Source organism: Streptomyces sp. NPDC021093, assembly GCF_044333135.1.
In the GTDB taxonomy this organism is placed as follows: domain Bacteria; phylum Actinomycetota; class Actinomycetes; order Streptomycetales; family Streptomycetaceae; genus Streptomyces.
In genome coordinates this window covers 431,105-488,775 of sequence record NZ_JBIRQJ010000002.1, presented here as the reverse complement: position 1 = coordinate 488,775, position 57,671 = coordinate 431,105, and the positions used below count along the sequence as shown (strand labels likewise).

Here is a 57,671-nt window from a genome sequence, read left to right as displayed (position 1 = left end):
AGGCTGGAGAGGTCGTACGAGGCGAAGTCCGGCAGGCCCAGCTCGGCGATGAACATGGTCGGTACGCCGTACAGCGAGGTGCACCGCTCCGCCTGGACCGCGCGCAGGGTGGCGGCCGGTTCGAAGGACGGCGCGGGGATGACGACGCACGCCCCGTGCGAGGTGGCGGCCAGGTTTCCCATGACCATGCCGAAGCAGTGGTAGAAGGGCACGGGCAGACAGATCCGGTCCTGCTCCCCGTAGCCCACCGTCTCGCCCACGAAGTATCCGTTGTTGAGGATGTTGTGGTGGGAGAGCGTGGCGCCCTTCGCGAAGCCGGTCGTCCCCGAGGTGTACTGGATGTTGATCGGGTCGTCGCACGTCAACTCGGCGTCGCGTGCGGCAAGTTGGTCCTCGGGGGCGAGTTCGGCGGTCAGCTCTTCCCAGCTCGGATCGCCGATGTGGTGCACGGACCGCAGCTCCGGGCACTCCTCGCGGACCTCCGCCACCAGCGCGCGGTAGTCGCTCCCCTTGTGTGCAAGGGAGGCCACCAGCACGGCGACCCCGGCCTGTTGGAGGACGTACGCCAACTCGTGGGCCCGGTATGCGGGGTTGATGTTGACCATGATGGCGCCGATACGCGCGGTGGCGTACTGCACGAGGACCCACTCCGGGCAGTTCACCGCCCAGATCCCCACCCGCTCACCCTTGGCGACCCCCATGGCCAGCAGGCCGCGTGCCAACTCGTCGACGTCTGCGCCGAGTTGGGCGTACGTCCAGCGCCTCCCGGACGCCATGTCGACCAGCGCCTCCCGCTCCGGGTACGCGTCCACCGCACGCCGCAGATTGCCGCCGACGGTGTCCCCGAGCAGCGGAACCGTACCGGTGCCGTGCGCATAGGACAGGGACGGCTGCTCGGACAGGGACGGCTGCGAGGACGGGGACGGCCGCGAGGACATGGACGGCTGCGAGATCTCGTTCAACGGAAATTCTCCCTCAGTCAGTCGGTCGGTCAGTGCGGTGAGGCCTGGTCGGGCGACTGGCTGGATGCCTGGTCGAGCCGCTGGAGCTGCTCGTCGGTCAGCCGCAGGTCCGCCGCGGCGAGGTTCTCCTCCAGGTGCTCCACCGTGCCGGTGCCCGGAATGGGCAGCAGCACGGGAGAGCGGGCGAGCAGCCAGGCGAGCGCGACCTGGGCGGGTGTCGCCCCGAGCTCCTCGGCCACGGCGGCGATGCCGTCCGCCGCACCCGGTTCCGCCGACGAGGCCACGGTGTGCACCGGGCGCCAGGGCAGGAACGCGATGCCCGCCTCCTCGCACGCGTCGAGCACCGCCTCGTACTCGCGGTCGAGGAGGTTGTAGCGGTTCTGCACGCTGGCGACTTCCACGATCCCGCGGGCCTGTTCGAGCTCGTCGACAGTGACCTCGGAGAGGCCGATGTGCCGGATCTTTCCCGCGAGTTGGCACTCGCGCAACGCGCCCACCTGGTCGGCGAGCGGAACCTTCGGATCGACGCGGTGCAGCTGGAGCAGTTCGAGGTGCTCGACCCTGAGCCGGCCGATGGCCTCGTCCACCTGGCGGCGCAGTGACTCGGGGCGGCCGTCGAGGTCCGCCTCCCGCTCGTCGCCCGTCGGCCTGACGCCGACCTTCGTCGCGACGAGGAGTTCTTCGGGGTAGGGGTGGAGCGCCTCGGCCAGCAGTTCCTCGTTGGCGCCCCAGCCGTACAGCTGCGCGGTGTCGATCAGGGTCACACCCAGTTCGACGGCGCGGCGGACCACAGCCTTGGACGTCTCCCGGGCCTCGGCCGGCGAGGTCGAAAGGCGCATGGCGCCGAAGCCGATGCGCCCGACGGTGCGCTCACCGCCGATGCGGAAGGTGCCTGCGGTGGAGCCTGTGGTCATGAAGCGGCGTACCTCTCTGCGTGAACGTACCAACACCCTTTACGCATGCGCCCGTTCAGCTGATCTGCCGGTCGAGGCCCGCCCAGTACGGCTCGCGCAGCTTGAACTTCTGGATCTTGCCGGTGGCCGTGCGCGGGATCACGTCGCGGAACTCGACCGACGTGGGGGCCTTGTAGCCCGCCATGCGCTGCTTGCAGTGCGCGATGATGTCGGCCTCCACCGCCTCCGCGCCTTCGGCGAGGACGACGAGGGCCTTGATGGTCTCCCCCCACTTCTCGTGCGGGACGCCGATGACGGCGACCTCGGCGACCGCCGGGTGACTGAAGATCGTGTCCTCGACCTCGATCGAGGAGACGTTCTCACCACCGGTGATGATGACGTCCTTCTTGCGGTCGGAGATGGTGAGGTGGCCGTCCGCCTCGTCGAGCGTGCCGCCGTCGCCCGTGTGGAACCAGCCGCCCTCCAGCGCGTCGGCCGTCTCCTCCGGCTTCTCCCAGTACGCGTCGAGCACGACGTTGGAGCGCGCCAGCACCTCACCGGAACCGGCGACCTTCATCTGCACGCCGAGAGCGGGGATTCCGGCCCGGGAGAGCTTGCGGGCGCGCTCCTCCGCCGGAAGGCCCGCGTCCGCGGGCTGGATGCGGTTGAAGGTGAGCAGCGGGGACGTCTCGGTCAGACCGTAGATCTGGGTAAACTCCCAGCCCAGCTCCTCGTCCATGCGCTGGATCATGCGGGAGGGCGGCGGGGCACCGGCGCAGACCACCCGCACCCGGTCCCGGCCGGGGACGGGGCCTTCCCAGCCGGCGGCGGCGTCGAGCACCGCGTTCCAGACGGCGGGGGCGCCGCACATCAGCGTCACCCCGTGCTCGTCGACGCGGCGCAGGATCTCGGCGCCGTCCACCTTCCGCAGTACGACCTGCTTGACGCCGAGCCCCGCCATCACGAAGGGCATTCCCCACCCGTTGCAGTGGAACATCGGGAGGGTGTGCATGTAGACGTCGCGCTCCCAGGCGCGGGTGTGCAGGCCGAAGGTGAGGCCGTTGACCCAAATGTTGCGGTGGGTGAGCTGTACGCCCTTGGGGCGCGCGGTGGTGCCCGAGGTGTAGTTGATGGTCGCGGTGGCGTCCTCGTCCGGGTTCGACCACGGGCGCGGCTCCACCCCGTACCGCATCAGCTCGGTGTCGGTCTGCTCCCCGAGCACGAACCGGTGCCTGGCCTTGACCCCGGACAGGGCGTCGTCCAGCTCCGGGTCGATCAGCAGTACGGTGGCCCCGCTCTGCCGCACCATGTAGTCGATCTCGTCCGGCTTGAGACGGAAGTTGATCGGTACGCAGATCCGGCCGCTCATCGTCACCGCGAACAGAAGCTCAAGCAGCCGGGCGGAGTTGTGGCTGACCACGGCCACCCGCTCGCCCTCCCCCACACCCAGCGCGTCGAGCCCCGCCTGCCAGGCACGGACCCGCACACCGAGTTGTCCGTACGTGGAGTCCGGCACCGGCACGGCGGGCTGGAGAGGCTCGTCGATCACGCCGGGGCGCGATCCGAAGCCCAGCTCCGCACGGTCGAGGAAGTCGGAGATGGTCATGGGCGTCCGCATCGTGCACTCTCCCTGATACCGGCTGTGGTTTTAACATCCTGTTCCAGTCACCTGGATCTCACTACCCCCGGACGGGGGTGAAAGGAAGATCACGTGTCCGACCCCGTTCCGCCCGCTCCACCCTCTCCGCAAGCGGCGGAAATGCGGTCCGCGCTGCTGCGGCTGCGCCGCACCACCGGACTGCAGGTCGCCTTCGGCGGGCTGCTCACCGGGGAGCGCGACGTCCGCATCGGCGAACTGAGCGGCGCGGCCACACAGGCGCTGCAAGGACTGCGGATCTCGGCGGGGATCGGGCTCGGCGGAAAGGCCGTCGCCCTGTCCCGGCCGTGTGCGGTCACCGAGTACCTGTCCTCGCGTCACATCAGCCACGAGTACGACGCGGCCGTCACCGCCGAGGGCCTGCGCTCCGTGCTCGCGGTACCGGTGATCGTACGGCGCCGGGTGCGCGGCGTACTGTACGGCGCCCTGCGCACGCCGCAGCCGCTCGGCGACCGCGTGGCCACGGCGGTCCTGGACTCGGCCCGCGAGGTGGAGCAGGCGCTTGTCGTACGGGACGAGGTCCGGCGGCTGCTGGAGGTGTCCCGGGAACCGGGCGTCGGCCCCGGTGCGTGGGAGGAGGTCCGGGAGGCCCACGCCGACCTGCGCGCCCTGGCCCCGCGCGTCATGGACCCGCAGCTGCGGGACGAACTCCTCGCGGTGTGCGGCAAGTTGGCCTCCTCATGGCAGTCCGGCGGACCACCCGAGCGGGAGCACCGGGTGGCCCTGACCCCGCGCGAGACGGACGTCCTGGCATGCGTCGCCTCGGGCGCGACGAACGCGACGGCGGGCGAGCGGCTGGGGCTGCGGCCGGAAACGGTGAAGGGATACCTGCGCACGGCCATGCGGAAGCTGGGCGCGCACACCCGGCTGGAGGCGGTGGTGGCGGCACGGCGGGCGGGACTGCTCCCCTGACCGCACTCGCCTACGCTGACCGCACCCGCCTCCCCTGACCGCACTCGCCTCCGCGAGCCGGACGAGGAGGCGCTCTTCCCCTCCCTGCTTCCATGAGAAGGAGGAAGGAAGGGGTGGGGACCATGGTGTCCACGGACCGGATGCTGGCTTTCGCGGCGATGTCGCTGCTGGTGATCGTGATCCCGGGGCCGAGCGTGCTGTTCGTGATCGGCCGGGCCCTGGCGCACGGCAGGCGGACGGCGCTGGCGACGGTACTGGGGAATCTCCTCGGGTCGTACCTGGTGGTCGTCGCGGTCGCGCTGGGGATCGGGGCGCTGGTGGAGGGTTCGGCGGCGGTGTTCCTGGCGGTGAAGCTGGCCGGGGCGGCGTACTTGGTGTTCCTGGGGGTGCAGGCGTTCCGGCACCGGCGGGAGATGCGGCTGGCGGACCTGGCGGCGCGGACGCCGGGGGCGGGTGGGGACGGTCGGACCCGGGATGGTCGGGCGCGGGGTGATCGGGCGCGGGGTGATCTACGGACGGTGTTGGACGGAGTCCTCGTTGGCGTGACCAACCCAAAAGGCCTCGTCTTCTTCGCGGCGGTGCTCCCTCAGTTCGTGGATCATTCGGCGGGCCATCTGCCGTTGCAGATGCTGGTGTTGGGGTGCGTGCCGGTGACGATCGGGCTGGTCACGGACACGATGTGGGGCCTGGGAGCGTCGGCGGCACGGGCCTGGTTCGCACGGTCGGAGCGACGGCTCTCGATGATCGGCGGGGCGGGCGGGTTCGCGATGATCGGTCTCGGGGTGACGGTGGCCGCGACAGGGCGGGCGGAGTAGGGGCGGAGCCCGGGGCACACGGCACACGGCACACGGCACACGGCACACGGCACACGGCAGCTTGCGTCCGCCGCCCCGCCCGCGCGCATCAGCAGCACGTCAAGTTCCGTCCCCGCACGATCAACACCGCGTCAGGGCCCGCTCTCCCCCGCCCGCGCCGGGCATAGCTTCGTACGGAAGCACCACGTGGGCGGGCACACCCCGCCCGCGCCCCGTACGAACTCCTCCTCAAGGAGAGCACCTCATGGACGATCTCCATTCCCCCTCCGATTCGGAGCCTGCCGAACCCGGTCCGGCTGCCCGTGGCGCCCTCTACGTGCCGGTGCGGCTCGGGTCCGCCGGTGGACGGTACCTCCGCTTCCTGCGGACCCCGCTCGGGCACCGCACCGCCGTCGGTTTCAGCAGTGCCGAGCGCCTCGGCGACGTACTGGGTGCGCAGCAGCCCTGGGTGCGGCTCGGGGAGCCCGCGTTGCGGGCGCTGGCCGCGCCGCTCGGGGTGACGATTCTGACCGTCGACCCTCAACTCACCGCGCCCGCAACGCGGTCCGGTCCTCAGCCTGCGGCGCACCCGATGCCCGCCCCCTGGTTCTCCGTCACCGGAATCCACAGCTATGTCGACTGAGGCGAGGGTCGAGCGGGCGGGTGCGGACCTGCTCGGTGCGCCGTCCGTCTGGCCCGCTTCCGCCACCGCCGCACCCGGCGGCGACCTCACCGTGGGCGGCGTGTCCCTGACGGCTCTCGCCGAACGGTTCGGCACGCCCGTGTACGTACTCGACGAGCAGGAGGTGCGGGACCGCGTGCGGGCCTGGCGGCGCGCCCTGCCGGATGCCGAAGTGGCTTACGCAGCAAAGGCGTTCCTGTGCCGGGCCGTCGTGGACTGGATGCGCGAGGAGGGGCTCGGGCTCGACGTGTGCTCGGCCGGCGAGCTGGAGCTGGCCGCCGCGCGGGGCTTCGACGCCGAGCGGATCGTGCTGCACGGCAACGCGAAGTCGCCGGACGATCTGCGGGCCGCCCTGCGGCTCGGGGTGGGGCGGATCGTCATCGACTCGGACTGCGAGATCGCCCGACTGGCCGCCCAGGTCACAGGCCCGGAGCCGCAGCAGGTGATGGTGCGCGTACTGCCCGGGATCGAGGCGGGGGCGCACAAGAAGATCCGGACCGGGGCGGAGGGCCAGAAGTTCGGGCTGTCGATCGCGGCGGGGGACGCCGAGGACGCGGTGGCCCGGATACTCGGCCAGCCGCGCCTCCAACTCGTGGGTCTCCACAGCCATTTGGGCTCACAGATCACCACCCCCGAGCCGTACGGCGCGGCCGTGCACCGGCTGATCGCCTTCCTTGCGCGGCTGCGCGAGCGGTACGGCGTGACCCTCCCCGAGCTGGACATCGGCGGTGGCTTCGCCGTCGCGTACCGACAGGGCGACCCGGCACCTGCCCCCGCCGCGTACGGCCAGGTGATCCGCCGTCAACTCACCGCGTCCTGCGCCGAGTTCGACTACCCGGCGCCCCGACTGACCGTGGAACCGGGGCGGTCCGTGCTCGCCCCGGCGGGCGTCGCCCTCTACCGGGTGCTGGCCGTGAAGCGGTCCGGCGGGCAGGTCTTCGTCGCCGTCGACGGCGGCATGAGCGACAACCCCCGCCCGGCGCTGTACGGCGCGCGCTACACGGTCCGGCTCGTCGGCCGGCCGGCGTCCGCACCGATGCGTACGACGACGGTGGTCGGCCGGCACTGCGAGGCGGGCGACGTCCTGGCCGAGGACGTCGAGCTGCCGGAGGACGTACGGCCCGGGGACGTGCTCGCGGTGCCCGCGTCCGGGGCGTACCACCTGTCGATGGCGTCGGGCTACAACCTGGTGGGCCGACCGCCGGTGGCAGCGGTGCGCGAGGGACAGGCGCGGCTGCTGGTACGGCGCGAGACCTTCGAGGACCACGGACGGAGGGACGTGGGGCTCTAGCACTGGAGTGCTGGTGGCCCTGAAGCCCTACTGGCCCTACTGGCCCTACTGGCCCTTCGTTCCGTAGAACTCGCCGAACCGTACGTCCTGCGCAGCGGCCGAGGTCAGGGTGGCGAGCGTCCTCGCCCCCTCCTCGGTCACTTCGGCGCGCTGGGCGCGGGTGAGGGGGGCGAAGGGCTCGACGGTCAGGGTCGCCGCATCGGCCTTCGTCGACTCCTCCAGCCGCCAGATTCCGGCGAGGAGGCCGTCGACGAGGAACGTGCAGTAGACGAAGTTGCCGCACCAGGTGCGCTTCTTGTACTCGGGCGGTACGACGCGGGTCCGGTCGGCGTGCGAGAGCAGCAGGTTGTCGAACTCGGGGAGGAAGCGGGGCGGGGCCGGGGTGTCCGGGTCGGGGCGGGGTGCGTCGGGGAGGTCGAAGAGCTCGGTGCCGTGCTCGTCGCGGAAGGTGAGCAGTCGGGGGCGGAGCCGTTCGAAGGCGGTACGCAGGCGGGTCAGGCCGCACCAGGTCTGCATGTCCTTGACGGAGGCGGGGCCGAAAGCACCCAGATAGCGGAGCACGGTCGCGTCGAGCACCTGCTCGGCCTCCTCCGGCGAAGGGACGGGCTCTGACCGGCCGAACCAGGCGCCTGAGCTGGTCAGCGCGACCTGGCCGCTCTCGCCCCACAGCCCGCGCGGGGTCGCCTGGAGGAGCGGCAGCGTGCAGCGGGCGACGGTCGCCAGGGCCTGCGGGTCGGCGTCCGGCCACTCCTCCAGCAGCAGCTCGCGCAGTTCCTTGAGCGGGCGGGGGCGCTCGTCGACGAACGTACGTGCCAGCTCGGCGACCCTGTCCGCCGCCACCCCCGGCAGCCGCTTGAGGAAGACGCGCAGCTCGCGGTCGATCACCGGCTGGACCAGTGGGCGCAGGGCGAGGCAGTCGTCGGCGGTGAGGGTGTGCAGGGTGGAGCGCATGGTGACGATGCGGGCGACCTCGCGGGAGGCCATCAGGCCGGACAGTTCGCACGGGTCGAAGTCTTCGAGGCGGGCGGCGAGGGAGTAGTACGGCGGCCTGGTGTTCTGCGCCTGGAGGCCGACGAGGTGGTGCACGGCGTCCTTGGCGGGCAGCGCGGCACGGGCCAGCAGGAGCTGACGGGCGAGGGTGGCCCGGTTGAGGGCGCGGGGGCCCAGCAGGGGGGCACCCCCGGAGGCGGATGCGCTGGCGCTGCGGGGGCCGTCGGTCGTCGTCATGCTGCGCACGTTAACGCTCCTTGCGGACAGGTTCGGTCCGCAAGGAGCGTCCGCAACAGCCGGAGTCCGAGTTCCCCCATTCACCGCGCCGGTGCGTTATGGCCCGTATATCCTGCTTCGTGATCAGCTGGTCGTGGACACCCGTGCGGACCGACGAGGGAGGCGAGCCACTCCATGGCAGCGAAGAAGCGCACCTGGCGCAGGCAGCCCGCCCTCACCTCCGCTCCTTCCCCGCCCGCTCCGAAGCCGGCCGCGCGCCGGCAGCCCGATCCGCACGACCACGCGAGTGTGGTCAACGCCGCGCTGTACCGCGACGGCATCCGCGTCGCCACGCCGGACTCCCTCGCCGAGACGTTCCGCCAGCTGCGCGAGCATCCGGACGGCATGGCCTGGATCGGCCTGCACCGGCCGACCGAGTCCGAACTCCACTCCCTGGCCGAGGAGTTCGACCTGCATCCGCTCGCCGTCGAGGACGCACTCGAAGCGCATCAGCGGCCGAAGCTGGAGCGCTACGGCGAGACCCTCTTCGTCGTCCTGCGCGCGGCGCGCTACCTGGACGCCCCGGAGGAGGTCGACTTCGGCGAACTGCACGTCTTCCTCGGCCATGACTTCGTCATCACCGTCCGGCACGGCGCGGCCCCCGACCTGTCCGCCGTACGACGCCGAATGGAGGAGACCCCGGAGCTCCTCGCGCTGGGCCCGGAGGCGGTGCTGTACGCGATCCTGGACGCGGTGGTCGACGGGTACGCCCCCGTCGTCTCGGGCGTCCAGACCGACATCGACGAGATCGAGACCGAGGTCTTCCGAGGCGACCCCGAGGTCTCCCGCCGCATCTACGAACTCTCCCGCGAGGTGGTGGAGTTCCAGCGCGCCACCCGCCCACTGATCGGCATGCTGAACGGCCTGATGGCGGGCTTCACCAAATACCGTACGGACGAGGAACTCCAGCGCTATCTGCGCGACGTCGCCGACCACGTCACCCACACCAGCGAGCGCGTGGACAGCTTCCGGCAGGCCCTGACCGACATCCTCACCGTCAACGCGACCCTCGTCACCCAGCAACAGAACGCGGAGATGCGGGCGTTGGCGGTAGCGGGCTTCGAGCAGAACGAAGAGATCAAGAAGATCTCGGCGTGGGCCGCCATTCTCTTTGCTCCCACACTGGTGGGAACGATCTACGGGATGAACTTCGACACCATGCCCGAGCTGCACTGGACACTCGGCTACCCCTTTGCCATCGGCTTGATGGGGATTGTTTGTATTAGTTTGTACGTTATTTTCAAGCGGCGGGACTGGCTCTGAGTCCCTTCGAAGGGGACTAGTTCCTCTTCGCCCTTCGCTCTCGCATCGCCCGGGAGTTGAGTGAAGAGCGCCCGTGAGGAGCCGCTGGGGAGAATCTGGGGAGAACCCGGGCCTCATCAGCCCCTGACGCCGCCAACCGACTTCCTTTACACGTCAGAGCGACGCGGCGACCAATCACAGCGAGCAACAAGGGCGACGCCTCACAGCGCCCGCCCCTGCCGCGAGGAGCCACGACGCTCCAAGAAGTCTTGGGTCGTCGGGCACATGTGGACGTGCATGAGGCACGTGAAGCGTCGAGCGATCAGACTTCCCGGCTCGGACGCGCGCGGGCTCATCAGAGCGTCAAACGAGCTTCATGACCCACAGTCTTCGCCTCTCCTACGGACCGACCAGCTCTCCCCAGCCCCCTTGGGTGCGGGGTCGCACGTCACCGCCCCCGGCACTTCACGGCCCGCCGCAATGGAGGCATGTCCTCAAGCCCCAAGCACGCGACACCCCAGCCGAGCGACCTCGCGGCCTCGGTCACCGAGGACCTCGCGCTGTACCGGGAGAAGTTCCAGCGCCGTCTGCCGGGGGCGCTGGACAACCTGCACGACCCTGCCCAAGGGGTTGTCGAACTACCTCTGCACATTGCTTGGTCCGGGATGACCTCGTACGAACTGAGCAAGCCTCGCCAACGTAGGGGTCTGTACCGCACCGTCCTCCATGAGGGCCTGCGCAAGGACCTGCCCCACTACCTCAACCAGGACCTGCTCCTCCACCTGGGGCCGGTGCTTCGCACCCTTGCCGGCCACACCGTGCGCACCGTAGGAAAGGACGCCTTCCCTCAGCTCGCCCCCTCGCCCGAGCAGCCGCGTGACGGACATGCCCGAGCTGCACACGCGGCTCCTGGCGGACGTAATCGCACCCGCTTCCCGGTACCCCCTGGTAATCACCGGCGAGTACGCAGTACGGGCGCACCACCTCTTGAACCGCCCCCGCCAGGACCTCGATGTCGCCACCGAGAACCCGGCGCCCATGACCGAGATCGCGGCCACGCTCCGCGCGGGCCCGGAAGCCCTGGGCTGGATCGTGCAGACCCTGGAGACTGCCCCACTGTCCGCCCGCTTCACCATCACCGACCCGGCCACCGGACTTGACGGTGAGGTCGACATCCTCAAGGAGATTTTCTGGCGGCCGGTCACCCAGAGCCCGTACGGACCCGTCCTCGCGAAGGAGGACGGGATCGGGACGAAGGTCCGTGCCCTGGCCGACCGCGGGGCGCCCCGCGACCCGATCGACGTGTTCGCAGCCTCCCACCGCTGGAGCAATGCCGAGCTCAAGGAGTTCGGCCCCCGGAACGCCCGCGGCCGCGTCGAGCGCGAGGACCTGCAGGCCAACCTCACAGGCGCTGAGTGGACCGACATTGAAGCTTTCACCGCCTATGGCCTCGACGACGCCACCGTCGCCAGGCTCCGCAGCTGGGCAGTGGAGTGGGCCGATGACCTCGCGCTCCGTCTCCTTGAGGAGTCCCACGACCCTGACATCGTCTGACCCCGTCCGGGCGAGACAAATGTGGACCTGCAGAGCGCCGTCCACGTCGCTGGCCATTCCACACGCCTCGCCCAGCCAACTCCGCCGGCTTCCGTGCGCAGGCCGTCGCGCCGGGTGTTGACTGAACGGCTACATGGAACCGCGTAGGCCGGGAGGATCAGTTGGAACCGAGAAGTGCCGCGGAGTCAGGGAAGGACTTCCCCTACACCGCTCGTACGACGTGCTACATCGAGGTACACGAGGACGGAACGGTGACCCACGGGGACGACCGCGCCGCGTACGAGCGGGCCGTGGTCGGCAAGTCCCGCCTGTACGCCGTCTGGCCCGGCGAGTGGTCGAGCCACTTGTTCGTGATCGATGACCTGGACGAGTACGCGAAAGCCCACGGCATCAAGCACGACGAGGAGCGCACCGGCCTCAAGGAGCACGTACACGAAGTGCAATGGGAGCCGAACCCCTACGCGAAGGACAGCCCTCGAAGCCCCTACACCAGCGTCAGCGTCACGCTGGACTGCGGCTGCGAGATCCACGATCTGCGTACCTTCGCCGCCCAGATGAAGGAACAGCAGGGGTGGGACGTAGCCACGAGCGGCGGCTGGGGCAGCAGCGGTCGCCCTGGAGGAATCCGGACGTACTCCCTGCGTGTTCGTCGCAAGAGCCTCACGGGCTAACCCCGGGCGACCGCCGTAGAGTCCACACAACAGAATGGGTGGTACAGCATTTGTTGTGCCACCCATCTGCTGCTTTACGCCCGAACTAGGTCATCCGGGGATGGACTTGGGCGGACCCCCGGCACGTCGGGGCGCCGCACCGACTTGGCACGCATGGGGTTGCGTACGAGATGCCTGTCGCCGATGCCCATCTCGAAGGTGTTCGAGGAGCTCGCTCCTTTGCAGCCCAATAGCGACTCTTTCCGGCCATGTCACATGAACATCGCCACACTTTCCGAGCCAACTGACGCTGCCCCGGGGGTAAGAAATACTGCGGAGGTTCGGCCGAAGGATCATGCACTGACCTGGGGGCACAGTGGCAAGCAGGAGTGGGGCGGGCGGGAACGATCCCTATACCAGGGAACTCGCGCGGCGGGCCAAGGAGCAGGAGAAGGCGCGTAAGGCTGCTGAGGCCGAGGCCAAACGCAAGGCGCGCGAGGAGAAGGCCGCCTATGAAGCGGCCCGGGCACAGGAGGCGATCGACCGCACCTACGTGGTCGAGAACGACGTCGAGCAGTTGTCTTCGCTTCTCCGGACGGCCGTACTGGACGGAAGCGCACTGACATTCGACCGACTCAAGCAGCAGTTCACCCCCACGCCGTTCATCCCGCCCAGGAAGCGAACCAAGGCAGTCCCGCTGCCGCGTTGGGAGGAATATGAGCCCGAGCCACCACGCGGTCTCCTCGGCGCACTCGGTTTTGGGCGCAAGGGGTACGACGCCGAAGTCGAGGCCGCCCGTGAGCGGTTCGACCGAGCATTGCGCGACCACGCGCGGGACGAGAGGAAGCGGGCCGAGAAGCTGGCCGGGGCCCGTGCCCGTCACGGGGAGCAGAACCAGCAAGAGGCCATCCGGATCGACGAGTGGAACGGTCAACTGGAGGAACGACGCAGCGCCTACCGCGAGCGGGACGTAGAAGCCGTCGAGTGGTTTGTCGACCAGGCCCTGGCCGCCACCAAGTATCCGCACGGCTTCCCCAAGGCGCACCGGGTGTCGTACCAGGCGGACACCGGTGACCTGCTCGTCCAGATCGACCTGCCGTTGGAAGACGTCGTGCCTGCGGCTCGGGCGTACCGCTACGTGAAGACCCGCGACGAGATGAACCCCGTCCCACGCCCGGACAAAGACCGCAAGGAGCTGTACGCCTCCGTCCTCGCCCAGACCGCTTTGCGTACCGTCCACGAGCTGTTCACCGCCGACACCGAAGGCGCCGTTCAGTCCATCGCCCTCAACGGGCACGTCGCCACCATCGATCGGGCCACCGGGCGCGCGGTGCACCCGTGTCTGATCACACTCCAAGCGAGCAGGGAGGAGTTCGGCGAGCTGGTCCTGACTCAGGTGGATCCACGAGCCTGCCTGAAGCGACTGCGCTCGCTGGTCTCACCGAACCCTTACGAGCTGGAGCCGGTGCGTCCCCTCGTCACATTCGATCTGAGCAAGTTCCGGCTCATGGACAGCCTGGACGTCGTAGCCGGCCTCGACAGCCGCCCGGTCCTGATGGACCTGACGCCCACCGAGTTCGAGCACCTCATCCGGCAACTCTTCGAGGCCATCGGCTTGGACAGCGTCAACACCCAGCCGTCCAAGGACGAGGGTGTCGATGCCGTCGCGATGAACACCGACCCTGTGATGAAGGGCCTGTGCATCATCCAGGCCAAGCGCACCAAGAACGTGGTGTCCTTCGAAACCGTCTCCGCCCTCGCCGGCGTCGTGGAGCACAAGCGGGCCGCCAAGGGCATCCTCGTGACGACGTCCTGGTTCGGACGGGCCAGCGAGGCGTTCGCCAACCAGCACGGCCGCCTCGAACTGCTCGACGGCGCGAACCTCGTCCACCTCTTCAAGGAGCACATGGACCTCGACGTCATCCCAGGACCGGTGCCGCCAAAGCGCCGACCACGGTGAACGCCTCGCTTTGGGCGTCCGCCTGCGCACTCGTGACAAGGCAGCTTCCGACTGAACGACGCTCTGAATCCATCACAGTCACGACTGTTCGATGACGACGGCTCACTGAAGCTCTCCTAAAGCCCACTTCAGGGTGTGGCCGCGCACCGAACCGGGACCCGAGCCCGGAAATGCACAGCGATGCGAAGACGCCAACTCCCTGGGGAATCAACTAGTTGATTCGACGTGGATGACGTGGTGGTGGACCAACTCGCAGTAGACCCAGGCGAGGACGTCGGGGACTCCGGCCGAGATGACGAAGGGCAGGCACTCCCTCAGTGCGGGGCTCTTCTCGCGATGTCGTCACCAAGGGCTGGAACAGGATGACCTTCGACATCCACGCACCCAACGGCTCTGTGCCGCGTGCGGAGACCGACAGCGACTGACGCAGATCACGCCCTGCCTCCGGCCCGTACAGACCGGAGGCATTCCTAGGCACCGGGCGTAACGTCCGTGGCCCTCAGCCCCTTCATCAGCTCGGCGATGACCTCGCGGTCCCGCGCCTCGTTGCTGTACAGGCCCGGAGCGGCGGTCTCCTGGCGAGGCACGAAGCGTGGCGCGCCACGGAGCCTGGGGAACCTGTCGGCCAGCTTCTGGACGGCGGCGAAGTCCTCGGGATGTGCTGCAGCAGCACAGATCAAGGACCTGGTCCGCTCGGCGGGTCGGCTTCCTGGCTCGTCCCCGATACTCGCTCGCGCAGCACCGCCCGTAACTCGCGCCATGCGCGCACAACAGCGGTCAGACGCGTCAGCACGACACGGACTTCGGACAGCAGAAGCACCAAGAGACCCAAGAGCAAGGGGATCCCCAAAGCCAAGGTGTCCCATGTCACCGTGCGCTCCTTCCGGTTGGCCCACAGCGCGCGAAGCACCAGGGGGCTGCCGGTCCGCCCTCTTAGTCCGCATACTCCCGCCGCAAGAGATCAAAGTCTGCAGCAGAGAAGCCGCACTTTGTGATCTTCACGCCGGAGATCACTCGCGGGGGCACGATTCCAATCCCACGCGTGGCCCGGCCTCATCGGCAGGGCGGGCCCCCGCCCGAAACGGTGACCGATCCGCACCAGCAGCTCTCCCAATTCCTCCGACCAGACGCCAGGCCGCACATCGTCCTGCGCGACAGCCACAACGGGCCGCCGCAACTTACTGTCGCGCCCTGACCAGCAGGAATAGCGATCTGCAACTGGAGCACTAGGCCGACACCGTCTCGCAGGCCGAGCCCATCCTCAACTTCCTTCACCAGCACGATCGGTATGTCCAGCTCGTGCGCGACACACCCCAGCGTGGCAAGCGGCAGCGGCTGTCTTCCTCTCTCACGCTGGCCCGTCTGATTCATGCTCCAACGGCATCGCTGGCAGACCGTCTTCGTGCACGGTAAGCGGTGAGGCGTCGAGCTCTCCATGGCCGACTATGGAGGGGTGGTGGGGAATGTGGCTCGGGCAGCGATTGTCAGCAACCGACGGATTTCCGGCCTGACGGCCGATGTGATCGGTGAACTCATCGGCGAGATCAGTCCGTTGTGGCATGCGCGTCACCAGAGCAGGCTTGCTTCCCGGCCGCGAAAGCGAGCCGTGGGAGCCGGCGCGAAGCACCAGCTGGTGTTCATCGACCGGCTGCTGGCCACACTGGTCCATCTTCGCCATGGAGCCACCCATGACGTGCTGGCCTGCTGGTTCGATGTGGACCACTCCACCATCACCCGAGCCGTCAAGGAGGTGCGGCCACTGCTCGCCGAGCGAGGTTGCACCGTCAGCCCCGGCGTCCGATTACGGACTCTTGCCGAGGTCGTCAGCCACCTCGGCAAGAACGGGAAGACCGAGATCATCGACGGCATGGAGATCCGTGTCCGGCGACCCGCGGCCGGACGCAAGGGCCGGGACAAGTTCTTCTCCGGCAAGAACAAGCAGAACGCCGTGAGAACCATGGTGGCCACAGACGGCGCAGGACGTGTGCCGTGGTGCGGCCCCACCCTGCCCACAACCGGACATCACTCACGCCCGCCAGTTGGGCCTGGTCGGGCTCCTCGCCGACGGTCCGGTGGGGAGATCCTCGCGGACGCCGACTAGCAAGGCCTCGGCGCTCAGACCGGTGGCCGGGTGGTGACGCCTCCGCACCGCAAGTTCAAGAAGAACGCCCCCGCCTCGTACCAGGAGATGCGCGAACGCCAACGCAAGGCACACTCATCGCGGCGTATCCCCGAGCATGGCATCACACACCTCAGGAACTGGCGGGCGCTGGCCCGTCAGCTCGGCCGCCGAGAACACGTGAGCGACACCGTCCAAGCCATCGCCGATCTACTCAGCCATCGACAGAGCGTAGACCTGACATCGGAACCACGCAGGTGAAACCCGCAGCCCGAGCAACCTCTCGACGCCTCACCGCTTACCGTGCACGAGCTCGTTAGGGCTCGCAGAAGAACAACCTGCGTGCTCGCATCTCGCTGATCTGGGGCGTCAAGTCCCAGCACCAGCAAGTTAATTCTCTGCGAGCCCTTAGCCTTCCAGCAGAGACTCGCCCGGGCCATGCCTTCACCCACCGCCATCCAATCCGCCGGGCACGCCACATCGACGGTCACCCACGCACCACGCAAGGAAACCTCATGACACAGAGCACCACAGCGGCGGCGCCTCTCCCCCAGCCGTTCGGCAGCGATTTCCAGGCAGACCCCCACGCCGTCTACGGTCGGTTGCGCGAGCAGGGCTCCGTGCACCTCGTCGCGCTGCCAGACGGCTCGCCCGTTTGGCTGGTGACTCATGAGGCCGACGTACGGCGCGCTCTCGCCGACACTCGCCTTTCCGTCGACAAGAGGTATTCCGGAACCGGCTTCAAGGGCTTCTCACTCCCCCCTGCCTTGGACGCGAACCTCCTCAATCTCGACGCAGACGACCACCTGCGGCTGCGTCGCCTCGTGACTCAGGGGTTCACCCCCCGCCATGTCAAAATCCTGCGCCCCCGCATCGAGGCATCCGTTGATGTGCTCCTCGACCAGCTTGAGAAGCGCATCAGCACCGAAGGCAGCGCCGACGTGGTGGCCGAGTTCGCCAAACCTCTTCCCCTGAGCGTCATCGGGGCTCTTCTCGCGGTGCCGCCAGCCGACCAGGAGCGGTTCGGCCGATGGGTCTCGGGCATGCTCACCCCGGCCACGCGCGATGAACTCGTGCACGCCATCGACAGCATTCACCAGTTCCTCATCTCCCTCGTGGCTCAGCGGCGCGCCGCCCCGGGCGACGACATACTGTCCGACCTGATCGCGGCACGGGACGCGGGGGACCGTCTCTCCGAGAACGAGCTCGTCTCCCTTGCCTTCCTCCTCCTCATGGCCGGAAGCGAGAACGTCCAGCACCTCATCAGCAACGGGCTGCTCACACTCCTCGCCCACCCCGATCAGCTGGCTGCCCTGCGCGCCCGTCCGGAGCTCATGCCCCAGGCCGTCGAGGAGCTCCTCCGATACGCCCATCCCAACCACACTGCCATCCGCCGTTTCCCCACCGAGACGGTGGAGATCGGTGGCGTCCGGATTCCCGCCGGCGACACGGTGCTCTTCTCGCTCGCTGCCGCACACCGGGACCCCACGCGGTACACCGCGCCACACCGCTTCGACATCTTCCGTACGGACCAGGCCCACCTCGCTCTCGGCCACGGACTCCACTACTGCCTCGGCGCACCCCTCGCCCGCATGCAGATTGCCCTCGCCCTCGGCCGTCTGCTCCACCGACTCCCCCACATCAGCCTGGCCACCCCCGTCGAGGACCTTCCGTGGAACACAACGTTCAGGTTCTACGCCCTCCAAGAGCTCCCGATCACCACTGCAGAGGCAGCCACGTTCTGCCCCTGAGCATATGGAGCGATTCTGGTGTCCTTGGCAGCAGACCAATGGCTTCCCGGAGGTGACGTCGGCACTAGGCCATGCGATCCGGTATCAAGGGCACGATCAACAAGTTCGCCCACAGCCACAGCATTCGCCGGTGCCGCTACCGCGGCCAGATGACAACCCACGGCCAGCTCGCCCTCACCGCCATCGCCGTCAACGTCGAGGGTGCAGTGGAGAATCGACGTCCGAAGCCCCTGGCCCGGGCGATCGCCAAGCGTCTCGTCAACACCTACCTGTTCGGTACCGGACAGGAACCGATCGGCCTTACCCTCGCCTATCTGGGGTGGCTCTTCGTCGATGCCACGACCAGTACCACGACCACCTCACCGCCCCTGAACAGCTCCCGCGCCCGCAACTCGACGTCGGCATCCGTCACGGCCAGCGCGGGCACGACCCGCAGGACTCGACGCAAAGGCGCAGCAACTGGCAGCCCCGATCGCCTCGTTGTACGACACGCAGACGGTGCTGGTGGTGTGCAACACCGAGCCGGACGCGCAATAGACCGTCCTCGCCCTGGACGATCTGCCCGGTTCCCGGCGGGCCCCAGGTGGTACTGCTGCATGCCCGTCTGGCAGCGCCAGTAGAACGCCGCCGTCCTCCTACGTACGCTCGGACCCACGGCACACTGGACAACCGCGGTGTCCCCCCTCCTGTGCCTCCAGGCTCCGCCTCGTCGCCGAAACGAACCCATCAGATGCGGCAGCTAGGTGGCGACGTCCGTAAGGGCCACTGCTGGGGAGACTCTGGGGAGTTTGAGCGTCGCTGGGGAGCGCCTGGGGAGAATCGGCTGCGTAGGACCGCCCGAACTTAAAAGGACCTGAAAGATACGTCCTCGCAGGTCAGAGGCTTATCAGCACCCGAAAGCCCAGCTCAGGGGCACGTGGGCGAGGAGTTCAAGAAAGTCTCGGCCTGGGCGGCCATTCTGTTTGCACCACATTGGTGGGAACGATCTACGGGATGAACTTCGACGTGATGCCGGAGTTGAACTGGAGGTTCGGCTACCCGTTCGCGATCGGCCTGATGGCGGTCGTGTGCGTGAGCCTGTACTTCATCGTCAAGCGGCGGGACTGGCTGTAGTAGCAGGCTCGAACATCTTGATCAACGTCGTGGACGCCAATACCACTTGGGGCCACTCTCAATCCCTGGGGAGAATCTGAGGATCATGCGCTGCGCTGATGAGTAGGCAATCGCCGCCCCCACCTGCTGTTCCACACCTGCTGTTCCACACCTGCCGAGCGGCTCGGCTCCACTCCAACGCTCAGTGGTGGACGTGCCCGCGTACCAGTCGACGGAAAGACTGTTCCAAGCGTCCACGTCGACGTCCGGGGCGAGCGCATCATCGACGGCGGCCCGGTCGGCGAGCTGCCCGGCGACCGCAGAATCCCGGTGGGCGTCTGCGTGACGAGGTCGACGGCCTCGGCGGCGAGCCGGTCCACCGCCCTCGTGTTCGGCGACATCTCGACGATACGGCGCAGGTCGTCGTGCAGTGCGCCGAGCTCGGCGAGACCCGAGCGAGTGCCGGCGTTGTACGCCTCGGCAACCGCGTCGAACACCTCCAACTTCACGGCCGTACCAAGTGCGTCGACTACTCCCTGCGCGCCGCGAGGCAGAAGAGATCGGCGGACGCGGTGGCGATGCCGCCGGCGAGCGGGACGTGCAGATGTCCGTCGCCCTTGCCGGGCTGCTACTGACGGTGGCGGGCCCACAGACGGCGGCGCCCGTCCCCGCGATGCGGCTCATGCTGGTAGCCCTCGGTGAGCCGGTGCCGGTCACCGGAGTACCACGCGTCATCAATGCGCATCTGCCGGTAGATCGGCGTCCACTGGAACGGCGGCCATGCGACGTCCACAGGCAGAGACATGATTCCTCCAGTAGTGATCAGTGGGGCAGCGGGCGTATCTTCCGGCGCATGAGTGAACATCCGTCCACACGCAATGAGATGAGCAGCAGCAACATCGGGGGGCACGTCGTGCAGGCGGGTGCCATCAACGGCAATGTGTCGATCTCGGGACCGCCAGTTGATCCTGCGCTTCAGGAGACGCAACGCCGTTGGGGGCAGAGGCAGAAACGAATACTTGATGCTGAAGAGGCCCAGGCAGCGGCCGACCAGCGGCGGTTCGGGCACTACGTACGAGTCATCAGACGCAAGCGGCAAACGAACGCGGCTCTTCTGCTAGCTGCAGGTGTGGCAGTGGTGCTTGGGCACTTGCGTGTTTGGCCTGTGACCTACGAGGTGGGCGGCCTGGTGTTCGGCTCCATCTCGGCAAGCGGTTGGATCTTCTGCACGCGAATCATCAAACGTGCGGAAGCCGGCAAGACGATCAGGATTCCGAAGAAGCGACGGCATTGGTGAGCAGCTCTCGCCCCTCCTGGGCGGCGGAGTGCACCGCATACCACAGCGCATCAACCGAAGGGACGTTGGCCTCCACGGCGTGACTGCTTCGAAGCGGTAGAAGCGGCAGAGATGCCGTGGAGGCTCGCGCCTTACGGAAGGAGCCTACGTGGAACCGGAGTTGGCCGCTTTGGCCGCCGCAGGGGCCACCACCCTGGTCCAGCAGATGGCAACGGACGGCTGGGCGCGCGCCGACGCGTCGCGGCCTTCTTCACACGTGGCCGGCCAGGCGAGGAGGAGGTCGTCGAGGGCGAACTGGAGGAGTACCGAGCCGATATCGACGTCCCAGGAGCTACGGCCGACTTTGAGGGCGTCTGGCGCACGCGGCTGCGCCGCACCTTGCACGACGATCCGGCAGCAGCCGCCGAGCTGCGCGCTCTGTTGGAAGAGTTGACGCCCGAAGGGATGCGTAGGCGCGGAGACGTACACAACGTCATCAACGGCGGCGTACAGCACGGCACGGTCATCCAGACCGGCAGCGTGGGATCGTTGCACATTGACGGACAGGGGCAGGGCAGCGCGTCGACGCTGTAATCGTCTTTCTACACGGGCCGGTCTCGCCTCGGGCGGCGGCCTCTTCGCTCCATACCTAGCCGGGCAGCTCGTCGAGCAGGCTGGCGCATGAGCGGTGGATGCGCAGCAGGCCGGAGCCTAAGGCGCTCGCCGCGCCACGCATGCCGGCAAGCACGGTGTTGTCGGAGCGTGCGATCCCGGGGTGTCCGTCGGCCCATAGCTGGGTGGAGTACGAGGCGGCGCTCGGGTCGATGTCGACGACGTGCTGCTACTCGTCGTACAAGTCGAAGGTCGAGCCCTCCGCGACCACCCATGCGCCGTCGATCATGCGCCTCGCCACAGGCCGGTGTACTCCGCGGAGTGGGTGGCGACGTAGGCCGGTGACAGCGAGGGGTTGTCGGCGAGGCAGAGGTGAAAGGCGGCGAGGTCGCGCTCACCAACGCGGTCAAGGTATCCAGACTTGAGCCAGTGCCTCGGCCCGTCGGGGTTGGTGGTGGCGAGCGAGCACCTGCCGTGGACGAGAGTGGCTGGCAGGTCGTCCGGATCCTCCCGCAGGCGGTGGTGCGGCTGCCCGGCCCGCCGGAGCGGCCCATCATGGACTGGGTGGAGCTGCCGGCCACCGGCGCACTGTGGCAACACCTCAGCGAATACCGGGACATCCCAGCGGGCGTGGCCCTCGCCCACATGGTGGTGGCCGCCAGGGGCTATCCGTTAGAGGTGGCGCCCGGACCGGTCGCCGAGCTCCTCGGCCCGGCCCTCGCCAAGCTACTGCCCTCAGGGGAGGGCGCGAAGCGGCTGGACCTGGCCGGACCAGGACGCGGCGAACCGACCGCCGATCTGGTGCTGGTGCCGGTACATCCGCAGACCGGCGAGATGTGGCAGCCGAGCAGCGGCGCCGTGGCTGTGCCCGTCGAGTCCACGCTCTGGGCCGAGTTGGCCTCCCCGCCCCACCACACACGGCTGCCGACGATCGGTGGACTGCCAACCGGCGTGGAGCGGGATGATCCGCTACCGCCACACCCGTGGTTGCCATCCCGGCCGTCCGGCGATGCCTTCCGGTACACGCTGGCGCGGATGCCCGCCGTCCTGGAACCGTGGCTACGGGAGATCTACGACCGCGGGTACTGACCCGGCAGCACTGGATCCTCATTGAGGTGGCCAATGAACAGTCAAGTTCGAACGAACCGATTCGCGGGTCGCTGCGCCCGGTGCGGCGCGGAAGTCGCAGCCGAGGCCGGAGTACTGCTCCGCAGCGCATGGGGTGGCTGGGTGGTCTATCACCCAGCGCACGCCCCGGCACCCGATCCGGACGGCACCACGTCGGACACCTCCGCGATGCGGCCCAACCGGAGAGACGGGGAGTGCGAGGTCTGTGGCTCGATCGTTCCAGCAGGGCTCGGTGTACTCGTGGACACCGCTTTCGGCGGATGGGACGTGTACCACTGCGAACATGTCCGCGAGCCTGCACCGCCACCCCGCCGTCACCACCTGGGTTGGCACCGACGTCGCCTCATGGCCCTGGACATCGCGACCACGGGAAACCGATACAACGTCGACCGGATCCTCGGTGCCGCGCTGCGCACCAGCGACGGGACGGAGCGGACCTGGCTCATCGATCCTGGTCCCGGCCCGCTGTCTGTCACACCTCGCAAGAATCACGGCATCTCGGTGGAGCACGCACGTACGCGCGGGGAGCCTGCCGCCCAAGTACTGGAGGAACTGACAACCACGCTCGTCGGGCATCTGGTGACCAAGGAGCCTCTGGTGGTCTGGCACGCCCCGTTCGTGCTGACCTCCTTGGAGACGGAACTACTCCGGCACGGGCTCGCGCCGCTGTCCGATCGCCTGGCCAACGGCCTGTCACCGATCTGCGACCCACTCGTCCTGGACCGGCACGCCGAACCCTTCCGTTCCGGTCCGCGTTCCCTGGAGGCCGTCGCCGAGTGGTACGGCATCCCGCACGAACGCCCCGGTGATCCCTCCTGCGATGCCGAAGCCGCACTCGTCCTCGCACAGGTCGTCGCAGCCTGCCATCCCGCCATCGGACGATTGTCCCGACCTGCGCTCCACCGGAAACAGGCTCATTGGAACGAGCAGTTCGTACAAGAGGCGGAGGCTCGACGCCCCGATAGGAACAGAGACCGTCATTGGCCCCTCGAGACAGTCCAGGTACTGGCCTGGGAGGAACACGATCCCGCCTGACGCACGGTGACTCCGTCCGCCCTACGGTTCGCTTGGGCCGCGCGACACTTGAGCTCCACTCGAAAGGTCCGTGCCGCGTGCAGAACTCCAAGGGGCAATCGTCGACTGTCTGACATCGCCGATTGACGCTGCGACTCCGGCCCCTCATGCGGGGTTGCCAGGTGGTGGTGCGTCACAGCCCGGCCTGATCGAGTATTTGACACACAGTGGCCGCGGGGAGGGCTCGGTTCGTGGCAGCCCCCGCGACGATGGCGGGATCGGCCATGCCGAGCAGTCCAATCAGCTGATTCGCCGGGATGGTGGGGTTCGTCGCGGCACGACGTCGCACGGCCTCAGCGTCATCAGCGAGCAGTGCGTCGATCACCCCGGTTGCCAGGCCGGAATGGGCCGCTGCAACTGCGCGGTCGTGGGGATCGTCAGAGCGGGCCAGGCGGGTGGCGGCGTCGGCGGGGAAGTTCTTGTGGGCCAGCATGTCCCAGCGGCTGTAGCTGGTCCACTGCGCGGCGATCTGCGCGAGCAGCCATCCGGGGGCCTCCGGCTGTCGCTCGCACACGAACAGGCGCACCGCGAAGCTCTCGTCGCTGACGAGGATGTCGACCGCGTTTTCCGCCAGGTCGGGGCGCATAGCCAGAGTCTTGCGGAAGATCTGGTGGCGGCTTCGCGCCAACGCCACAAGCTCGTGTTCCGACAGGTCTGCGGTGAGCAGCCAGCCGACGATGTCGCTGCTGCCGTCGTCGTAGTCGACCCGGATCGACTCGCGCAGCACTGGGTCGAGGCCGCGCCTTGCTACGACCGCGGCGCGGACCTGGTTGTCCGGATCGTGCGCCAAGTCGGCGATGTGTTCGGCCGGCAGCGTCGGGTTGGCCGCCACCGCCGCGCGCGAATCCGCCCTGGCCAGGAAGCGGGCGGCCAGATCGGCATCCAAGTCGGCGACTTCGGCGATCTGCACCACCAGGCCCTTACCGTACGCATCGTCCAGTGCGGAGTCGATGTCTGCGAGCATCGCTCGTGCCGCGGCCCGGGGCAGCGGACCGTCGAGGCGTAGCAGAAGCATCTGCCTGCCGAAGGCACCGCTCACACGTGACAGGAGCTCAGTCATCCTGCCGGCGGGTGGCGAGGGCCATTCGGAAGCGGCGATCGCGGCCGTGCGCGGGTCCGGGTCATCGAGCATCCCGGCCCGCACATCGTCGGGCAGATGGCGATTGAACGCCAAGGCGCGGCGGACCTTCGGTTCCGGGTCGCGGGCAAGCAGTTCGAAGACCTCACGCGGAAGCGGGTCCGGGAAATGATGCCCGTGTACACCGACGGTCGTGAAGTACTCCGCTCCTTCAGCCAGTCGGCCACGAACCCGTGGGTCTTCGTCGACAGCGAGCGCAGCCTGAACCTCGGACGGGAGGTTCGGGTTGGCGGCCAGATCCGAGCGCACGGTCACGTCGGGATCAGTTGCCAGCGCCGCTGCCGCCGTCGGGGGCAGATCTCGGCGGCGGGCTAGCACGGATCGATCGATGCGCGCGGCCGTCAAGCGCAGCAGGACCTCTGGCTGCACGGACGGGTTCCCCGCCAGCCCGTGCAGCAGCATCTCCATGACCGATTGGCTACTGGCGGGAAGATCGCGGGCAGAGGGCATCGGCACATCGTGTCATGTCCCTTCTCGCCGAGGCAGTCCGATCTGGAAGCTCGGCTACTTACGGGCTGTGAGCTCGGCGACGAGGGTCACCACCGTGGCAGCCCCAACGACGGCGGCTCCGACTTCGGGGGCATACAGGCCCAGGGCGACGATGAGGACACCGACCAGCGCTAGGACAGCAACGCGCACACTTGCCTGCTCCATGGACATTCGCCTTCCGTATGGGAAAGAACTGGGATGTGAATCCACTGTCAGCCCTTCACAGCGGGCTTTGACGATCCGAGACAACCCCTGACGGCTTTGGCCAAGAACGCCCGTTGCCGGGGACGATCTCGGCCGAAAACCGAGAATCCCCTGCGCGCTTGTCACCTCATCTGGTTGACAGGATCTGACGCCTGCTGACGGGAGGGGAGCAGATGGCGAGTGTCCAGTCCTGGAGAAGGCCCAATTTGCAGGGGCACCCGGGCCTCAAGAAGCTCAACGATGAGCTGCATGAACTACAGCTCGATGCGGGGCTTCCGTCTGCGCGAACCATCCGCGACCGCATTGGAAGGGACGCTCAGGAGTACTGGATTGTGAACCACCAAGCGGTGTTGAACACCTTCCAGAAGCCGGATCTACCCCGGTTGGGCCGCCTGGAGCTCATCGTCGCTGTCCTGGCCCAGGTCGCGGGTCGCAGCGGCTCAGAGAACGAAGTCAACCGCTTCAAGAGTCTGTGGAAGCAGGCATTCGACGAGACAGTCGCGCAGGCATCAGTACATCCGCCGTCTGAGGCCGCCGCTCCTGCCAGCGAGGATGCAACGAAGGCCCCAAGTGAGCCAGAGGGCGGACCCCCCTCCCAAGAGGCCGGAGACACAGACCAACAAGATGGGCAAGACCCGTCAGCCGACGACGGGATCCCCCTCGACGCCGACCAGGCTGATGCGCGGATCAACTATGCCGAGGAGTCCCTCAAAGGGCTGATCATCAACGCGGCGCAGGCCCTATGGGACGACAAGGATGCGTTGAGAGTCTTCTTGGGTGTCGTGCGCCGCAGTGAAGGGTTCGTCAGGTTGGCTGACGCGGCGGCCGAGCGCAGACCGGCAAACGCAACGTTCTACGGGGTAAAGAGCAGGGAGTTCGAGGTGGACTCCTCTCCGGCAAGACTCGAGCTGGTCATGCTGCGCCGTTGCCTCGATGAGCACAGGACCAAGCGAAAGTGGTCCTTCACGTACCTGGGGGAGCAGACTGGCACTTCGTCAGATGACTGGATCCATTGGTACACCCATGCCGAGCTACCGCGTCGTGAGGCAATAGTCGCGTTCTCTCACGTAGCGCATCTGAGTCTTGAGGATCACGTCCTGCTGCTTGGGCTCTGGGATGCAGCCCATGAGGCGTGTGAAGCACAGCACCGCTTCGAAGCGTTGCCGGACGGGATCAGTTTCGACGAAGCGTGGTTGATGCGTGATCCGGCCACACCACGGTTGTGGGCGCTCGCGGGCGTCGGAGGTAATGGGCGGCGCGTGTACGGGCCCGACCTCGCGGCCGGCACTGCTCCGGCATTTGTCGTGGCGGGACCATCAGGGTCGGGGCGATCCACGACACTCGTGAACATCGCGCGTGCGCTGCTGGCCACCAAGACCCGGATCGTATTGGCCGCGCCTAGAGCATCCCCGCTGCGAGAGTTGGCTGGTCAGAGTGGCGTAGTGACCTGCTTCGTCCGAGACGGCATTGGGCACGACGAGCTGGAGGAGGCCCTGTCGTCAGCCTCTCCGGAAGAACCTGTAGTCGTGTTGGTGGATGACGCAGAAGTCCTGGAGAAGTGCGAAGCGGGGCGGCTGCTAAGGAGCGTGGTACAGCACGGTTTTGAAGAGGGGACAGCGCTGGTGGTGGGCTGCCGCGAGGACGAGCTCCCCCTCGGGTTCGACTGGCTCAGCGAGACAAAGAAGGCCCATCGTGGCCTGCTCCTATCCCCCCAAGAGCGGAACACGGGCGACGTGATCGGCATCAGAACCAGCGACTCCATCATTGGCTGGCCCATCTCCCCTGGTCGGGGCTGGCTGCATCTCGGGGACGGCGAGCTTCTGGCCGTGGCTGTGCCAGAGTGAGGCCCGCCCTGGCTGGCCCAGCTACGCCCCGGATGCGATGCGTATTGCGTTCCGGCACTGGTCTCCGCCCCTACCAGCAGCGCCCCGCTCTCCGCTGGCTGGGAAGAATCTGGGGAGAAAAGCCGCCTTCGGGAGCGCCTGGGGAGAATCGGCCCCGTAAGTCGACGTCAGGGTGAAACCATCGGAAACCCTCATCTCTGCAGGTCAACACGTCCCGGATCGCGATCCTTGCAGTTCAGCCCCGCGAGGGCGACAACTTCAAGAAGATCTCGGCGTGGGCGGCGATCCTCTTCGCACCCACGCTCGTGGGACCATTTACGGGATGAACTTCGACACCATGCCGGAGCTGCACTGGACGCTCGGCTACCCCTTCGCCATTCTTCTGATGGCAGTCGTATGTGTGAGCCTGTACGTCGTCTTCAAGAGGCGGGACTGGCTGTAGTCGAGCACGGAGCGCGCGGATCGGCTCACCGTGGAACGAGTTAGCCGATCGTTAGTGGCACGTAAGCGAGCCTCACTAGCGTGGCGTGCATGAACAGGATGAAGATCCTCACACCGGCGGCCTCGGCCGCCGCCTGTCTGGGCCTCACCTCGCAGGCGGCGGAGGTCTGCGGCCACGGGGGCGGCTCCAAGCGGGAGTTCATCATCGGCGCCGACCATGCGGTGGGGACCCGCTGGACCCTCAGTGGGAAGTGGACCAACTGATCCTCCGTGGGTGGCTACGCGATCAGCGGCGTGCACCTCACCAACTCGGGCCCTCATACCGCACCTCCCGGCGGGACGGCATCCCCCCGTGGGACGGTCGCAGCCGACCGTGTTCGTTCGACATGCCGATCTCCACCGTTCGAACAGGCCTGCCGCCTCGCTAAGACCAGACCTGCCTTATCGCGCCGGACAACTGGCCGTCGTACGGGCCATGTTGAAGGTTTCACCGTTACGGATTCCACGGATTCCCTCGCCCTGCGATCTCGGGGTGACATCGATGTTCTCGACGAGGTGCTCAGGTGAATCAGAAGAACTTGTCCAACCCGCCCGAGGACTGCTCCGCCATGCGGCGATTCCCGGATCTCCCTTCCGTGGTCGATCTGGTACGCACTCAAGTGTCCCAGGTGCTCGTCTATTTACAGCCGGACATGGTCAAGGTGGATGAGTCGTTCAAGGACGCCGGATTCGACTCCATCGCTGCCGTCCAATTGTGCAACCTGTTGAGCGGTGCCACGAACCTTTCATTGCCCGACACCCTGGTCTTCGACTACCCCACCCCACGGGATCTGGCCGAGCACCTCTTCACGCTGCTCGGCGAGGAGACGGACACGGAAACTCCGGCCGAGTCACCGTCTTGCCAAGAAAGTTCCGCGCGCGAGGGCGAGTTATGTGCCGATGATTCCATCGCCATCGTGGGGATGGCATGCCGCTATCCCGGGGGCGTACGGTCACCTGAGGGTTTATGGGATCTGCTGTCCTCCGGCACGGACGCCACCACGGAATTCCCTACCGATCGCGGGTGGGACACAGCTGGCCTCTATAGCGAAGACCCCGATCACGCAGGCACCAGCTACACCACGCGGGGAGGTTTCCTGGAGGGAGCAGCGGAATTCGATCCGCGCTTCTTCGGTATTTCGCCACGGGAGGCCTTGGCGATGGACCCGCAGCAGCGGTTACTGCTAGAAACATCCTGGGAATCCATCGAGAACGCAGGAATCGACCCGCATTCGCTCCGCGGCACCCGTGCGGGCGTATTCGCCGGCTTGATGTACCACGATTACGCATCCGCTCTCGATCAGGTACCCGGAGAGCTCGAAGGACACTTGACCACGGGAAAGTCCGGCGGCGTCCTGTCCGGTCGGGTGGCGTATGTATTGGGTCTTGAGGGGCCCGCGGTGACGGTGGACACGGCGTGTTCGTCGTCGTTGGTGGCGCTGCACTGGGCGGTGCAGTCATTGCGGTCGGGTGAGAGCTCCCTGGCATTGGCGGGCGGCGTCACCGTCATGGCAAACCCGACGACTTTCGTGGAATTCAGTCGGCAGCGAGGGCTGTCTGCTGATGGCCGCTGCCGTTCGTACGCCGGGAGCGCTGACGGAACTGGGTTTGCCGAGGGTGTAGGTGTGCTGGTCGTGGAGCGGCTGGCCGATGCGGTACGGAATGGGCACCGGGTACTCGCGGTGGTACGGGGTTCCGCGGTGAACCAGGACGGTGCCTCGAACGGACTCACCGCGCCCAGCGGACGGGCACAAGTGCGAGTGGTACGGCAGGCGTTGGCTGGTGCCGAGCTCAAACCGGGCGACGTGGACGTGGTGGAGGGCCACGGGACGGGGACCCGGCTGGGCGACCCGATCGAGGTCGGTGCGCTGGCGGAGACGTACGGGCGGGAACGGCCCGGTGCGCCACTGCTATTGGGGTCGCTGAAGTCCAACCTCGGCCACACCCAGGCCGCCGCCGGAGTGGCGGGTGTGATCAAGATGGTGCAGGCCATGCAGCACGGAACCGTCCCGGCCTCCCTGCACGTGGACACTCCCTCGCCGCATGCGCAGTGGGGCGAGGGCATCGAACTCGTCACGACCGCCCAGGCATGGCCCGAAACCGGGCGCCCGCGCCGCGCCGGGATCTCCTCCTTCGGCGTGTCAGGGACCAACGCGCACGTCATCATCGAGCAGGCGCCGCCCGTCAAGCCGACTGCCCGCGCACGTAACGCCGTAGTGCCGTGGCTGCTCTCCGGCCGCACCCCGGACGCACTCCACGACCAGGCCGAACGCCTGCGCACCCACCTCCACACCCACCCCGGACTCGACCCCGCAGACATCGCCTACACCCTGGCCGTCGGACGGACCCACTTCGAACACCGGGCCGTGGCCATGGGCACAGACCCCACCGAGTGGACAGCCGAAGCGACAGCCGTCGCCCACCGCGAAGTGGTCTTCGTCTTCCCCGGACAAGGAGCCCAATGGGTGGGCATGGGGCGAGAACTCATCGAAACCTCCCCCCTGTTCGCCACCCTGATGAGCCAATGCGAGCAGGCGCTGGACTCGTACGTCGACTGGTCGCTGACCGACGCCCTCAGCGACGCCCGGATGCTGGAACGCGTCGACGTCCTCCAGCCCGCCTCCTGGGCCGTCATGGTCTCCCTGGCAGGTCTCTGGCAGTCGCACGGCGTCACCCCTTCCGCCGTAACCGGACACTCCCAGGGCGAAATCGCCGCCGCCTGCGTGGCCGGCGCACTCACTCTCGACCAGGGCGCCCGCATCGTCGCGCTCCGCAGCCAGCTCATCCGCGACAAACTGGCCGGCTCCGGCGCCATGGCCTCCATATCCCTGCCAGTTGACGACGTACGCGCACACCTCACCGGCTCGGCAGGTCTTTCCATCGCCGCCGTCAACAGCCCCCGGTCAGTGATCATCTCCGGCGACGTCCACGCCGTCGAAGACTTCGTCACCGCGCGGACGAACGAGGGAGTACACGCCCGCACCGTGGCCGTCGACTACGCCTCCCACTCCGCCCACGTCGACGCCATCGAACACGAACTGACCACCTCACTCGCAGGACTGCAGCCCGTGTCCGCAGGCGTCCCCTTCTACTCCACAGTGACCGCAGCACCGATCGACACCACCGAGCTGGACCCCGCCTACTGGGCCCGCAACCTCCGCCAGACCGTCCGCTTCGAAGACACCACCCGCCAACTCCTCCACGACGGACACGACGTCTTCATCGAAATCAGCCCCCACCCCGTCCTCAACATCAGCCTCCAGGACACCCTCGACCACCACACCAACACCCCCGCCGTCACCCTCAGCACCCTCCGACGCGACAACGGAGGCACGGACCGCTTCCTCACCTCCCTCAGCGAAGCCCACCTCCACGGCGTCAACGTCGACTGGCACACCACCCTCGCCCACCACACCCCCCAACGCATCGAACTACCCACCTACCCCTTCCAACACGACCACTACTGGCTCGGAAAGGGGAGTCGTAGGCCGGATGTCGACGCTGCGGGGCAGGAAGCGATCAACCACATCCTCGCCAACGCGCTGGTAGAACTGGCGCAGACGGACGGTCTTCTCCTCACGGGCTGTCTCTCCGAGAGCACTCATCCCTGGATTGCCGACCACATGGTCGGCGGTGTCACGGTCCTGCCCGCGTCCGCATTCCTTGAACTGGCCTTCCGGGCGGGCGCGGAAGTCGGGGCGGACCGGATCGATGAGCTGGCGCTGGAGGCGCCGCTGGTCTTCCGCGAGGGCGCCAGGGTCAAGTTCCAGGTCGCCATGGCCGCGCCGGACACGGACGGCAGGCGAGTGGTGAGCGTGCATTCCCAGAACGGATCGGGCTGGGTGCGGCATGCGGTCGGCTGCATGGCGAGGTCGTCCGCGCAGGGCGCCGACGAGTCCACCGAAGCGGAGGAGTGGCCGCCGCCGGGTGCCACCGCCCTCGATCTGAGCGGCGCCTACGAAGGCTTGGCCGGGCGCGGGTACGACTACGGTCCGGCGTTCCAGTGCCTTCGCGCTGCGTGGCGCAACGGCCAGGACGTGTTCGCCGAAGTCGCGCTGCCCGAACCGGAAGCCGGTGGGTCCGGCTCCTTCCTCCTGCACCCGGCGCTGCTGGACGCACTCCTTCAATCTCTCTTGGTCGCCGATCTGGACGAGGAAGCGCAGCAGATCAGGATGCCTTTCGCCTGGACGGGGGTGTCGTTGTACGAGCCCGGGTCCTCCGTATTGCGGTGCAAGATCTCAAGGCAGCAGCCGGACACCCTGACACTGAACATCACGCAGACCACAGGCCGCCCCGTGGCATCGGTGGAGTCCTTGGTGCTGCGGCCGATATCCGCCGAGAAGCTCGGAACTGCCGAACCGGTCCGGAGAGTGAGTGCCCGGCAGGAGAACAGGAAGGACAACAGGCCGGAGGAAGCATCACTCCGGCACCAGTTGGCCAATCTCTCCACAAACGCAAGAATTCGCGCTCTCGTGGACGTTGTCCGCACATACACCGCTGCCATCCTTGGATACAAGGTGGACTCGGGAGAGATCGGCGCCAGGACGTCCTTCACCGAACTCGGCCTCGGTTCCATGGATGCCGTACAGCTACGCAACAAACTGAATGCGGCTACGGGTCTGCGGCTTCCGATCACGTCCGTCTTCGAGTACTCCACTGCCGAGGCGATGGCGCGGAAACTGTGTGACGAGTTGTTCCCGAACTCCTCCCCACCCAAGGAACCTGAAAACGCGCCGGACGAACCTGCGCCAGCCGGTACTGATGCGGATTCCGCTGATCTCGCCGCACTTATCGAGATGGCACACCACGTCGGCAACATCTGAGTCACGAGCCAGGGGTAACGATGTCTGAACAGCAGCTCATCAACGCACTACGCGCCTCTGTGAAGGAAAGCGAACGCCTACGACAACGGAATCGCGAACTTACCGAGGCCAGTCGTGAGCCGGTGGCAATCGTGGGAATGGCCTGCCATTACCCAGGTGGGGTGACCAGCCCTGCTGACTTGTGGAACCTGGTGGTCTCGGAACGGGACGCGGTTTCCGGCTTTCCGGAGGACCGAGGCTGGGACATCGACACCCTGTTCCACCCCGACAGCGAAAAGGCAGGGTCGACCTATACCCGACACGGGGGGTTCTTAGCGGATTCCGACAACTTCGATCCGGAGTTCTTCGGCATCTCGCCGCGAGAAGCCCTGGCGATGGACCCGCAGCAGCGGTTGCTGCTGGAGACGTCCTGGGAAGCCATCGAGAACGCAGGGATCGACCCCTCCGCACTGCGGGAAAGCGACACCAGCCTCTTCATCGGGTCCAACGGGCAGGACTACGCTTCCCGGCTGAGGCGCTACCCCGCCGCGCTGGAAGCGCAGTTGGGCACCGGAAGCGCCGCCAGTGTCCTGTCCGGTCGGGTGTCGTACGTGCTGGGTCTTGAGGGGCCCGCGGTGACGGTGGACACGGCGTGTTCGTCGTCGTTGGTGGCGCTGCACTGGGCGGTGCAGTCATTGCGGTCGGGCGAGAGCTCCCTGGCATTGGCGGGCGGCGTCACCGTCATGTCCTCACCCTCACGGTTCGTCGAGTTCAGCCGACAGCGGGGCCTTGCCCCGGACGGAAGGTGCAAGTCCTTCGCTGCGGCGGCCGACGGGACTGGGTTTGCCGAGGGTGTGGGTGTGCTGCTGGTGGAGCGGCTGGCGGATGCGGTACGGAGTGGGCACCGGGTGCTCGCGATCGTGCGCGGTTCCGCGGTGAACCAGGACGGCGCGTCCAACGGACTCACCGCACCCAGCGGACGGGCACAAGTGCGAGTGGTACGGCAGGCGTTGGCCGGTGCCGAGCTCAAACCGGGCGACGTGGACGTGGTGGAGGGCCACGGGACGGGGACCCGGCTGGGCGACCCGATCGAGGTCGGTGCGCTGGCGGAGACGTACGGGCGGGAACGGCCCGGTGCGCCACTGCTGCTCGGATCGCTGAAGTCCAACCTCGGCCACACCCAGGCCGCCGCCGGAGTGGCGGGTGTGATCAAGATGGTGCAGGCCATGCAGCACGGAACCGTCCCGGCCTCCCTGCACGTGGACACTCCCTCGCCGCATGCGCAGTGGGGCGAGGGCATCGAACTCGTCGCCACCGCACGGGCATGGCCCGAGACCGGGCGCCCGCGCCGTGCAGCGGTCTCCTCCTTTGGTGTGTCGGGGACGAACGCGCACGTCATCATTGAGCAGGCGCCGCCCGTGACACCGCCGCCCGCCCGCGCACGTAACGCCGTAGTGCCGTGGCTGCTGTCCGGCCGTACCCCGGACGCACTCCACGACCAGGCCGAACGCCTGCGCACCCACCTCCACGCCCACCCCGAACTCGACCCCTCAGACATCGCCTACACCCTGGCCGTCGGCCGGACCCACTTCGAACACCGGGCCGTGGCCATGGGCACGGACCCCACCGAGTGGGCAGCCGAGGCGACAGCCGTCGCCCACCGCGAAGTGGTCTTCGTCTTCCCCGGACAAGGAGCCCAATGGGTGGGCATGGGGCGAGAACTCATCGAAGACTCCCCCGTGTTCGCCACGCTCATGACCGAATGCGCACAGGCACTGGCCCCCTTCGTGGACTGGTCACTCTCCGAAGTCCTCAGCGACGCCCGGATGCTGGAACGCGTCGACGTCCTCCAGCCCGCCTCCTGGGCCGTCATGGTCTCCCTGGCAGGACTCTGGCAGTCCCACGGCGTCACCCCCTCCGCCGTAACCGGACACTCCCAGGGCGAAATCGCCGCCGCCTGCGTGGCAGGAGCACTCACCCTCGACCAGGGCGCCCGCATCGTCGCCCTCCGCAGCCAGCTCATCCGCGACAAACTGGCCGGCTCCGGCGCCATGGCCTCCATATCCCTGCCACTCGACCAGGTTGCTGAGTACCTCACCGGTTCAACGGGACTGTCCATCGCCGCCGTCAACAGCCCCCGCTCAGTGATCATCTCCGGCGACGTCCACGCCGTCGAAGAATTCGTCACCGCACGGACGAACGAGGGAGTACACGCCCGCACCGTGGCCGTCGACTACGCCTCCCACTCCGCCCACGTCGACAGCATCGAACACGAACTGACCACCTCACTCGCAGGACTGCAGCCCGTGTCCGCAGGCATCCCCTTCTACTCCACAGTGACCGCAGCCCCGATCGACACCACCGAGCTGGACCCCGCCTACTGGGCCCGCAACCTCCGCCAGACCGTCCGCTTCGAAGACACCACCCGCCAACTCCTCCACGACGGACACGACGTCTTCATCGAAATCAGCCCCCACCCCGTCCTCGGCATGAGCCTCCAGGACACCCTCGACCACCACGCCGACTCCCCCGCCACAACCCTCAGCACCCTCCGACGAGACAACGGAGGCATGGACCGCTTCCTCACCTCCCTCAGCGAAGCCCACCTCCACGGCGTCAACGTCGACTGGCACACCACCCTCGCCCACCACACCCCCCAACGCATCGAACTCCCCACCTACCCCTTCCAACACGACCACTACTGGCTCGACAACGTGGCCGCACAGGACGCTTCGACAGTCCATCCGCTGCTGACCGATGTCGTCCCGCTGGCGCAGCCCGAAGGCGGGCTGGTGTTCTCCGGCGCCTTGTCCGGAAGTAAGCATTCCTGGCTCAACGACCACGCCGTGCTGGGCACCGTTCTGCTGCCGGGGACCGCGTTCGTCGAGATGGCGCTCTACGCGGCAGAGGAAGCGGGCTGCGACCGGATCGAGGAGTTGGCGTTCGAGACTCCTCTCGTGCTGCCCGAGGACGAGGAGGTGCACATCCAGTTCGTGATCGGCGCGTCCGGCGACGACGCGCGCCGCTCGGTGAGCTTCCATTCCCGTCGCGCCGGGATCGAGCAGGGATGGACGCGGCACGCGGTCGGAACATTGTCGGCCGGTACGGCTTCGGCCAGTACGGCGGACGTCGCCGTCGGCAACGCCGCCTGGCCGCCTCCCGGCTCGCAGCCGGTCGACATTTCCGGCCTGTACGCACAACTGGCCGCCGACGACTTCCACTACGGTTCCGCGTTCCAGGGGCTTCGGTCGGTGTGGCGGGACGGCGAAGCCGTCCTGGCCGAGGTGGAGCTCCCCGAGCAGTGCCTGTTGGAGGCGGACGGCTACCAGTCGCACCCGGCCCTGCTCGACGCGGCGGTCCAGGCGGCGGTGGCGGGCGGGCTGCTGAGTACGGGCTCGGATTCCGGCCAGATCATGCTTCCCTTCGCGTGGAACGGCGTCTCGCTCCACGCGACCGGTGCCACCTCGCTCCGCGTACGTCTGACCGCGCAGGGCCCCGACGCCGTGGCACTGGTGGCGACGGACTCGGCCGGGCGGCCCGTGCTGTCGGTGGATTCCCTGCTGGTACGGAAGGCACCCGCCGGGCAACTCGACCTCCTGAGGTCCGCCGGCGGACACTCGCTGTTCCAGCTGGAGTGGACGAAGCTCGGCGCCCGCGAGCTGATGCCGGACACCGGCCCGTGGGCCGTCGTCGGCGATGTGGCACCGCAGTCCGGCTCACTGGTGGACAGCGGAGTGGCAGACCGCTCCTACAGGACCTTCGAGGACTTAGCCGAGCACATCGACGCCGGCCTCTTCGCACCGGGCGTCGTGGTCGTCCCCGTCCCGCTGAGGGACTTCGCTCACACGGACGACGGCACGTACGACGGGTCGGGGGACGGGTCGGGGGACGGCTCGGTCGATGGCACAGACGACGGCTCGGACGATGGCACGTACGACAGCTCGGACGCCGTGCAAGCCGCCGTACTGCACGCCCTGGACATCCTGCGGACCTGGCTGTCCGACGATCGCTTCGCCGCTCCCCGGCTGGTGCTCCTCACCAGCCGGACATCGGCCCTCTCGACCGCCGGTGTATGGGGATTGGTGCGCTCCGCCCAGTCCGAGCACGGTGACCGGATCGTCGTGATCGAGGCCGACGACACCCACGAGGACCACAAGCAGCTGCACGCCGCGGTGAGTTCCGGCGAGCCGCAGGTGGCAGTGCGTCAGGGAGAGCTGTTCGTACCCAGGCTGGTCAGGACGGGCGGGGTCGGACAACGGACCGGCCGGGCGTGGGACCCGGAGGGAACCGTGCTGATCACCGGTGGTACCGGTGGGCTGGGCGCCGAGCTCACACGTCATGTGGTAACCACGTACGGCGTCCGGCACCTGCTTCTCCTGAGCCGCGGTGGCCCGCGCGCGGAAGGCGCCGAAGAACTGCGGGAGGAATTGCGGGAGTTGGGTGCCGAGGCCACCATCGTCGCCTGCGACGTGGCGGACAAGGACGCGCTGGCGCAGGTGCTGTCGGCGGTGCCCGGACGGCATCCGCTGACCGCGGTCGTACACGCCGCCGGTGTACTTGACGATGCGCTGATCACGGAGCTGACTCCCGCACAGGTGTCGGCGGTGCTGGCGCCCAAGGTGGACGGGGCACTCAACCTGCACACGCTCACTCAGGGGCTCGACCTGTCGGACTTCATCCTCTTCTCTTCCGCGTCAGCGGTCTTCGGCGGACCCGGCCAGGGCAACTACGCGGCCGCCAACGCGGTGCTGGACGCCCTGGTACTGCGCCGACGGGAGGATGGCCTGCCCGGAATCGCCCTGGCCTGGGGGTTCTGGGCCCAGCGCACCGGCATGACCGCACACCTCGGCGACACGGACGTACGGCGCTTGGAACGGGCCGGCGTCACGGAGCTGTCCACCGCGGAAGGTCTGGCGCTGTTCGACCTCGCGCGGGCGCTGGACGACCCGGCGGTGCTGCCGATGAAGCTGAACCTCTCGTCGCTGCGTGCTCGGGCAGGACACCTCGGCGTTCCTTCCGTACTCCAGGGTCTGATCCGGGTGCCCGTACGCCGTGGCGCGGCCGGGCCCGACCCCCGCTGGTCGGCGGCGCGGCTGACGGCGCTTCCCGAATCCGAGCGGGCGCCGGCACTGCACGAACTCGTCAGGGCGGAGGTGGCTGCCGTCCTGGGTCATGACGAAGCCGCGACGATCGATCCGGAACGGGCGTTCATGGAGCTGGGCTTCGATTCGCTGACCGCCGTGGAGCTGCGCAATCGTCTGAGCACTGCGACCGGTCTGCGACTGCCGACCACGGTGGTCTTCACCTACGCGACTCCGTCGGCGCTCGCCGAGCACCTGCTCGCCGGGCTGCTGGAGAGTCAGGACAGTCCCACCGGCGACGGACTGGACGAAGTCGAAGCCGAGCTGCGGCGCACACCCCCCGGTGACGCCCGGCACGAAGCCCTGGTCCGCCGTCTGAGGGAACTCGCCGCGGCCTGGCTGCCCGAACAGTCCGACGCCGACGCCGACCTCGACGTGTCGACCATCGAGGAGATGCTCGAACTCGCCGAGGGCGAACTCGAAGGCCTCTCCGCAGAAGAGGACGTGAAGTAGCCGATGGCCGACGACAAGAAGATCCTCGACACGCTCAAACGGCTGACGACCGACCTCCGGCAGACCCGGCGCCGCCTCAAGGAGGTCGAAGACGCCCAACAGGCGCCGGTGGCCATCGTGGGGATGGCGTGCCGCTTCCCCGGCGGTGTGCAGAACCCCCAGGACCTCTGGAAGCTGCTCGCGTCGGGCGGGGACGCCGTGTCCGCGTTCCCCGACGACCGTGGGTGGGAACTGGACCGGTTGTTCAGTTCCGAGGACGTGGCTGGCACGTCGTACACCGCCGAGGGCGGATTCCTGGCCGGTGCGGGTGACTTCGACGCGGAGATGTTCGGCATTTCGCCGCGGGAGGCCCTGGCGGTTGACCCGCAGCAGCGGTTGCTGCTGGAGACGTCCTGGGAAGCCGTCGAGAACGCGGGTATCGATCCCCTCTCACTGCGCGGCAGCCGCACCGGCGTGTACACCGGAGTGATGTACCACGACTACGGCTCCGGGGTGGCCACGCTGCCCGAGGAGATCGAGGGGTACCTCGGCATCGGCACAGCGGGCAGCGTGGCCTCCGGCCGGGTGTCGTACGTGCTGGGTCTTGAGGGGCCCGCGGTGACGGTGGACACGGCGTGCTCGTCGTCGTTGGTGGCGCTGCACTGGGCGGTGCAGTCGTTGCGGTCGGGTGAGAGCTCCCTGGCATTGGCGGGCGGCGTCACCGTCATGGCAAACCCGCGCATCTTCGTGGAGTTCAGCAGGCAGCGGGGCCTTGCCCCGGACGGCAGGTGCAAGTCCTTCGCCGCGGCGGCCGACGGCACCGGCTGGAGCGAGGGTGTGGGCGTACTGGTCGTGGAGCGGCTGGCGGATGCGGTACGGAATGGGCACCGGGTACTCGCGGTGGTACGGGGTTCCGCGGTGAACCAGGACGGCGCGTCCAACGGACTCACCGCACCCAGCGGACGGGCACAAGAGCGGGTCGTACGGCAGGCGTTGGCCGGTGCCGGGCTGCGGCCGGGCGACATCGATGTGGTGGAGGGCCACGGGACGGGGACCCGGCTGGGCGACCCGATCGAGGTCGGTGCGCTCGCGGAGACGTACGGGCGGGAACGGCCCGGTGCGCCACTGCTATTGGGGTCGCTGAAGTCCAACCTCGGCCACACCCAGGCCGCCGCCGGAGTGGCGGGTGTGATCAAGATGGTGCAGGCCATGCAGCACGGAACCGTCCCGGCCTCACTGCACGTGGACACTCCCTCGCCGCATGCGCAGTGGAACGACGGCATCGAACTCGTCGCCACCGCACGGGCATGGCCCGAAACCGGGCGCCCGCGCCGCGCCGGAATCTCCTCCTTCGGCGTCTCGGGGACCAACGCACACGTCATCATCGAGCAGGCGCCGCCCGTCGAGCCGACTGCCCACGCACGTAACGCCGTAGTGCCCTGGCTGCTCTCCGGCCGCACCCCGGACGCACTCCACGACCAGGCCGAACGCCTGCGCACCCACCTCCACACCCACCCCGGACTCGACCCCGCAGACATCGCCTACACCCTGGCCGTCGGACGGACCCACTTCGAGCACCGGGCGATGGTGGTCGGAGAGACCCGGGACGACTTGCTGGCAGCGCTCGGCACTGCCCCGACCACGAGTGTGCGGGCCGGGCGGACCGCGTTCCTGTTTCCCGGGCAGGGCAGCCAGCGGCTGGGGGCAGGGAAGCAACTCGCGGAGGAATTCCCCGTGTTCGCGGCGGCGTTGGAGTCGGTCCTCGCCGCATTCGACCCCCATCTGGACGTCCCGTTGCGTCAGGTGATGTTCGCGGCACCCGGTTCGGAGTTGGCGCTTCTCCTCGACGAGACCCGTTACACCCAGCCGGCACTGTTCGCGATCTCCGTGGCCCTCTTCCGGCTGGTCGACTCATGGGGCCTCAAGCCCGACTTCCTGCTGGGCCACTCGATAGGCGAACTGGCCGCCGTCCATGTCGCCGGATGCCTTTCGCTGCCGGACGCGTGCGCACTGGTCGCGGCTCGCGGGCGACTCATGCAGGCCCTCCCCCGGGGCGGGGCGATGGTCGCCCTGCAGGCGCCCGAGGACCAGGTCGCTCCGCTCGTGGCCGCGGCCGGCGGCCGGGTGTCCATCGCCGCGGTCAACGGACCGTCGGCCGTGGTGATCTCCGGTGACGAGCAGACGGTGCTCGGCATCAAGGAGGAGTTCGAGCGCCGTGGCCGCAGGACCAAGCGGTTGCGCGTCTCGCACGCCTTCCACTCGGCTCACATGGACGACATGGTCGACGAGTTCCGACGCGTCGCCGCCGGCATGACGTTCCACCCGCCCAGGGTCCCGGTGGTCTCGGACGTGACGGGGCTTCTCGCCACTGCCGATCAGTTGTCCTCCCCGGACTACTGGGCCCGGCACGTTCGGGAAGCCGTGCGGTTCCACGACGGCATGCGCCGGCTTGCGTCCCAAGGTGTGCGTTCCTTCCTGGAGTTGGGAGCGGGCGGGGCGCTCTCCGGGATGGGGCAGGACTGCCTGCACGACGTCGAGGGAACGGTGTTCGCCACCGCGCTGCGTGCGGACCGGCCGGAACCCCAGAGCATCGTGACCGCCGCCGCCCAGCTCCACACCCACGGTGTGCACGTCGACTGGCCCGCCTTCTGGGAGGGCACGGACGCGCACCGGCAGGCGCTGCCGACCTATGCCTTCCAGCACCGGCGGTACTGGCTGGCGGACACGCCCGGCGCGCCACGGGGTGCCGACGCGCCCGGCCACGCCCTGCTCACCCACTCGGTGCACCTCGCCGACGACCCGGACACGCTGGTGTTCAGCGGCAGCCTGTCGTTGCGGACGCACACCTGGCTTGCCGATCACCTCGTGCACGGCACGGCCCTGCTGCCCGGGACGGCCTTCGTCGATCTCCTGCTGCACGTGGGCGACCAGGTCGGGAGTCCCACCGTCGAGGAACTGACCCTCGAATCGCCGCTGAGCCTGCGCGAGCAGGACCAGGTCGAGATCCAGGTGTCCCTGGGGCGGGAGGAGGCCGGGCGGCGGGAAGTGCGGGTGTACGGCAGTACCGAGCACGGTGTCTGGTCGCGCCACGCCAGTGGTGTCCTGACGCGCGCCGTCGATGCCGGGGCCGAGGAGCTCACGCAGTGGCCGCCGGCGTCGGCGGACGCAGTTGACCTGAGCGGTTTCTACGAGCGGCTCGCCGACGACGGGTTCGAGTACGGTCCGGCGTTCCGCGGACTGCGCGCGGCCTGGCGGCGGGGGGACGACCTGTTCGCCGAGGTCGGTCTGCCCGAGGAGCGCCACGACGAGGCCGGTTCCTTCGGGCTGCATCCGGCCCTGTTCGACGCGGCGCTGCACATCGCGAGCGGGGACGGGGCGCTGCCGTTCGCCTGGACGGGAGTGTCGCTGTTCGCGACGGGCGCCCGGGCGTTGCGCGTACGGTTGCGCCGCACGGGACCGGCATCCGTGTCGGTGCTGGTGGCCGATGAGTCGGGACGGGCGGTGGCGGCGGCGGAGTCGCTGACGGCGCGGCCCGTCTCGGCTCCGGCCGGGGGTCACTCGAACGCGCTGTTCCAGGTGGACCTGGTCCCTGAGCAGCTCACGGCGGCTCCGGTCGCCTGCGTGCGGCTCGGCACCGGCGAACTGCCCACCGGGGCTCGTTCGCTGCCCGACCTGGCCGCGCTGGTCGCGGAGATCGGGTCCGGGGCCGCGGTGCCGGAGGCGGTGGTCGTCGAGGTGTCGCGTACGGAGACCCCTCGGGGCGCGCTGGCCGAGACGCTGGCTCTGGTCCGGGCGTGGCTGGCCGACGAACGACTCGCCGCCACCCGCCTGGTGTTCCTCACCCGGAGCACGGACGGCGGTGCCGGTCTCGCGGTGGCCGCGGTCCAGGGCCTGGTGCGTTCTGCCCAGTCGGAGAACCCCGGCAGGTTCGACCTGGTCGATGTGGACGGGCACCATGCTTCTGCCACCGCGCTTCCGGCGGCGCTGGCCTCGGCCGAGCCGGAGTTGGTGGTCCGAGCCGGGGTGGCGCACGCGCGCCGGCTGGCCAGGGCACGGCGGGACCTCGACCTCGGACAGGCCGGCGCCTGGGACCGTGACGGCACGACCCTGATCACCGGAGGCAACGGCGCGCTGGCCAGGCTGCTGGCCAGGCACCTCATCGTCGAGCACGGCGTACGCAACCTGCTGCTCGTCAGCAGGAGCGAGCCGGACCGCGCGCTCGGTGAGCAACTGACCGCGCTGGGCGGACATGTCGTCCAGGCGCGTTGCGACGTGGCCGACGCCGCGGCGCTCTCGGCGGTGCTCCGGGCGGTGCCCGAGCACCAGCCGCTCACCGCGGTCGTGCACACCGCGGGTGTGCTGGCCGACGCTGTCGTCCCGGCACTGACCGAACAGCATCTCGACCAGGTCCTGCGCCCCAAGGTGGACGGTGCTCTCCACCTGCACGAGCTGACCCGGGACCTCGACCTGTCCGCGTTCGTGATGTTCTCCTCGGCCGCGGGCGTCTTCGGCGGACCGGGCCAGGGCGGCTACGCGGCCGCCAACGCGATGCTGGACGCGCTGGCGGAGCAGCGTCACGCGTCCGGTCTGCCTGCGCTCTCGCTGGCTTGGGGGCCGTGGGAACAGAGCGGTGCGATGACCCGGGACCTCGCGGAGGTCGACGTGCGCAGGATGCGTCGTTCCGGTGTGCGGCCGCTGTCCGACGAGGAGGGTCTCGCGCTGTTCGACGCGGCACGGGCGGCGGGCGGGCCGGTGCTGGTGCCCATCCGTCTGGACCTCGCCGCCGTGCGACGCGCCGACGACACCGACCTCGTGGCACCCGCCCTGCTGAAGGGGCTTGTCCCCCGTGGACGCCGAGCCGTCGCTGCGGCCGGCCAGGGGCCGTCGCTCTCCGACCAGCTGGCCGGAAAGCCTGCCGACCAGCAGGACCAGGTTCTGCTGGACCTCCTGTGCACCCATGTCCGCGCGGTGCTGCGACACGGTCCCACGCACGAGGTCCCGGCCGACCGGGAGTTCCTTGAGCTGGGCTTCGATTCTCTGACCACCGTCGAACTCCGCAACGGACTCGCTGCGGCCACAGGGCTGCGCCTCGCCCCGGCGGCACTGTTCGACCACTCCACACCGATCGCGCTCGCCCGACACCTGAGGAACGAGATCACCGAGCGGTCGCCCGCCCCCGACGCGTCGGCTCCGGTGCTCGGCACATTGCTTCGGCAGGCCGCAGACACCCACCAGGCAGGGGCGTTCCTGGCGCTGCTCACCAAGATGTCGCGGTTCAGGCCCGCCTTCCACACCGGCGTGCAGAGCAGTCCCGTCCGGCTCAGCGAAGGCGGCCGTGGACCTGCCGTGATCTGTGTGCCCTCGATGCTGGCGGTTTCAGGGCCGCACCAGTACGCCCGCCTGGCCGCCCCGTTCCGGGGGGAACGCGAGGTGTGGGCGCTGCCCCTGCCCGGCTTCGGCCGTGCCGAGCAGGTACCGGCCACTCGGCGGGCCGTGCTGGAAGCGTTGGCCTCAGGGCTCGAAAAGGCCGGCCTCACGGAGCCGTTCGTACTGCTGGGCCACTCCACCGGCGGTGTTCTGGCCCACGCGCTGACCGCGCACCTGGAGGCACGGGGGGCGGGGCCGGCGGGGGTGGTGCTGGCGGACGTGCTCGATCTGCCCGAGGACGACGGCCTGGACGCCATCGCCCCCGCGTTGCTCTCGGCGATCGTGGAGCGCGACCACGTGCAGGTGCCGGTCGACGACACCCGTCTGACCGCGATGGGCGCGTATCTGGGGTTGTTCCAAGGGTGGAGGCCCACCGTCGTGGACGCGCCCACGTTGTTCCTGCGGGCATCGGAGTCGATGGCCCAGGAGGCGGCGGACAGAGACCGGTGGCGGACCTCCTGGACCTTGGACCACGTCGCGCTGGATGTTCCCGGCAACCACTTCACCATGCTGGAACAGCACAGTGACGACGCTGCCGGTCTCCTTGAGGACTGGCTTCGGAAATGTTCTGCCCAAGCGATAAGCAGCGATCGACACAGCAATAAGCGGTGATCCCAGTGACACAGTCCATGCATGAATCAGTGCCGGTGCAGGAATGTACGGAGATTCCCATCAAGGAAGTCCTGTGCACGCTTTCCGCAAGGTGGTCGCTCGACGTCATGGTCGAGTTAGACGGCGGGAAACGCCGATTCAACGAGCTCACCCGGCGGCTTGAAGGAATCAATCACAAGGTGCTCATCGAAACACTGCACAAGCTTCAGCGCGACGGGTACGTCAGAGGTCCCCTGACTTCGTCGAAGAATTCCGCCGACAGACTGATCGGATACGAACTGACCGAACTGGGAACGACCCTGCTCCAACTCGTCAACGGCGTCCGGGAATGGCTCGACGAGCACGAGCAGAAGATATCCAGCGCGCGAACCTACTTCGACTGGACGAAGCGCGAGATGGAACTCATGAGGAAGTAGGGCGCGCACGGTGGAGCGCCGCGGACCTGCTCCTCACCGCCGGTCATCAGGCCTGCTCCTCACCGCCGGCCGACACCCCGGCGGTCGCGCTTCACCGGCCCTCTGCCCCGCCGACTCCGGGGTACGTACTGTCCAGCAGCGACTTGCTCTCCTCGCGCGCCGAAGCGCCCCAGAACAGCGGGGCCGAGTGCGCCACGAGCACGGCTGCCGCCCAGCCGGGCTCCACGACGAGGAACCCCTGGCGGCCGGCCCACGGCGTGCAGGGATGTTCCTGCGGCTGTGCCTGTGGTGCGGCGGGCCGATCCGCCACGCACGCGAAGTGGACGACGAGGTCGCAGTCCGGCGGAGCGGCGCGGGAGGCAGTGGGCCTGTCGAAGTCGGCCGCGGTGTGGAGCACGAAATCCGTGGTGGACGCCATGGGCAGGCGGGTCGTCAGACGGAGCCGCCTGCCGTCCTGGTCCTGTACGGGTTCATCGAAGCGGAAGCTGTGGTCCAGTTCGGCCGCGCGGTCGAGCCATCTGCGCAGGTTGTCCATCCACAACGCCGGTTGCACATGGGCGAACTCCCCGGCGTTCGCCGGCGGTGCGGACAGTAGGGCGAGTATGTAGTCGTGGATCACCACGGTCTCCTGCCTCTGCGGGTCGGGACGGCGGCGCGGCGGCCGGCCCGAGGGGGAACATGCCCGATTCCGCACGCCCCCGGCCGATGGGTCATGCGCTCCGGCGCAGACCGTGCTTGTCGAACGCCGCGGAGATCGCCGGGTCGGAGAACGCGCCTTCCTGCGCCAGCATCCGCAGCGTGGGGGTCGCGTTGTCGACGACGCCCTGGCGGACGCGTGGCAGTTCCACGGTCTCGGTCACCACGCGCGCCGGATCTTCGAAGACGTCGGGATGTCCGGCGAGCATGTGGGTCATCGCGGCTTCGTCCGGGCGCAGGAACGCCAGAATGATCTCGGGCAGAACGACCCCGATCTTGGTCCGGAGCGGGGCCGGCATCTTCGGCCAGAGCGACTTGAAGAGGCGTCGGAAGTAGGCGTGGTGCAGGCCCTCGTCCATGGCGTGGTCGGCGGCCAGCTCCCGTACCACCCGCTGCACCGAGGGATCCTTCGGCAGCTTGGTCAGGCTCCCGGTGATCAACGTCTCGGAGACGATGGAGAAGAAGAGCTTCACCAGGGGCCGGTACACCGGGAGTTCCGTCGCGTACAGACGGGAGAGCTCCTGCAGGAAGAACGGCCGGTGGGGGATCGGTTCCACACCGGTGTGGTCCCGGACGGTCGCCAGCAGGGTGTGCGACATCTCCGCGTGCGCCGCCTCGTCGGTGTAGATGCGCAGGAGGTCTTCCTTCATCTCCGCGGAGAGCCACGGGCAGAAGTCCGGTCTGTGCAGCATGAGGCAGGTCTCGTTCACCGGCCCCAGTTCGAGCTGGACCGTGAACTCCAGATAGACGTAGAGGGAGTGCACCAGAATCTCCTCCCGGACCTGTTCCGGGGCCGCCCGTACCTCTGGGTGGGCGAACAGCGGGCACAGGTCGGGCGAGAAATAGTGCAGTTCACTCGCGAACGCTCCGGTCCTGCGCGGTTTCGATCGCACCCAGGACCGGTTGTCCCACTGCTGGAAGAGCGGACGGTAGCCGGATTCTTCTGATTGGTTCACGGGATCCGCCCCGTCTCCATTCTGTTCTCAGCCGACAGACCGCTCTGCCGCATGGAACTCAAGCAACTGGTATTCGACATCGGCGAGTTGGGGGTGTGGTGCCGCGTGGATCTGCTCGAACCGCAGTCCTGCGCCGTCGGCGGCCTCGGTGAGCAGTTCGCGATTGCCCATGTTGCTGTAGCCGAGCAGGAGTCGGCCGCCGGGCACGAGATGGTCGGCCGCCGACCGCAGGAACTCCCGGTGCATGACGTATCCGGGGTCGAATATCGCGTGGTGCAGCGGGGTCTCGTGCGCGAAGCCCGTCGAGGGTTCGATGAAGCTGGAACTCCAGAACACCAGGTCGAAGCGTGTCTGGCGGTCCAGTGCGGAGTACATGTCGCTGTGCAGCACCTGCACCCGGTCGGCGACACCGTGGCGCACCACGTTCCGCCGGGTGTTCTCGACGGCCGTCTCGTTGATGTCCAGCGCGGTCACCCGGGCACAGCCGCTGAGGGCCGCGGTCACGGAGATCACGCCGGCTCCTGCCCCGATCTCCAGGAAACTGCCGCCTGCGGGGTAGCGGAGCCACCGTGCGTAGATCTCCGTGGACGGGCAGAGAGTCGGTGAGAAGACCCCCTCCAGCAGCTCGTACTCGCGGCCGCCCAGGGTGAAGGTGGAATCACGGTTCTCGGTGTCCGCGTTCATCCGGAGCAGGTTGTAGCCCCGGGTCAGGCTGAGCTCGTCGCTCACTGCTGCTCCTCGCGGTCAGTACCGCAGTTCGGGGTTGCGGATCTCGAACCACACGGCCAGGTCCAGGACCTTCTCGAAGGCCGCTCGCGGGGCGCCGGCTATCTGCTGCGGCGCCAGCTGGGTGGCCTCGGCGAGCTTGGCCCGGTCGAACAGATCGAACACCGGGCTGTTCGGCTCCTTGAGCAGGAGCTTGACCTGCTCCTGCAGTGCGGCGCAGTACTGCGTGTCCTGGGTGGACGGGTAGGGGCTCTTGCGGCGCTCCACCACCGACCGGGTCACCACGTCCTTGACCGAGGCGCGCAGCAGGCTCTTCTCCCTGCCGTCGAAGGTCTGCATCGTCCACGGCACGTTGTACAGGTACTGGGCCAGGCGGTAGTCGCAGAACGGCACCCTGGTCTCCAGGCCCACCGCCATCGCCATCCGGTCGACGCGGTCCTCCAGCACCCGCATGAAGTGGTTGAGCCCCAGGTGCAGCGACCGCCGGTACATCCGCTGTTCCTCGTCCTCGCCTTCCAGGTACGGCACGCGCGCGGCTGCCTCCCGGAAGCGGTCGGCCGTGTAGTTCTCGGAGTCCAGGGCGGCGTTGAAATCGCCCGTCAGGTAGGCGGAGCAGTCGACCCGCTTGAGCCAGGTGGTGTGCCACGGGAAGGTGCTGCCGTACCTCGCGGCCTTCGACTGGTGCCAGACGTGGCCGGCGAAGATCTCGTCGGCGGCCTCGCCGCTGAGCGCCACGGTCACGTGCTCGCGAACTGCCTTGAACAGCAGGTACATCGAGCCGTTGATGTCTCCCATGCCCCAGGGCAGGTCCCACGCCGCCACCACAGAGCGCCGGAGTTCGGGGTCGGACAGCCTGCGGTGGTCGAGCACGATGTCGTGGTGCTCGGAACCGATGTGCGCGGCCATCTCCTTGGCGTACGGCGCGTCGGCGGAGTCGGCCATCTCGTGGGGCTGGAAGTTCTCGCTCTGGCCCGGGAAGTCCACCGAGAAGGTACGGGCCCGCTCCCCCTTGGCGGTCAGGTGCCGGCTGGCGAGCCCCGCGAGCGCGCTGGAGTCGAGGCCGCCGGAGAGCAGGAGGCCCAGCGGCACGTCGGCGACCAGCTCGTGGCGTACGTTGTCCTCCACCATCTGCCGCACCCGGGCCACCGTCGTGTCCAGGTCGTCGGTGTGCTCCTCGGCGGTCAGCTGCCAGTAGGTGTGTTCGCGCAGCCCGTTGCGGTCGAACTCGATGACCGTTCCGGGCGTCATCACCTTCATGCCGGCCCATACCGCGTTCTCGGACGACGTGAAGAAGCTGAAGAGCTGCCGCATTCCCTCCAGGTCCACGACGGGCTTGACGTCGGGGTGCGCGAGAATCGCCTTCGGTTCGGAACCGAAGAGCAGGCCGCCGTCGGTCTCGTAGTAGTGCATGGGCTTCGTTCCCATGCGGTCCCTGATCAGGGTGAGCCGTTCGTACCGGGAATCCCACACCGCGATGGCGCACATTCCCACCATGCGTTCCGCGAGGGCGGCACCCCATTCGAGGTATCCGCGCAGCACCACCTCGGTGTCGCTCCTGGTCCGGAATTTATGACCGCGCTTGCACAGTTCGTCGCGCAGTTCGACAAAGTTGTACGTCTCACCGCTGTAGCTGAGGGTGACGGGCCCTCCGGGCGTATCCACCGTCATGGGCTGTGTCCCACCGGGCAGATCGATGATCGACAGCCGCCGGTGCCCGAGGGCCGCGTGCTGCGACAGCCACTGCCCGGAAGCGTCGGGGCCGCGACAGCTCATGGAGTTGGTCATTCCCGCGAGGACATTCTCCTCGTGCGAGAGGTCCTGTCGAAAACTGACCCATCCGGCGACACCGCACATCTGCCGTCCTCCTGAAAAGCTCGTTGGTCGCCGGCCTGCCGCCGGCCTCGTAACGCCGTACGGCGAGCGGCCTGCGCATGACCGGGAATTCCGCCATTGCGGACGCTTTAAGTGAGGAAAGTACCTGCGCGAGTGAAGCCGCACAACTACGTACCTCAAGGTGCGTGACCAACGCCTTTCGCGTACCTCAAAGTACCTACTTGAATCCGGATTGAACGGGATGTTCCAATAATCTTTGGCCTGCGTCACAAGGCCCAAATGCAGGAAGAAGGGAACAGTGGCACGCCTTATGCCGATCTCGACCCGCATCGGAGAACAACGGTCCCTTGCACGGGAAAGGACCACGTTAAAGACGTCGCCCACCGCCGGCTCCCTGCCCGCCGCCCAGCAGCCCGACTGGCCGGATCCGGCCACCGCTCTCGCCGTCCGCCGACGGTTGGCGGCGCTGCCGCCCCTGGTCGGCGCCGACGAGGTCGGGGACCTGTTCGTCCGCATGGCCCAGGTACAGCGCGGCGAGGCGTTCCTGCTGCAGGCGGGTGCCTGCGCGGAACCCTTCGGCAGGCAGGCGGTGCGCGGCGCCGAGAGCGACCACCGGCTGATCAACAGGATGGCCGACACCGTCGCGGCACGGCTGGAACTCCCCGTGCTGACCGTCGGGCGGGTGGCCGGCCAGTTCGCCAAACCCCGGTCGCAGCCCGTGGAGACGGTGGACGGGGCGGTGTTGCCGGTCTTCCGTGGTCTGCTGGTCAACGGGCCCGAGCCCGACGCCCGGAGCAGGAGCTCCGACCCCTTCCGCATGCTCGCCGCGTACCAGAGCGCCCGCATGGTGCTGGACCGGTTGCACCGGCTCGACGCCGCGACGGGGCAGGGCCGCCTCTGGACGAGCCACGAGGCCCTGGTGCTCGACTACGAGGAGCCCCTCACCCGGTTCGACCCGGTCACGGGCGAGTGGTTCGCCGGTTCGACGCACCTGCCGTGGATCGGCGAGCGGACCAGACAGCCCGACTGGGCCCATGTGTCCCTGCTGTCGGCCGTGAGCAATCCCGTCGCGTGCAAGGTCGGCCCCGGCATCCGCGACGAGGACCTGCGGGAGCTGTGCGAGCGCCTCGATCCCCACCGGCGGCCCGGTCGGCTCACGCTGGTCGCCCGGCTCGGTGCGCGGTGGGTCCGGGAACGGCTCCCGGAGCTCGTCGCCGTGACACGCCGTTCGGGCCACCCGGTGACCTGGGTCTGCGATCCCATGCACGGCAACACGGTCGTCACCTCCGACGGGATCAAGACCCGGCACACCAGGGACGTACTCGACGAACTCACCGGGTTCTTCGAGGTCCTGGGACGCGCCGGGCAGTGGCCCGGTGGAGTGCACCTGGAGGTCACCGGCGACCAGGTGACCGAGTGCGTGGGCCCCGGCGGCCCGGCCGGCGAAGGTGCGGTGGCAAGCGGCTACCGGTCGCTGTGCGATCCCCGGCTCAACGGTGCGCAGGCGATGCACATGGCCGAAGCGGTGGCGGATCTGGCTGCCCGTCACTGATCCGGACGGCGGGCACACGGCTTGGGAGGACAGCCTCGAATGAGGACTCTGCTGATCGACAACTACGACTCCTACACCTACAACCTGTTCCAGTTGCTCGCCGTCGTCAACGGCGAGGAGCCGACGGTGGTGCGCAACGACGCTCCCGGCAGCGGCGCGCTGGAATGGGACACGTTCGACAACGTGGTCATCTCCCCCGGCCCCGGACACCCCGGCAGGGACCGGGACTTCGGCATCTCCGCGCGCGTTCTGGCCGAGGCGAACGTGCCGGTGCTGGGCGTGTGCCTCGGGCACCAGGGGATCGCACTCGGCTCGCGGGCCGAGGTGGTGCCCGCCCCGGCCCCCCGGCACGGCCATCTGACCACCGTCCGGCACACCGGGCAGGACCTCTTCCGCGGGCTGCCGCAGCACTTCACCGCGGTGCGGTACCACTCGTGGTGCGTACAGGAACCGTTGCCCGACGAACTCGAAGGCATGGGCTGGTCCGAGGACGGCGTACTGATGGGGCTCAGACACCGGCTGCGACCGCTGTGGGGCGTCCAGTTCCACCCCGAGTCGATAGCCACCGAGTTCGGGCCCGAGCTCATCGCCAACTTCCGGGACCTCACGGCCGAGCACCGGGGGCGGCCGATGCCGATCACCTCACGGCCACGCCGCCCGGCCGCGCCGGACATCGAGGTTCCGCCCCACCCGGAGTACCGGCTGCACGTCAGCCTCTTCGAGTCCACCGTGGACACCGAGTCGACCTTCTCCCACCTGTTCGCCGACTCCTCCCGGGCCTTCTGGCTGGACAGCGCCCAGACCGACCCCGGGCGCGGCCGTTTCTCCTTCCTCGGTGACGGCAGCGGCCCACTGGCCGAGTCCGTGCGGTACGACAGCGCCGAGGAAGTGGTGCACGTCGAACGGCAGGGCCGGCTTCCCCTTCGCGTCCCCGGCAACGTTCTCGACTACCTCCAGGACCAGCTGCGGGAGCGTCGGGTCGACCACGCGGGGCTGCCGTTCGACTTCGCCTGCGGCTACGTGGGCTACTTCGGTTACGAACTCAACGGCGGCCCCGCCTCGCCCGGCCGTCACCGGGCCCGAACACCGGACGCCGGCTGGCTGTTCGCCGACCGGCTCGTCGTCGTGGACCACCACGAGTGTCTGACGTATCTGCTGTGCCTCGCCGAGAACAGCGTGGAGGGCGAGCTGTCCGCCAACCACTGGCTCGACGACACACTCGCGTCCCTGCGCGAACTCCCGCCCGCCGAACCCCTGCGGCTGAGGACCACGGAGGCCACGGACGAGGCGCTGGTCGAGCCGTGGCTGGTCCGGGACCGGAAGCAGTACCTGGACGACATCGCACGGTGCAAGGACGCGCTCGTGGCGGGAGAGAGCTACGAGATCTGCCTGACCAACGCCGCCGAACTCCCCGCCGTCGACGACGCCTTCGACTTCTACCGGCGGTTGCGCAGGTACAACCCGGCGCCGTACGCCGCCTTCCTGCGGCTCGGCGACGTGGAGATCGCCAGTTCGTCACCCGAGCGGTTCCTGAAGCTGGACCGGCAGCGCGTCGTCGAGTCCAAGCCCATCAAGGGAACGGCCGCACGCCATGCCGTGCCGTCGAAGGACGCCGAGCTCAGGCGCGAAATGGCCGACAGCGCCAAGGTACGGGCCGAGAACCTCATGATCGTCGACCTGCTGCGCAATGACCTCGGACAGGTCTGCGAGGTGGGCAGTGTCCATGTGCCCAAGCTCATGGCGGTCGAGAGCTACCCGACGGTCCACCAGCTCGTCTCGACGGTCCGGGGCAGACTCCGGCCGGGAACCGACGCGGTGGACTGCGTGCGCGCCTGCTTCCCCGGCGGCTCCATGACCGGGGCTCCGAAGCTGCGGACCATGGAGATCATCGACGGGTTGGAGACGCAGGCCCGCGGTGTCTACTCGGGAACGCTGGGCTACCTGTCCTGCAACGGCACGGCAGATCTGAACATCGTCATCCGCACGGTGGTCTTCGCCGACGGAATGATGCACATCGGTGCCGGCGGAGCGATCGTGCTGGATTCCGACCCGGCCGAGGAGTACGCGGAGGTGCTGCTCAAGGCCGCGGCGCCGCTGCGTGCGCTGTTCTCAGTGGCCGAGCGGCCGGCGGAACTGCCGGACGCCGAACCGACAGGGGCCGGACGGACAAGGACTGGACAATGGTGAACATAGTTGCCGACCTGGCCGAGCGGGCCGCCCGATCGGGCTGGCTCGACCGCGCCGCGGTCCACACCGCCGAGCGCACCTGGACCCATGGGCAGGTGCACGAGTCGGCCGCCAGGGCCTCGACGGTCCTGGCGGACCACGGGGTCAGGCCGGGCGACCACGTGGTGCTCGCGCTTCCCGACGGAATCGGGTGGATCACCGCGTTCCTCGCCACCGCGGCCCTCGGCGCGAGAGCGGTCCTCGTCAATCCCGACCTGACCGCCGACGGTCACCGGTTCATCGTCGACGACTGCAAGGCGGCGCTGGTGGTGACCACGGCGGAACGGGCGGGCGGCTTCGACGGCACCGCTGTGCTGGACATCGGGACGCTGATGACGGCGGCCGAACACGCACGGGCCACCGGGCCCCGGTCGCTCGATCCCGACGCGTGTCTCTACGTGCAGTACACGTCAGGGACGACGGGTGTCCCCAAGGGCGTGCCGCACCGCCACCGGGACGTGGCCGTCTATGCGAGTGCGGTGGGCGAAGAGGTCCTCCGCATCGGTCCGGACGACGTCGGCCTGTCCTTGTCGAAGCTGTTCTACGCCTACGGGTTCGGGAACGCCTTCGCCATCCCGCTGTTCACCGGTTCCTCCGTCGTGCTGCTCGGCGACCGGCAGACGCCGGGGGCGGTGCGTGAAGCGGTCGCACGGCGCGGCGTCACCGTGCTCTACGCCGTGCCGTCCGCCTACGCCAACCTGATCAGCAGTGGTGACCCCGCCGTGTTCGCCACCGTTCGTGCCGCGGTGTCGGCGGGCGAGAACCTGGGTCCCGGCCTGGGCCGCCGGATCTCCGATTTCCTGTCCGCGCCGGTGCTGGACCAGCTGGGCTCGACCGAGGTCGGCCACGCGTTCTGTGCCAACGGAGTGGAGTTCTGCCGGCCCGGTACGATCGGCCGCGCGGTACCCGGATACCGGCTCGAAGTGCGTGACGGGTCGGGCAGCCCGGTTGCCGACGAGGTCGAGGGCGACCTGTGGGTCAGCGGTCCCACGGTGCTGGCGGAATACCTCAACCGGCCCCAGGACACGGCTCGGACGCTGGTGGACGGCTGGCTCGCGACCCACGACCGCGTGGTGCGGGGCAAGGACGGGGCGTACCGGCACGTCGGTCGCGACGACGACATGGAAATGGTCGGTGGTGTGACGGTTTCCCCGCTGGAGGTGGAGGCCGTGCTGGACGATCATCAGGCGGTGAAGGAAGTCGGCGTGGCCGTGCTCGCGGATGCCCGGGGCATCACCCAGCTGCACGCCTTCGTGGTGCCCGGGGATCCGGCCGGCCGGTCTGATGCGCTGCCCGCCGAGCTCGTCGCCCTGGCGCGCGGCAGGCTCGCGCCCCACAAGGTCCCGCGCGTCGTGCACCTGGTGGACGCGCTTCCCCGCACGCCCAACGGAAAGCTGCGCAGGCACATCCTCAGAAGCGGGAAGTGGTGATCGAAGTGGCCCTGCCCCCGCAGGAAGAACAGGCGCAGGAAGAACAGGCGCAGGAGGAACAGATGCAGGAGGAACAGGCGCAGGAGCAGGTGCTCAGCTGGCGGGACGGCTCCCTGCTGCCGACGGACCGGACGACCCGCACCGCACAGTCATCCTTGTCGCTGGCCGACTCCTGGCTGCTCAGCGACGGCCGTGTGCGCCGCATCGACCTGCACCGGCAACGGTTCCTGCGGGGCTGTGCCGAAGTGGGGAGCGTGTCCCAGGAGACCGCGGCGGCGTTCTGGCGGGCCGCCGTCGACGAACTCCCCCTGGCCGGCGACTGGTTCCCACGCGTGGAGCTGTCCGCCGAGGAGCCGGACGTGCTGCGTCTACGGGTCCGGCCGGCCCCGGCCCGGGGCGGGCCGGTGACCGTGTGGGTGGCGGACACCGCCGATCCCAGGACGGCTCCGCACCTGAAGGGACCCGACCTCGACGCACTCGGCGCGCTGCGCGGGCGGGCGCTGGAGAAGGGAGCACAGGAAGCGCTTCTCACCACGGAGTCGGGCGTGGTCCTGGAGGGCGGATACGCGAGCGTGCTGTGGTGGGACGAGGACCGGCTCTGCGTTCCGTCCCCGGAACTGCCCGTGCTGGGCGGAGTCACCACGGCGGTGATCCAGGAACGGGCCGCGCGGCTCGGAGTTCCGATCGCGCAGCGACAGGTGCCGGTGGAAGAGCTGGAGGGCAAGGAGGTGTGGCTGGTGAACGCGCTGCACGGCATCAGGCCGGTGAGGTCCTGGCTGGGGACGTCCGGCCGGCCGGGTCCTGCCCTCCTCGCCCCCGAATGGCAGAAGTGGCTGACCGGCGAGAGCGAGAGCATCGGGGTGGGGCAGTGACCGAAGTCCTGGTGGTCGTCGACATGCAGAACGGATTCATCACCCCGGAGACGGCCTCCGTCGTGCCCACGGTGGTCGACCTGGTCGAGCACTGGGAACGCACCGGGCGGGATGTCGTCTTCACCCGGTTCTTCAACCCGCCGGGTTCACCCTACGAGCGGCTCATGCACTGGACCGGATTTCGGGAACCTCCGGAGAACGAGCTGATCGCCGAACTCACGGACCACGCGGCCAACTCCGTCGCCGTGGTGGACAAGGCGCAGTACTCCGCGTTCACCGGGGAAATGGACAAGCTGGTCCGGCTCCGCGAGTGGACGGAGTTCGTGATCTGCGGGATAGCGACCGAGATGTGTGTGCTGAAGACGGCCGTCGACGCCTTCGAACAGGGCTTCAGGCCGCAGATCGTCACCGACGCGAGTCAGACGTACATGGGCGCCGAGGCCCATGAGGCGGGGCTCGCGCTTGCCGCACGGCTGGTCGGCTCCGAGCAACTGACCACCGTGCGCTCCCTGTTGGGGTCCGACCACTCGTCCCCGACGGCCTGAGTGGACGTCCTCAAGCTGTCCGACGGCCCGTGTCGGCGTCCGCCTTGGCGTCCGTGTCGGCGTCCGCCTTGGCGTCCGCTTCGGTGTCCCCGCGGCCGATGCCCTGGGGGAAGCGGAACGCTCCGTGCGGGTCGTAGGCGGACTTGACCGCGGTGAGGCGGGGGTAGTTCTCGGCGTAGTAGGCATGGCGCCAGCCGGGCAGGGACGAGTCGATGAAGTTCTGGTAGGTCTCGCCGTCCGCGTAGGGGTCGATGGCGGCGAAGCCCGCGTCGGCCCACCTGCGGGCCGCCCGCCCGGCCTCGGCGTTGACGGGGGAATCGTTCACGACGCTCAGGAAGTTGGTGCAGAGGAGGGCGTCGCGGTGGACGTACGCCGTGTCGGTACGGGCCGGGTCGCTCGCGGCGCCGCCCAGGGCGAGGACTTCCAGCTTGTGCGTCTGGCCCGCCACCCGGGCGAGGTCGAAGACGGCCAGGGCGCGCTCCCACGCCGCGCGGGGCACCGGGCGGTCGAAGAGCCGCCCCCGGACCAGGCCGTAGGCCGGGCGGGGGAGCCGGCCGGCGGGGGTGCGGCGGCACTGGCCCGCGGTGAGGGTCGCGCAGCCGTACGTCGCCCTCATGAAGGCGCGGTGCGGCATCGAGGTGAGCGCACGGGCCGACGGCGGACCGCAGTGCGCCCGCAGTCGGTCCACCTCGGCGGCGAGCCGCGCCGCACCGCCGGTGGACATCAGGACCAGCCCCGCGAAGGGCCGGGTGCCCGGCGCGGCGTCACCGAGTACGGCCACGGCCGCGGCGCCCACCGTCCGCGGGGCACCGACCAGCCAGTGGGCGAAGCCGTCCAGCATGTCCACGGCGTGCTCCCAGTCCCACGACAGGCTCGCCACCCGGACGACGTCGACGGGCGCGGGCGTCATGGTGAAGGAGGTGACGACCCCGAAGTTCCCGCCCCCGCCGCCCCGCAGCGCCCAGAACAGATCGGGGTGCTCCCGCGCCGACGCGGTGACGGTCCGGCCGTCCGCGAGGACCACCCGCGCCGAGACGACCCGGTCGGAGGCCGTCCCGAGGGTGCGGGTGAGGTACCCGATGCCGCCGCCCTGGACGAACCCGCCCGCCGCGATCGTGGCGCGTGCCCCGCCCGGCAGCACCAGGCCGTACGGCGCGAGCGCGTCGAGGACGTCGACCGCGCGGGCGCCCGTGCCGACCCGCACGGCCGCCCCTTCGACGGCCACCGCACCGATGCCGGACACGTCGACGACCAGGCCCCGGCCGGTGGAGTACCCGCCGTAGCTGTGGCCGCCGCTGCGCACCGCGAACGGGAGGTCGTGGTCCTGCGCGAAGGCCAGGCACAGCGCCACGTCGCCCGGGTTCGCGCAATAGGCGACGGCCCTCGGGGCGACCGTGTCGAACTGGGCGAGGTCGAGCTGCCTGGCCGTCGCGTAGGCCGGGTCCGAGCGGGTCACGAGCCGACCCCTGAGCCGCCGGCCCAACCGCCCCCAGGGCGCCGGAGGCCTCCCCGGCGGCAGTCCCGGCAGCCCCAGCCCTGCCAGCCCCGGCACCAGCACGGCTGCGCCCGCGCCGAGCAGCATCTCCCTGCGACTGATCGTTTCCATGTTCCGTTCCCCCGTCCCGCGATGAATGAGACGGGATTGATTGAACAGCGGAATATCTGAGTCCCCTATCCAGGAATTCCGTAGTAAGGAACTGGGGAAATCAGGGTCGGCCAGAATTCCCGATGGGCTCTACGCTGACCGGGTGTCTCACTCCTCCCTTTCTGATCGCCCTGATTCTTCCGGTCCTTCTGGTCTTTCTGGTCCTTCCGGCTCTTCCGGCTCTTCCGGTCCTTCCGGCTCTGCCGATCCTGCCGGCTCCGACCTCATGGAGGCGGTGGCGGTGGCCGCCGCCGACGTCGGCCTTCGGCTGCGCGGGCCGGGAAGCTGTGAGATCGACGTCGGCCCGCGCACCTACGTACTGAAGGCGGACCCGGACGCCGTACGGCAGTTGGCGGACGTACTGACGCAGGTCGTGCCCAAGCTCCGGCGCGGCGCACCGGTCCTGCGGCAGCTGACGGCGGACGACGCGGGGCGGCTGGCGCCGTTCGTGAAACGGTTCCGGGACATGGGAATTCTCCTGTTTCCCGGGGAGAAGGCCTGCGTCGTCGACGAGCCGAGCCGCCGCCTGTATTCCTATATCTGCAGGCGGGCCGAGGACCCGGACCGGGTATTCGCGGATCTCCGTGCGAAACGCATTGCGGTGTCGGGGCCCGAAGAGATCGTCTCCGTCTGGTCGCACCTCCTCACGGAACAGGGCCTGAGCCTCACGGGTCCCGACCCGGCCCTGCGGATCGTGGCCGCGTCCGACGAGGCGAATCTGGCCACGGCCAACCGACGGCTGTGCGCCGAGGGCACCGACTGGTTACCGGTGCTGTTCGGCGCCCAGCGCGTCCGGATCGGCCCCTGGGTGCGCGTCGGAGAGTCGGGCTGTCTGCGCTGTCACCTCCCGTCGCACCCGGCCCGCTCGGCGCCGCGCCCGGCCGGATGGGCCACCCTCCAGTCGGGCTGTCTGCACTGGACCGGCGGCCTCATAGCCCATCTCGCCCTGCGCAGCCTGCTCCCCATGGGGGCGGAACACGCCTGGGGCCGGGTCACCACGCTCGACGCGTCCACCGGCGAGCAGTCCTCGGTCACCACCTGGCGCGACCCCTTCTGTCCCGACTGCGCCGCCCACGCCCCCGCCGCCCGCGAGTGGGTGGCCCCATGACCCTCGACACCCTGATCGAGTCCCTCGGCTTCGCCGTACGGCCCTACCCCCTCCCCGCCAGGCTCCTCGGCACGGCGTACGCCCTGGTCCCGGCCGAGCACCGCACCCCGCGCCTGGAACCGTCGGGCGCGGCGGTCCCCCTGCTCGCCCTGACGGCGAGCCAGGACCCGGAGACCGCCCTG

General features: G+C 68.7%; 40 protein-coding genes and 2 pseudogenes (2 of these 42 running past the window's edge). 28 read left to right on the top strand and 14 right to left on the bottom strand.

Features of this window, described 5'->3' with window-relative positions:
- The 3 genes in view from ACH4SP_RS07100 to ACH4SP_RS07090 are tightly spaced (at most 55 nt apart) and all read right to left on the bottom strand, a layout consistent with a single transcriptional unit that may run on beyond the window.
- Nucleotides 1-938 carry the 5' portion of an AMP-binding protein gene (locus ACH4SP_RS07100; RefSeq protein WP_398411809.1) on the bottom strand. 709 nt of this gene lie to the left of the window's left edge, so 938 of the gene's 1,647 nt are visible here — the first part of the coding sequence; its start codon is at nucleotides 936-938; its stop codon lies off the left edge, out of view.
- 53 nt (nucleotides 939-991) lie between these two features.
- Entirely contained in the window at nucleotides 992-1,876 is an 885-nt protein-coding gene (locus ACH4SP_RS07095; RefSeq protein ID WP_398410677.1) for an aldo/keto reductase, read from the bottom strand.
- Nucleotides 1,877-1,931: 55 nt separating this feature from the next.
- The gene (locus ACH4SP_RS07090) at nucleotides 1,932-3,473 is read right to left on the bottom strand and encodes an AMP-binding protein (protein ID WP_398410674.1); all 1,542 of its coding nucleotides are present in this window, start codon (nucleotides 3,471-3,473) and stop codon (nucleotides 1,932-1,934) included.
- A 141-nt stretch (nucleotides 3,474-3,614) separates the two neighbouring features.
- Between ACH4SP_RS07090 and ACH4SP_RS07085 the strand changes: the two genes are divergently transcribed.
- The 4 genes from ACH4SP_RS07085 (at nucleotide 3,615) to lysA (ending at nucleotide 7,191) form a co-directional block, all read left to right on the top strand.
- Nucleotides 3,615-4,424: a response regulator transcription factor gene (locus tag ACH4SP_RS07085; RefSeq protein ID WP_398411805.1), complete on the top strand. Its 810-nt coding sequence runs from the start codon at nucleotides 3,615-3,617 to the stop codon at nucleotides 4,422-4,424.
- Between the two features lie 122 nt (nucleotides 4,425-4,546).
- Nucleotides 4,547-5,239 (top strand): LysE family translocator, encoded by a 693-nt coding sequence (locus ACH4SP_RS07080; protein WP_398410672.1) that lies wholly within the window; start codon nucleotides 4,547-4,549, stop codon nucleotides 5,237-5,239.
- 244 nt (nucleotides 5,240-5,483) lie between these two features.
- Nucleotides 5,484-5,861 (top strand): SAV_915 family protein, encoded by a 378-nt coding sequence (locus ACH4SP_RS07075; RefSeq protein ID WP_398410669.1) that lies wholly within the window; start codon nucleotides 5,484-5,486, stop codon nucleotides 5,859-5,861.
- Nucleotides 5,851-7,191: a diaminopimelate decarboxylase gene (gene lysA, locus ACH4SP_RS07070; protein ID WP_398410667.1), complete on the top strand. Its 1,341-nt coding sequence runs from the start codon at nucleotides 5,851-5,853 to the stop codon at nucleotides 7,189-7,191. Before ACH4SP_RS07075 ends, lysA begins: the two co-directional genes overlap by 11 nt.
- Nucleotides 7,192-7,236: 45 nt before the next feature.
- On the opposite strand, the gene ACH4SP_RS07065 is transcribed toward lysA, so the two are convergent.
- Nucleotides 7,237-8,418 (bottom strand): winged helix DNA-binding domain-containing protein, encoded by a 1,182-nt coding sequence (locus tag ACH4SP_RS07065; protein ID WP_398410664.1) that lies wholly within the window; start codon nucleotides 8,416-8,418, stop codon nucleotides 7,237-7,239.
- Between the two features lie 174 nt (nucleotides 8,419-8,592).
- On the opposite strand from ACH4SP_RS07065, the gene ACH4SP_RS07060 reads away from it, so the two are divergent.
- The 4 genes from ACH4SP_RS07060 to ACH4SP_RS07045 all read left to right on the top strand — a co-directional run bounded on the left by ACH4SP_RS07060 (nucleotide 8,593) and on the right by ACH4SP_RS07045 (nucleotide 13,863).
- The gene (locus tag ACH4SP_RS07060; RefSeq protein ID WP_398410661.1) at nucleotides 8,593-9,720 is read left to right on the top strand and encodes a magnesium and cobalt transport protein CorA; all 1,128 of its coding nucleotides are present in this window, start codon (nucleotides 8,593-8,595) and stop codon (nucleotides 9,718-9,720) included.
- Nucleotides 9,721-10,584: 864 nt separating this feature from the next.
- Nucleotides 10,585-11,253, top strand: coding sequence for a hypothetical protein (locus ACH4SP_RS07055; RefSeq protein ID WP_398411802.1), 669 nt, complete (start codon nucleotides 10,585-10,587; stop codon nucleotides 11,251-11,253).
- A gap of 251 nt (nucleotides 11,254-11,504) precedes the next feature.
- A complete protein-coding gene (locus ACH4SP_RS07050; RefSeq protein WP_398410658.1) occupies nucleotides 11,505-11,924 on the top strand; it encodes a hypothetical protein in 420 nt (139 codons plus the stop codon).
- Nucleotides 11,925-12,279: 355 nt separating this feature from the next.
- Nucleotides 12,280-13,863, top strand: a complete 1,584-nt coding sequence (locus tag ACH4SP_RS07045) for a restriction endonuclease (protein WP_398410656.1) — start codon at nucleotides 12,280-12,282, stop codon at nucleotides 13,861-13,863.
- A gap of 470 nt (nucleotides 13,864-14,333) precedes the next feature.
- Here ACH4SP_RS07045 and ACH4SP_RS07040 read toward each other — a convergent pair whose 3' ends face one another.
- Entirely contained in the window at nucleotides 14,334-14,543 is a 210-nt protein-coding gene (locus tag ACH4SP_RS07040; RefSeq protein ID WP_398410653.1) for a hypothetical protein, read from the bottom strand.
- A gap of 755 nt (nucleotides 14,544-15,298) precedes the next feature.
- Here ACH4SP_RS07040 and ACH4SP_RS07035 point away from each other — a divergent pair.
- The 3 genes and pseudogenes from ACH4SP_RS07035 to ACH4SP_RS07025 form a co-directional block, all read left to right on the top strand.
- Nucleotides 15,299-15,964 carry a transposase family protein gene (locus tag ACH4SP_RS07035; RefSeq protein WP_398410650.1) on the top strand — a complete coding sequence of 222 codons (666 nt, stop codon included), beginning with the start codon at nucleotides 15,299-15,301 and terminating at the stop codon, nucleotides 15,962-15,964.
- Nucleotides 15,965-16,497: 533 nt separating this feature from the next.
- Nucleotides 16,498-17,733: a cytochrome P450 gene (locus ACH4SP_RS07030; protein ID WP_398410647.1), complete on the top strand. Its 1,236-nt coding sequence runs from the start codon at nucleotides 16,498-16,500 to the stop codon at nucleotides 17,731-17,733.
- 922 nt (nucleotides 17,734-18,655) lie between these two features.
- Nucleotides 18,656-18,846 (top strand): annotated as a pseudogene (locus ACH4SP_RS07025) (CorA family divalent cation transporter); the annotation flags it as partial.
- Between the two features lie 83 nt (nucleotides 18,847-18,929).
- Here the strand turns inward: ACH4SP_RS07025 and ACH4SP_RS07020 are convergent.
- On the bottom strand, nucleotides 18,930-19,334 hold the full coding sequence (locus ACH4SP_RS07020) for a hypothetical protein (protein WP_398410644.1): 405 nt from the start codon (nucleotides 19,332-19,334) through the stop codon (nucleotides 18,930-18,932).
- A 119-nt stretch (nucleotides 19,335-19,453) separates the two neighbouring features.
- Nucleotides 19,454-19,630 carry a hypothetical protein gene (locus tag ACH4SP_RS07015; RefSeq protein WP_398410643.1) on the bottom strand — a complete coding sequence of 59 codons (177 nt, stop codon included), beginning with the start codon at nucleotides 19,628-19,630 and terminating at the stop codon, nucleotides 19,454-19,456.
- Between the two features lie 48 nt (nucleotides 19,631-19,678).
- Here ACH4SP_RS07015 and ACH4SP_RS07010 point away from each other — a divergent pair, with 48 nt between their 5' ends.
- Nucleotides 19,679-20,122, top strand: coding sequence for a hypothetical protein (locus tag ACH4SP_RS07010; protein ID WP_398410641.1), 444 nt, complete (start codon nucleotides 19,679-19,681; stop codon nucleotides 20,120-20,122).
- A gap of 144 nt (nucleotides 20,123-20,266) precedes the next feature.
- Here the strand turns inward: ACH4SP_RS07010 and ACH4SP_RS07005 are convergent, their stop codons facing one another.
- On the bottom strand, nucleotides 20,267-20,617 hold the full coding sequence (locus tag ACH4SP_RS07005) for a hypothetical protein (RefSeq protein WP_398410638.1): 351 nt from the start codon (nucleotides 20,615-20,617) through the stop codon (nucleotides 20,267-20,269).
- A gap of 570 nt (nucleotides 20,618-21,187) precedes the next feature.
- Here ACH4SP_RS07005 and ACH4SP_RS07000 point away from each other — a divergent pair.
- Nucleotides 21,188-21,802 (top strand): hypothetical protein, encoded by a 615-nt coding sequence (locus tag ACH4SP_RS07000; RefSeq protein WP_398410635.1) that lies wholly within the window; start codon nucleotides 21,188-21,190, stop codon nucleotides 21,800-21,802.
- Nucleotides 21,803-22,186: 384 nt separating this feature from the next.
- The gene (locus tag ACH4SP_RS06995) at nucleotides 22,187-22,876 is read left to right on the top strand and encodes a hypothetical protein (protein ID WP_398410633.1); all 690 of its coding nucleotides are present in this window, start codon (nucleotides 22,187-22,189) and stop codon (nucleotides 22,874-22,876) included.
- Nucleotides 22,877-23,048: 172 nt separating this feature from the next.
- Here the strand turns inward: ACH4SP_RS06995 and ACH4SP_RS06990 are convergent, their stop codons facing one another.
- Nucleotides 23,049-24,461, bottom strand: a complete 1,413-nt coding sequence (locus ACH4SP_RS06990) for a hypothetical protein (protein ID WP_398410629.1) — start codon at nucleotides 24,459-24,461, stop codon at nucleotides 23,049-23,051.
- A gap of 458 nt (nucleotides 24,462-24,919) precedes the next feature.
- Here ACH4SP_RS06990 and ACH4SP_RS06985 point away from each other — a divergent pair, with 458 nt between their 5' ends.
- The 7 genes and pseudogenes from ACH4SP_RS06985 (at nucleotide 24,920) to ACH4SP_RS06955 (ending at nucleotide 43,900) form a co-directional block, all read left to right on the top strand.
- Nucleotides 24,920-26,590, top strand: coding sequence for an ATP-binding protein (locus ACH4SP_RS06985; RefSeq protein ID WP_398410627.1), 1,671 nt, complete (start codon nucleotides 24,920-24,922; stop codon nucleotides 26,588-26,590).
- 257 nt (nucleotides 26,591-26,847) lie between these two features.
- Nucleotides 26,848-27,032 (top strand): annotated as a pseudogene (locus ACH4SP_RS06980) (CorA family divalent cation transporter); the annotation flags it as partial.
- A gap of 89 nt (nucleotides 27,033-27,121) precedes the next feature.
- Nucleotides 27,122-27,295 (top strand): hypothetical protein, encoded by a 174-nt coding sequence (locus ACH4SP_RS06975; protein WP_398410621.1) that lies wholly within the window; start codon nucleotides 27,122-27,124, stop codon nucleotides 27,293-27,295.
- 299 nt (nucleotides 27,296-27,594) lie between these two features.
- Nucleotides 27,595-31,893 carry a beta-ketoacyl synthase N-terminal-like domain-containing protein gene (locus ACH4SP_RS06970; RefSeq protein WP_398410618.1) on the top strand — a complete coding sequence of 1,433 codons (4,299 nt, stop codon included), beginning with the start codon at nucleotides 27,595-27,597 and terminating at the stop codon, nucleotides 31,891-31,893.
- Nucleotides 31,894-31,913: 20 nt separating this feature from the next.
- Nucleotides 31,914-37,466 carry a type I polyketide synthase gene (locus ACH4SP_RS06965; protein ID WP_398410615.1) on the top strand — a complete coding sequence of 1,851 codons (5,553 nt, stop codon included), beginning with the start codon at nucleotides 31,914-31,916 and terminating at the stop codon, nucleotides 37,464-37,466.
- A gap of 3 nt (nucleotides 37,467-37,469) precedes the next feature.
- On the top strand, nucleotides 37,470-43,484 hold the full coding sequence (locus ACH4SP_RS06960; protein ID WP_398410611.1) for an SDR family NAD(P)-dependent oxidoreductase: 6,015 nt from the start codon (nucleotides 37,470-37,472) through the stop codon (nucleotides 43,482-43,484).
- A gap of 5 nt (nucleotides 43,485-43,489) precedes the next feature.
- On the top strand, nucleotides 43,490-43,900 hold the full coding sequence (locus tag ACH4SP_RS06955) for a winged helix-turn-helix transcriptional regulator (RefSeq protein ID WP_398410607.1): 411 nt from the start codon (nucleotides 43,490-43,492) through the stop codon (nucleotides 43,898-43,900).
- A 91-nt stretch (nucleotides 43,901-43,991) separates the two neighbouring features.
- Here ACH4SP_RS06955 and ACH4SP_RS06950 read toward each other — a convergent pair whose 3' ends face one another.
- The 4 genes from ACH4SP_RS06950 to asnB form a co-directional block, all read right to left on the bottom strand.
- Nucleotides 43,992-44,519, bottom strand: a complete 528-nt coding sequence (locus ACH4SP_RS06950) for a hypothetical protein (RefSeq protein WP_398410604.1) — start codon at nucleotides 44,517-44,519, stop codon at nucleotides 43,992-43,994.
- 91 nt (nucleotides 44,520-44,610) lie between these two features.
- Nucleotides 44,611-45,552, bottom strand: coding sequence for a diiron oxygenase (locus tag ACH4SP_RS06945; RefSeq protein WP_398410601.1), 942 nt, complete (start codon nucleotides 45,550-45,552; stop codon nucleotides 44,611-44,613).
- 27 nt (nucleotides 45,553-45,579) lie between these two features.
- Nucleotides 45,580-46,281: a methyltransferase gene (locus ACH4SP_RS06940; RefSeq protein WP_398410598.1), complete on the bottom strand. Its 702-nt coding sequence runs from the start codon at nucleotides 46,279-46,281 to the stop codon at nucleotides 45,580-45,582.
- A 15-nt stretch (nucleotides 46,282-46,296) separates the two neighbouring features.
- Nucleotides 46,297-48,132, bottom strand: coding sequence for an asparagine synthase (glutamine-hydrolyzing) (asnB, locus tag ACH4SP_RS06935; RefSeq protein WP_398410595.1), 1,836 nt, complete (start codon nucleotides 48,130-48,132; stop codon nucleotides 46,297-46,299).
- Nucleotides 48,133-48,421: 289 nt separating this feature from the next.
- Between asnB and ACH4SP_RS06930 the strand changes: the two genes are divergently transcribed.
- The 5 genes from ACH4SP_RS06930 to ACH4SP_RS06910 are packed head-to-tail and all read left to right on the top strand — an operon-like array spanning nucleotide 48,422 to nucleotide 54,736.
- The gene (locus ACH4SP_RS06930; RefSeq protein ID WP_398410590.1) at nucleotides 48,422-49,663 is read left to right on the top strand and encodes a 3-deoxy-7-phosphoheptulonate synthase; all 1,242 of its coding nucleotides are present in this window, start codon (nucleotides 48,422-48,424) and stop codon (nucleotides 49,661-49,663) included.
- A gap of 39 nt (nucleotides 49,664-49,702) precedes the next feature.
- The gene (gene pabB, locus ACH4SP_RS06925; protein WP_398410587.1) at nucleotides 49,703-51,850 is read left to right on the top strand and encodes an aminodeoxychorismate synthase component I; all 2,148 of its coding nucleotides are present in this window, start codon (nucleotides 49,703-49,705) and stop codon (nucleotides 51,848-51,850) included.
- On the top strand, nucleotides 51,844-53,319 hold the full coding sequence (locus tag ACH4SP_RS06920) for an AMP-binding protein (RefSeq protein WP_398410582.1): 1,476 nt from the start codon (nucleotides 51,844-51,846) through the stop codon (nucleotides 53,317-53,319). The genes pabB and ACH4SP_RS06920 overlap by 7 nt, the downstream gene beginning before the upstream one ends.
- Nucleotides 53,313-54,191: an aminotransferase class IV gene (locus ACH4SP_RS06915; protein ID WP_398410580.1), complete on the top strand. Its 879-nt coding sequence runs from the start codon at nucleotides 53,313-53,315 to the stop codon at nucleotides 54,189-54,191. Before ACH4SP_RS06920 ends, ACH4SP_RS06915 begins: the two co-directional genes overlap by 7 nt.
- The gene (locus ACH4SP_RS06910) at nucleotides 54,188-54,736 is read left to right on the top strand and encodes an isochorismatase family cysteine hydrolase (protein ID WP_398410578.1); all 549 of its coding nucleotides are present in this window, start codon (nucleotides 54,188-54,190) and stop codon (nucleotides 54,734-54,736) included. Before ACH4SP_RS06915 ends, ACH4SP_RS06910 begins: the two co-directional genes overlap by 4 nt.
- Nucleotides 54,737-54,746: 10 nt before the next feature.
- Here the strand turns inward: ACH4SP_RS06910 and ACH4SP_RS06905 are convergent, their stop codons facing one another.
- Nucleotides 54,747-56,342, bottom strand: coding sequence for an FAD-binding oxidoreductase (locus tag ACH4SP_RS06905; protein ID WP_398410576.1), 1,596 nt, complete (start codon nucleotides 56,340-56,342; stop codon nucleotides 54,747-54,749).
- A 280-nt stretch (nucleotides 56,343-56,622) separates the two neighbouring features.
- Between ACH4SP_RS06905 and ACH4SP_RS06900 the strand changes: the two genes are divergently transcribed.
- Both ACH4SP_RS06900 and ACH4SP_RS06895 read left to right on the top strand, forming a co-directional pair.
- On the top strand, nucleotides 56,623-57,489 hold the full coding sequence (locus ACH4SP_RS06900) for a hypothetical protein (RefSeq protein ID WP_398410573.1): 867 nt from the start codon (nucleotides 56,623-56,625) through the stop codon (nucleotides 57,487-57,489).
- Nucleotides 57,486-57,671 carry the beginning of a SagB/ThcOx family dehydrogenase gene (locus ACH4SP_RS06895; RefSeq protein ID WP_398410571.1) on the top strand. The gene runs 1,353 nt beyond the window's last position, so the window shows 186 of its 1,539 coding nt (coding positions 1-186); it begins with the start codon at nucleotides 57,486-57,488; the stop codon falls past the right edge of the window. Before ACH4SP_RS06900 ends, ACH4SP_RS06895 begins: the two co-directional genes overlap by 4 nt.

What these genes read in the sequence shown, in the direction of transcription:
- ACH4SP_RS07065 (WP_398410664.1), bottom strand. Translation starts at nt 8,418, where the DNA reads ATGACGACGACCGACGGCCCCCGCAGCGCCAGCGCATCCGCCTCCGGG.
- ACH4SP_RS06920 (WP_398410582.1), top strand. Translation starts at nt 51,844, where the DNA reads ATGGTGAACATAGTTGCCGACCTGGCCGAGCGGGCCGCCCGATCGGGC.
- ACH4SP_RS06905 (WP_398410576.1), bottom strand. Translation starts at nt 56,342, where the DNA reads ATGGAAACGATCAGTCGCAGGGAGATGCTGCTCGGCGCGGGCGCAGCC.
- ACH4SP_RS07055 (WP_398411802.1), top strand. Translation starts at nt 10,585, where the DNA reads ATGCCCGAGCTGCACACGCGGCTCCTGGCGGACGTAATCGCACCCGCT.
- ACH4SP_RS07085 (WP_398411805.1), top strand. Translation starts at nt 3,615, where the DNA reads ATGCGGTCCGCGCTGCTGCGGCTGCGCCGCACCACCGGACTGCAGGTC.
- asnB (WP_398410595.1), bottom strand. Translation starts at nt 48,132, where the DNA reads ATGTGCGGTGTCGCCGGATGGGTCAGTTTTCGACAGGACCTCTCGCAC.
- ACH4SP_RS06975 (WP_398410621.1), top strand. Translation starts at nt 27,122, where the DNA reads ATGAACAGGATGAAGATCCTCACACCGGCGGCCTCGGCCGCCGCCTGT.
- ACH4SP_RS07075 (WP_398410669.1), top strand. Translation starts at nt 5,484, where the DNA reads ATGGACGATCTCCATTCCCCCTCCGATTCGGAGCCTGCCGAACCCGGT.
- ACH4SP_RS06990 (WP_398410629.1), bottom strand. Translation starts at nt 24,461, where the DNA reads ATGGAGATGCTGCTGCACGGGCTGGCGGGGAACCCGTCCGTGCAGCCA.
- ACH4SP_RS06930 (WP_398410590.1), top strand. Translation starts at nt 48,422, where the DNA reads ATGCCGATCTCGACCCGCATCGGAGAACAACGGTCCCTTGCACGGGAA.
- ACH4SP_RS07015 (WP_398410643.1), bottom strand. Translation starts at nt 19,630, where the DNA reads ATGTCTCTGCCTGTGGACGTCGCATGGCCGCCGTTCCAGTGGACGCCG.
- pabB (WP_398410587.1), top strand. Translation starts at nt 49,703, where the DNA reads ATGAGGACTCTGCTGATCGACAACTACGACTCCTACACCTACAACCTG.
- ACH4SP_RS07080 (WP_398410672.1), top strand. Translation starts at nt 4,547, where the DNA reads ATGGTGTCCACGGACCGGATGCTGGCTTTCGCGGCGATGTCGCTGCTG.
- ACH4SP_RS07030 (WP_398410647.1), top strand. Translation starts at nt 16,498, where the DNA reads ATGACACAGAGCACCACAGCGGCGGCGCCTCTCCCCCAGCCGTTCGGC.
- ACH4SP_RS07090 (WP_398410674.1), bottom strand. Translation starts at nt 3,473, where the DNA reads ATGCGGACGCCCATGACCATCTCCGACTTCCTCGACCGTGCGGAGCTG.
- ACH4SP_RS07035 (WP_398410650.1), top strand. Translation starts at nt 15,299, where the DNA reads ATGGCCGACTATGGAGGGGTGGTGGGGAATGTGGCTCGGGCAGCGATT.
- lysA (WP_398410667.1), top strand. Translation starts at nt 5,851, where the DNA reads ATGTCGACTGAGGCGAGGGTCGAGCGGGCGGGTGCGGACCTGCTCGGT.
- ACH4SP_RS06965 (WP_398410615.1), top strand. Translation starts at nt 31,914, where the DNA reads ATGTCTGAACAGCAGCTCATCAACGCACTACGCGCCTCTGTGAAGGAA.
- ACH4SP_RS06960 (WP_398410611.1), top strand. Translation starts at nt 37,470, where the DNA reads ATGGCCGACGACAAGAAGATCCTCGACACGCTCAAACGGCTGACGACC.
- ACH4SP_RS07060 (WP_398410661.1), top strand. Translation starts at nt 8,593, where the DNA reads ATGGCAGCGAAGAAGCGCACCTGGCGCAGGCAGCCCGCCCTCACCTCC.
- ACH4SP_RS06995 (WP_398410633.1), top strand. Translation starts at nt 22,187, where the DNA reads ATGGCCCTGGACATCGCGACCACGGGAAACCGATACAACGTCGACCGG.
- ACH4SP_RS07010 (WP_398410641.1), top strand. Translation starts at nt 19,679, where the DNA reads ATGAGTGAACATCCGTCCACACGCAATGAGATGAGCAGCAGCAACATC.
- ACH4SP_RS07095 (WP_398410677.1), bottom strand. Translation starts at nt 1,876, where the DNA reads ATGACCACAGGCTCCACCGCAGGCACCTTCCGCATCGGCGGTGAGCGC.
- ACH4SP_RS06985 (WP_398410627.1), top strand. Translation starts at nt 24,920, where the DNA reads ATGGCGAGTGTCCAGTCCTGGAGAAGGCCCAATTTGCAGGGGCACCCG.